Source organism: Streptomyces ardesiacus (assembly GCF_003112575.1).
Lineage (GTDB): Bacteria > Actinomycetota > Actinomycetes > Streptomycetales > Streptomycetaceae > Streptomyces > Streptomyces ardesiacus.
In genome coordinates, this window is record NZ_BEWC01000011.1 from 228,607 (window position 1) to 274,849 (window position 46,243).

Below are 46,243 nucleotides of genomic sequence, written 5' to 3' on the forward strand. Positions count from 1 at the left end.
GTCTCTCGGTTCCGCATGACCGGCCTGCCCCCTCCTGAGCGGTGCCGGCCCCCTGCCGCCACCTTGCGTTTCGAAGGTATGGCCCGCGTAAGGCCGTGGCGTCGTGCTCCGCGGTGACGCGCGGCGGCTCCGGCCTCCTCCCTGCGTACGGCCGCGCTCACCGCTGAGGAGGAGGGCCGACCCTTACCTCTGCCGGGGATGTCCCTGGGTGTTGGTAGGGGACGGCGGACCGCCGCCGTGCCCGCCCCGCGGGGCACGACGGCCGTTCTATGGTGGGCGGATGACGACCAAGTACGCGGCGCTGCTGCGCGGGATCAACGTGGGCGGCAGCCGGAAGGTGCCGATGGCCGACCTGCGCGCGCTGCTCACCTCACTCGGCCACGACGCCGTGCGCACCCATCTGCAGAGCGGCCAGGCCGTCTTCGCCTCCGCCCGCGGCGACGAGGACTCCCTGGCCGCGGAGCTGGCGGCGGCGATCGAGCAGCGCTTCGGCTTCCCGGTGGACGTGATCGTGCGCGACCACGCCTATCTGAAGGGGGTCGTCGAGGCGTGCCCGTTCCCGGCCGCCGAGCTGGAGGCCAAGCAGGTGCACGTCACCTACTTCTCCGCGCCCGTCGACGCGGACCGCTTCGCGGCGATCGACGCACCGGCCTTCCACCCCGAGGAGTTCCGCCTCGGCGAGCGCGTCCTCTACCTCTACGCGCCCGACGGCCTGGGCCGCTCCAAGCTCGCCGAAGCCCTCGCCAAGCCCCGCGTCACCAAGGGCCTCGTCGCCACCAGCCGCAACTGGAACACGGTCACCAAGCTCGTGGAACTGACCGGACCCTGACCGCGGGCCCGGCCTCAGGCCCCGACCGCCACCGCCATCGGCGCCCGGGCCGCGTCGTAGCGTTCCAGCAGGACCCGTGCCACCTCCGGTGCGGGGCCCAGGACGTCCGCCAGCACGTCCGCGCCGGCCGCGCCCCGGGCGATGCGGTCCGGCAGGAAACCGGGTGCCAGGACGTACGGGGCGACGGCGACGCGGGCGCAGCCCCGTTCGCGCAACCGCCGTACCGCGTCCTCGGTGCGCGGAAGGGATGCGGAGGCGAACGCAGGCCGCACGGCGCACCAACCGGTGTGCCGCCACTCCCGCGCGATGTCAGCGATCACTGCGATCGCCTCCGGGTCGGAGGACCCCGCCGAGGCCAGCACGACCCCGGTCGAGGACTTGTCGGCGGGCGTCAGGCCCGCCTCGTACAGGCGCCGCTCCAGTGCCGTCAGCAGCAACGGCGAGGGGCCGAGCACCTCGGCCTGCCGGACGCGCAGGCGCGGCGGCGCCGCCGCCAGGACGGCGGGGATGTCCGCCTTGGCGTGGAAGGCGCGGGTCAGCAGCAGCGGCAGGGCCACCACGTCCCGCACGCCCTCCGCGTCCAGGGACTCGAGGACGCCCTGCACCGAGGGGACGTTGAAGTCCAGGAAACCGGTCTCCACCCGTACCTCGGGACGCAGCGCCCCGACCCGGCGGACCAGGGCGTGCACGGTCGCGGCGTGCCGCGGGTCGCGGCTGCCGTGGGCGACGACCAGGAGTACGGGGCGGACCGGAGCGGACATCCCGCGCCTCAGCTCCGCACCAGCAGACCGCGGCTGCGCAGCACCCAGCGCTCCAGCGGGCTGAAGATCAGCAGGTCGATGGCGATGCCGACGACCAGGATGAGCAGGATGGCCTCGAAGACCATGGCCATGTCGCTGGCGTTGCGGCCGTTCTCCAGCAACTGCCCGAGCCCCACCCCGAGGTCGGGGAAGGAGGCGATGATCTCGGCGGCCATCAGCGAGCGCCAGGAGAACGCCCAGCCCTGCTTGAGACCGGCGACGTAGCCGGGGAGCGCGGCCGGCAGCACGATGTGCCAGGTGCCCTTCAGTCCCGTGGCGCCCAGGGTGCGGCCCGCGCGCAGGAAGATCGGGGATACCTGGTCGACGCCGGAGACCAGCCCGTTGGCGATGGAGGGCACCGCCCCGAGCAGGATCACGGCGTACATCATCGAGTTGTTCAGGCCCAGCCAGATCACGGCCGGCGGCACCCAGGCCACCGACGGCAGCGACTGGAGGCCGGACAGGATCGGGCCGATCGCCGCGCGCACGAACTTCACCCGTGCCACCAGCAGCCCCAGCGGGGTGCCGATCAGCAGCGCGAAGCAGAAGCCGAGCAGGCCGCGCGAGACGCTGGTCCAGATGTAACCGAGCAGATCGCCCTGCAGCCAGGCCTGCCGGACCACGTCCCACACGTCGGAGGGGGCGGGCAGCTTGGTCGGGTCGTCGACGATTCTGAAGGAGACCAGCGCCTGCCACACCGCGAGGACCAGCAGGACCGCCACGGTGGGCGGCAGGATCTTCTCCACGAAGGTCTGCCGCAACGGCTTGCGTCCCTGCTGCACCGACTCCAGTGCGTCCAGGCCCGCCTCCAGGCCGGCGAGGTCGCCGCCGTCCCTCGCGCCCGCGTCCCCGGCGGGACGCTTCGTGTCAGTGCTGGCCATGTCGGCGGATCTCCCCACGCAGTTCTTCGGTGATCTCGACGGACAGCTCCGCCACGGCGGTGTCCTCGATGCGGCGCGGCTGCGGGATGCCCACCGTCCACTGGCGCGCCACCCGGCCGGGACGCGAGGACAGCAGGACGACCCGCTCGGCCAGCCGCACCGCCTCGCGGACGTTGTGCGTCACGAACAGCACGGACAGCTTCGTCTCGCGCCAGATCCGGGTCAGCTCGTCGTGCAGCACGTCCCGGGTGATGGCGTCCAGCGCCGCGAACGGCTCGTCCATCAGCAGCAGTTGGCTCTCCTGCGCGAGCGCCCGGGCCATCGCGACCCGCTGGCGCATCCCGCCCGACAGCTCGTGCACCCGTTTGCCGTACGCGCCCTTGAGACGGACGAGTTCGAGCAGCTCCTCCGCCTTGTCGCGGCGTTCGGCCTTCGGCACGCCCCGCAGCTTCAGGGCGAGTTCGATGTTCTTGCCCGCGGACAGCCACGGGAACAGGGCGTGCTCCTGGAACATCAGGGCCGGCCGCCCGTCCGTGCTGATGGCGCCCGCGCTCGGCTCGTCCAGGCCCGCCACCAGGTTCAGCAGCGTGGACTTGCCGCAGCCGGAGGCGCCCAGGAGGGTGACGAACTCGCCGGGCGCGACATCGAGGGTGATGTCGTCCAGGACGAGCTGCTGCCCGGCGGGGCCCGCGAAGGACTTCGAGACGTGCTCGATCCGGGCGGCGTACGCGGCCGGCTCGGTGCCGTCGGCGGCCTTGGCGAGGGTCGTGGTCGTGGCCATGGTCGTCACCTCCTGGGTGGTCGGATCCGGGCTTTACTCGACGCCGAGCCCGGCGTCGTCGACCGCGGGCTTCCCCTTGGCCTTGAGGACCTTGTTGAGCAGCGTGAGGTCGTAGATGCCGTTCAGGTCGGGCTTCTCCAGCAGACCGGCCTTGACGGCGTGCTCCGCCTGGGCGTCGAGGGTGGAGGCCAGCGGGTCGTCGGTGAGCTTGATCGACTTCCAGGCCGGGTCCAGCACGTCGGCCGGCAGCGCCTTGCCGGAGTCCTTCTCCAACTGCTCGTTCGCCGCGGTCTTCGCCTCGTCCGGGTGGGCCGTGATCCACGCGTTGGTGTCGACCGACGCCCCGAGGACCGCCTCGACGGCCTTCGGGTGCTCCTTGAGGAACTTCTGCGACACGATGATGTTCGTGATCACGAACTTCTGGTCCGGCCACAGCGTGGACTCGTCGAGCAGCACCTTGCCGCCCTCGGCGACCAGCTTGGAGGCGGTGGGCTCGGGCACCCAGGCGCCGTCCAGGGAACCGGACTTGTAGGCGTCCGGGGTGACCTTGTTGTCGCTGCGGACGACCGTCACGTCGCCCTTGCCGCTCTGGGCGTCGACCTTCCAGCCCTGCTCGGCGATCCAGTTGAGGAACGCGACGTCCTGCGTGTTGCCGAGCTGCGGGGTGGCGATCCGCTTGCCCCTGACGTCCTCCAGGGACTTGATCCTGTCCGGGTTCACCACGAGCTTCACGCCGCCCGAGGCCGAACCGCCGATGATGCGCAGGTTCTTGCCGCCGGACTTGGTGTAGCCGTTGATCGAGGGGGACGGGCCGATCCACCCGATGTCGATGGAGCCGGAGTTCAGCGCCTCGATCTCGGAGGGACCGGCGTTGAAGACCGCGTACTTGGCCTCGGTGCCGCCCAGCGCCTTCTGGAAGAAGCCCTTCTGGTTGGCGACCAGCGGCGTGGCGTGCGTGATGTTGCCGAAGTACCCGATCCGCACGGAGTCGAGGCCGTCGATCTTCTCGGCCCCGTCGGCGACCTTGGCGGTGTCGTCGTCCTTCGCCTCGGAGCCGTACCCGCAGGCGGCCAGGGTGAGCAGGGGAAGGGCGGCTATGACCGCGAGGGTGCGGCGCAGGGCGGTGGTGGCAGGCACGGGAGGTGTTCCTCTCGTTGGTCCGGCACTCACGCCTGTCGGATGGTCCGAGGTGTCAGGGCGTGGCCGGGAGGTCGGCAGGTCTTCGGCTGTGGGGGGTGAGGGCGCGCGAGCGGTGCGCGTACGTCAGCGCACACATCGCGCCACTCCGCCCTGCCCGCTGCCGAGGACGCCGCTGCCGACGCGGCCGCCCTCCTTGGCGAACGTGGAGTAGAAGTCCGGGGAGCCCATGCTCAGAAGTCCCACCCGTCGTCGTCCGCCGCGTCGTTGACCGGCTCCGGCGCGGCGAAGGACTCGCCGGCCATGCCGGCGGTGAGCGTGGTGCCGTCGCTGGGGTCGATCAGGATGAACGAGCCCGTGCGCCGCGAGTCGGCGTAGGAGTCGGCGGGCAGCGGCTCGGCGGTGCGGATCTTGACCCGGCCGATGTCGTTGGCGACGAGCTGCCCGGGGTGCGGGTGCAGGGACAGGTCGTCCAGCGTGAGCCGGGCCGGGATGTCCTTGACGACCGCCTTGACGGTGCGGGTGCCGTGCTTGAGCAGCACCCGGTGGCCCACGGTGAGCGGCGCGTCGGCGACGTGGCAGACGGTGGCCTCGACGTCCTGGGTGGTGGCCGGCGCGTCCTGGCTGGGCACGATCAGGTCGCCGCGGGAGATGTCGATGTCGTCCTCGAGCAGCAGCGTCACCGACTGCGGCGTCCACGCCTCGGTGACCGGCCGGCCGAGCAGGTCGATGCCGGACACCTTGGAGGTGCGCCCGGAGGGCAGGACGGTGACCTCGTCGCCGACGCGGAAGGTGCCGGCGGCGATCTGGCCCGCGTAGCCGCGGTAGTCGGGGTGTTCGGCGGTCTGCGGCCGGATCACGTACTGCACGGGCAGCCGGGCGTGGCAGTGTGCCAGGTCGTGGCTGACCGGCACGGTCTCCAGGTGTTCGAGCACCGTCGGGCCGCCGTACCAGTCCATGACCGCCGACGCCTCCACCACGTTGTCGCCCTCGAGCGCCGAGATGGGGATCGCGGTGACCTCCGGGACGCCCAGTTCGGTGGCGTACGCCGTGAACTCCTCGGCGATGGCGGCGAACACGGACTCCTGGTAGCCGACCAGGTCCATCTTGTTGACGGCGAGGACGACGTGCGGGACCCGCAGCAGGGCGGCGATCGCGGCGTGCCGGCGGGTCTGCTCGACCACGCCGTTGCGGGCGTCGACGAGGATCACCGTCAGCTCGGCCGTGGAGGCGCCGGTGACCATGTTCCGCGTGTACTGCACGTGACCCGGCGTGTCCGCCAGGATGAACCGGCGGCGCGGGGTGGCGAAGTAGCGGTAGGCCACGTCGATGGTGATGCCCTGCTCGCGCTCGGCCCGTAGGCCGTCGGTGAGCAGCGCGAGGTCCGGTGCCTCCTGGCCGCGGCTCGCGGACGCCCGCTCCACGGCCTCCAGCTGGTCGGTGAGGACCGACTTGGAGTCGTGCAGGAGCCGGCCGACCAGCGTCGACTTGCCGTCGTCGACCGAGCCGGCGGTGGCGAAGCGCAGCAGGGTCGTCTCCGAGAGCTGCCAGACCGACAGCGCCTCGGCGGACTCGGCCGCCCGGGCGGGCTCGATGGGTTCGGTGGTGCTGGTCATGGTTAGAAGTACCCCTCGCGCTTGCGGTCTTCCATCGCGGCCTCGGACATCTTGTCGTCGGCACGCGTGGCGCCGCGCTCGGTGAGGCGGGAGACGGCGATCTCGGCGATCACCTTCTCTATGTCGTCGGCGTCGGAGTCGACGGCGCCGGTGCAGGACATGTCGCCGACGGTGCGGTAGCGGACCCTGCGCTTCTCCACCGTCTCGCCCTCCTTGGGGCCGCCCCACTCGCCGGCCGTCAGCCACATGCCGTTGCGGCCGAAGACCTCGCGCTCGTGGGCGTAGTAGATCGCCGGCAGCTCGATCTCCTCGCGGGCGATGTACTGCCACACGTCCAGCTCGGTCCAGTTGGACAGCGGGAAGACGCGGACGTGCTCGCCGGGGGCGTGCCGGCCGTTGTACAGGTTCCACAGCTCGGGGCGCTGGCGGCGCGGGTCCCACTGGGAGAACTCGTCGCGCAGCGAGAACACCCGCTCCTTGGCCCGCGCCTTCTCCTCGTCCCGGCGCCCGCCGCCGAAGACGGCGTCGAACTTCTCGGCCTGGATCTTCTCGGTCAGCGGCAGCGTCTGCAGCGGGTTGCGGGTCCCGTCCGGGCGCTCCTTGAGCACGCCCCGGTCGATGTAGTCCTGCACGGAGGCCACGTGCAGGCGCAGCCCGTGCCGGTCGACCGTACGGTCGCGGTAGTCCAGGACCTCCGGGAAGTTGTGCCCGGTGTCCACGTGCAGCAGCGAGAAGGGGACGGCCGCGGGAGCGAAGGCCTTCAGCGCCAGGTGCAGCATCAGGATCGAGTCCTTGCCGCCGGAGAAGAGGATCACCGGCCGCTCGAACTCGCCCGCCACCTCGCGGAAGATGTGCACCGCCTCGGACTCCAGCGCGTCCAGGTGCGAGAGGGCGTACGGGCCGTCCGTACCCTCCTCGGCCGCCGCGGGCGTCACGGACGTCGTCATGCCAGTCCCCTTTCGGTGAGCAGGGCGTGGACCGCCGCGGCGGACTCCTGAACGGTCTGGTTCTGCGACTCGATGCGCAGGTCGGGCTTGACGGGCTCCTCGTAGGGGTCGTCCACCCCGGTCAGTCCCGTCAGCTCGCCCGCGGCCTGCTTGGCGTACAGGCCCTTCACGTCGCGCACCGAGCACACCTCGACGGGGGTGGCCACGTGCACCTCGACGTAGGCCGTGCCGTTCGCCTCGTGCCGCTCGCGCACCGCGTCGCGGCTGTCCGCGTACGGGGCGATCACCGGGACCAGCGCCGTGACGCCGTTGCGGGCGAGCAGTTCGGCGACGAAACCGATGCGCTGCACGTTGGTGTGCCGGTCCGCGCGGCCGAAGCCCAGGCCCGCCGAGAGGAACTCGCGGATCTCGTCGCCGTCGAGCAGCTCGACGCGCCGGCCCTCCTCACGCAGGCGGTCGGCCAGCTCCCGGGCGATGGTGGTCTTGCCGGCGCTGGGCAGCCCCGTGAGCCAGACGGTGGCTCCGGTCGTCACGTGGTTCTCCCTGGATCTCGATGGTCCGGTGGTGGTCGGCCCGGTGGCCGTCGGTCCGGTGGTGGTCGTCATGTCAGCCGTGCAGTCCGCACTCGGTCTTGGAGCGGCCCGCCCAGCGTCCGGCTCGGGCGTCCTCGCCCTCCAGCACACGGCGGGTGCAGGGCGCGCAGCCCACGGAGGCATAGCCGTCCATCAGCAGCGGGTTGGTGAGGACGCCGTGCTCGGTGACGTACGTTTGCACATCTTCCTGTGACCACTTGGCGATGGGGGAGATCTTCACCTTGCCCCGCTTCTCGTCCCAGCCGACGACCGGCGTGTTCGCCCGCGTCTCGGACTCGTCGCGGCGCAGCCCGGTCGCCCAGGCCTGGTAGCCCTTCAGCCCCTCCTCCAGCGGCTTCACCTTGCGCAGCGCGCAGCACAGGTCGGGATCGCGGTCGTGCAGCCTCGGGCCGTGCTCGGCGTCCTGCTCGGCGACCGTCCGGCGCGGGGTGAGCGTGATGACGTTCACGTCCATCACGGCCGCGACCGCGTCGCGGGTGCCGATGGTCTCCGGGAAGTGGTAGCCGGTGTCGAGGAACACCACGTCGACGCCGGGCAGGGCGCGGGAGGCGAGGTGGGCGACGACCGCGTCCTCCATGGAGGAGGTCACGCAGAACCGGTCGCCGAACGTCTCGGCCGCCCACCGGAGGATCTCCAGCGCGGAGGCGTCCTCCAGCTCACGGCCCGCCCGCTCGGCCAGTGCCCTGAGGTCGTCGGTCGTACGCTCTTCCTGAACCGCGGTCATGTCGGTTCCCCTCCCGTGGAGTTGGGCTGAAGACCCCGGGCGAGCAGCCCGAGGAACTTCACCTGGAATGCGCGGTTGCACGCCCCGCATTCCCAGGCGCCGTGGCCCTGCTCACCGGGACGCAGGTCCTCGTCCCCGCAGTAGGGGCAGTAGAAGGGCGCGGCGCGCTCGCTCACGACAGGGCCTCCTCGGAGGCCCGGGCCGCCCAGGCGGCGAAGCGCTCGCCCTCCTCGCGCTCGGCCTGGAAGCGCGTGAGGAGGCGCTCGATGTAGTCCGGCAGGCCGTCCGCGGTCACCTTCAGACCGCGCACCTTGCGGCCGAAGCCCGGCTCCAGACCGAGGGCGCCGCCCAGGTGCACCTGGTAGCCCTCGACCTGCTCGCCGTGCTCGTCGAGCACGAGCTGGCCCTTGAGACCGATGTCGGCGGTCTGGATGCGGGCGCAGGCGTTGGGGCAGCCGTTGAGGTTGATGGTGAGGGGCTCGTCGAAGTCGGGGAGGCGGCGCTCCAGTTCGTCGATGAGGGAGGCGCCGCGCGCCTTGGTCTCGACGATGGCGAGCTTGCAGAACTCGATGCCGGTGCAGGCCATGGTGCCGCGCCGGAAGGTGGAGGGGCGGGCGGTGAGGTCGAGTGCCTCCAGGGACTCCACCAGGGAGTCGACCTGTGCCTCCTCGACGTCGAGGACGATCATCTTCTGTTCCACCGTGGTCCGCACCCGGCCCGAGCCGTGCGCCTCCGCCAGGTCGGCGACCTTGGTCAGGATCGTGCCGTCGACGCGGCCGACGCGCGGGGCGAAGCCGACGTAGTAGCGGCCGTCCTTCTGCCGGTGCACGCCGATGTGGTCGCGCCAGCGGCTGGTGGGCTCGGCGGGAGCCGGGCCGTCGGTCAGCTTCCGCTTCAGGTACTCGTCCTCCAGCACCTGGCGGAACTTCTCCGCGCCCCAGTCGGCGACCAGGAACTTCAGCCGGGCGCGGTTGCGCAGCCGCCGGTAGCCGTAGTCGCGGAAGATGGAGATGACGCCCTCGTAGACGTCCGGGACGTCCTCGATCGGCACCCAGGCGTTCAGGCGCACGCCCAGCTTGGGGTTGGTGGACAGGCCGCCGCCGACCCACAGGTCGAAGCCCGGCCCGTGCTCGGGGTGCTCGACGCCGACGAACGCCACGTCGTTGATCTCGTGCACGACGTCCTGCACCGGCGAACCGGAGATCGCGGTCTTGAACTTGCGGGGGAGGTTCGAGTACGCCGGGTTGTTCAGGACCCGGCGCTTCATCTCCTCCAGGGCCGGCGTGCCGTCGATGATCTCGTCCTCGGCGATGCCCGCCACGGGGGAGCCGATCATCACGCGGGGCGTGTCGCCGCAGGCGGTCACCGTGGACAGGCCGACGCCCTCCAGACGGTTCCAGATCTCCGGCACGTCCTCGATCCGGATCCAGTGGTACTGGACGTTCTGCCGGTCGGTGATGTCCGCCGTGCCGCGCGCGAACTCCTGCGAGATCTCGCCGACGACGCGGAGCTGAGCGGTGGTCAGCGCGCCGCCGTCGATGCGGACGCGGAGCATGAAGTAGCGGTCGTCCAGCTCCTCCGGCTCCAGCACGGCCGTCTTGCCGCCGTCGATGCCCTGGCGGCGCTGGGTGTACAGGCCCCACCAGCGCATGCGGCCGCGCAGGTCGCCGGGGTCGATCGAGTCGAAACCCCGCTTGGAGTAGATCGTCTCAATGCGTGTCCGCACATTGAGACCGTCGTCGTCCTTCTTGGTCTGCTCGTTCCCGTTCAACGGGGTGAAGTGCCCGGCCGCCCACTGGCCCTCGCCGCGGTGACGGCTCACCTTGCGGCGCGGGGTCGCGGCAGCGGGGTTGGGTGGCGTGGCGGCCATGGTTGACACACGTCCTTCAAGGCAGGAGCAGGTGGGGTCGGCGCGTGGCGCCGTCGGTCACGGATGGCGGTCGGCTGGCGGGCGGGCGGCTCTGACCTGCGCGCATGGCGCATGGCCTCCGTAGGGCATACGGGAGACACGCGTGCGCGTCATTGCGCGGGAGCGGGGTGGGTGCGGGCGTTGCTCAGGTGCTGGAGGGTGCTCTCAGCGGCCCGGACAGATGGCGCTGGACATGCGGCCGAGGTCGACGTGCCGCCGACTCACCAAGGCAATTCCAGTTCCAGACATGGCGGAAGCGTGGCACGGGGATCTGTGACTGGTCCAGCTTAATCCAAAATATGGACACCCTTGTCCCGTAGAACGAGACAAGGGTGTCGTTGGTCACACGCGCGCCGCGCGGGGCGTCACACGGCCGAAAACGGACGTGTCGGCGCAGGTCAGGCGGGGAAGGCCCCGGGCCACGGACCCGGAGTGGCCACGTCCGCCTCCTCCTCCACCTTGGTGTCGAACAGACGGAAGCCGCGGCGCTGGTAGTTGTCCATGGCGTGCTCGCCGTCCTTGCTGCAGGTGTGCAGCCAGACCCGCTTGGTGGCGGCCAGGCCCGGCCACCGCTCGGCCAGGTCCCAGGCGCGCGCGGTGCCGTACGACAGGAGGTGGCCGCCGATGCGCCGGCCGCGGAAGGCCGGGATCAGGCCGAAGTACTCGATCTCCACGACGCCGTCGTCGCCCGGGGTCAGCTCCACGTATCCGGCGGGCGTGCCGCGGTCGAGGGCGACCCAGGTCTCCACGCCCGGGCGCTCCAGGTGCTCCTGCCAGCGCGCGTAGCTCCAGCCGAGCCGGTCCGTCCACCGGATGTCGCCGCCGACCGAGGCGTACAGGAAGCGGCTGAACTCGGGGGAGGGCACCTCGGAGCGGACGATCCGGACGTCCCCCTCCGGTGCGGCGGCCGGCAGCAGGTCGGTCGGCGCCGTCTGCTCCAGGGACCAGGTGGTCACGGCGATGTTGGTCATGCCGGTCAGGGAATCATCCGCTCCGCGGGTCTGTCGATCCCCGGCCCGGGCGGCCGGGGGGGGCGACGCCTGGGCCGGCGTGCGTCAGTCGAGCGCGTCCTCGATCGACGACAGCGGCAGCGCGAACAGCATGCGGCCGGACTGGGACCAGACCTCGCCGGTCGGCGCCGAGTACGACAGCGAGCCCGCCGGCCCGCTCCAGCACTGCTGCGACCGGTCCGCGCCGCACTCCGCCGCCCGCGCGCCCTTCGCGTCCTGGCGCCACAGGGTCCCCCGCCCGTCCTGGCCGCCGGCCGCGCGCCCCAGGTACCAGTCGGTCCCCGCCGCACCGGGCGGGCGGTACGACAGCACGCCGCCGACCTCGGCCGCACCGGTCTCGTACGCCTCCACCGCGTCCACGTGCCCGGCGGAGTCCGTGACGGGCAGGCCGCCGCGGTCGGGGTCGGTGGAGGAGCGCAGCGCGTAGCGCCACAGCCGGGCGGGCCGGTCGCCGTCCGCGTTCACGTGCTCGCCCGCCACCAGGCTGTCGGGGGTCGTGCCGCGGTCCAGGGAGAGGGCGCCGGGGCGGGCCGCGCCGTCGGTGTCGGGGAGCCGGTAGGAGGCGATGGCGGGCAGCACGTACCGGTGGCCGCCCGCCGCCCAGCCGCCGGGCACCCGGCCGACGGCGTCCGCCGCGGCGGTGGCGCGCTGGACCCGCTGCACGTCGTACACGTACAGCGCGTCGCGGTCCCCGGCGGCGGCGGTGACCAGCAGCTTGTCCTGGTACCAGACCATGCCGGTGACGGGGGAGGCGAGCCCCCGGTAGTCGTGGCCGCCGTCGACCGGGACGGCGAGGAGCGCCGAGGTGTAGGCGAGCCGGCCGGGGTCGTCGGCGTCGACGAAGGAGACCCGGGCGAGTCCGCCCTGGGGGGTGCCGTCGTCGCGGGACCAGGCGGAGAGGATGACGCGGTGGCCGTCCCAGCGGCCGTCCGCCTCGGCGTCGGCCGAGGTGGTGACCGCGCCTGGGCGCCAGCCGTCGGTGTCGGCCTCGTCCCAGCAGTAGGCGCGGGTGGCCGCGGGGGAGACCGGCAGGGCCTCGCGCTCCCCGGCCGTGCAGGCGTCGGCGTCGCGCAGGCTGTGGTCGGCGGAGTCCAGGACGGTGTCGACCCCCACCGGGTCGCCCATCGCGGCAGAGAGCCGGTCCAGCCACGCCGTCGGCACCCGGTGCTCGGTCAGCCGCAGCGCGGCGGTGTCGGCTGCGGAGGTGAGGGGCCTGAGGGCGCCGGGGTCGTCGGCGACGGTGGCCTGCGAGGCGCTGATCAGCGTGGCCGCGCCGGTCAGCGCGAGAGCCGCACCGGTCAGGGCCGCGCGCAGCGCCCTGCCCCGTCTGCGCCGGCGGTGTCTGCCGCGCTGCTTCATACAACCTCCACGGACACCGGACCAACTGTGCTCGACGGTGGACGCGTTGACCGAGGAGCGGATGAGGCGGTCCGTAGAGGATGCTACGACAGACGGACGGTCCGGTGGACGCAGACGATGCAAGTATGCGAAATCAACCCGCCTTTACGGCCGTCCGGGACGCCCCCCGACTTGCGCGGGGCGGCCTCGCCCGGGTGGGGCGGACCGCGTCACCGCACCGTTCGCTCCGGTCCCGGCGGGACCGGCGTCACCGCCCCGTCCCCCCGCGGTCCCGGCGGGACCCGCGTCACCGTGCCGCTTCCGCTGTCCCGTTGGGCCGCGTCATCGCGTCATCGCGTCACCGCGCCGCCCCCGCCGACGCCCGTGCCTCGGTCACCGTCGGTGCCGCGGAGTGGGGGAGGAGGTCGCGCGGGTCGGGCGGGAGGAGGACCTCGACCTCCGCGTCCTCGCAGAAACGATACGGCCGGTGTTCGAGATGAGCCCCCAGATACCTGCGCACCCGCGACATCTCCGCCCGTACCGTCACCGTGCGGGCCGGGTCGCCGAACAGGTCCTCGGCCAGTCCGGCGGCGCTGCGGCCACCCCGGTGCACCGCCAGCAGGTACAGCAACTCCGCGTGCCGCGGGCTCAGTTCCCGCGTCCAGTCCTCCGCGCCCCCCAGCACCCGCACCGACCAGCGGCGCGGCTGGGCGAGGTCCAGCACGATCCGGACGGCACCCTGCGGCACCGGTCCCGCCGCGGACCGCACCAGCCAGCCCTCCGCCAGCGGCTCCACCGTGCACGCCCCGAACCCCGGCAGCCACCGCACCCCCGCCTCCGGCGACCTGGGCAGCACCACCCGCTCCACGTACGGCATCCCCGTCACCGCCGCCGTCCAGCCGTCGCGGTCCGTCACCAGCGCCCGCCCCTGCAGCCGGGCCAGCACCGGCGCCGCCACGGCCCGCAGCCGTTCGAGGGACTGCGTGTGCCGTTCCCGCAGCCTGGCCTGAGCCAGCTTGGCCACCGAGTCCACCCACGCCAGCGTCGCCGGATGCACGGTCTCCAGCGGCCCGCTCACGTCGACCACACCGAGCAGCCGTCCGTTGCGCGGGTCGGTGATCGGCGCCCCGGCACAGGTCCAGGTGGCCTGGGACCGCACGAAGTGCTCGGAGGCGAAGACCTGTACGGGCCGCCGGGTCACCGCCGGTGTCCCCAGGCCATTGGTGCCGACCACCTCCTCCCGCCAGTCCGCGCCGAGTTCGAACCCGAGCCCGTCCGCCCGGCGCAGCACCCGTGCGCTGCCCTCCCGCCACAGCACCCGGCCGTCCTCGTCCGCGACCACCATGATGTGGTGCGCCACGTCGGCGACCGACACCAACGCCTCGCGCAGCACCGGCAGCACGTGCCGCAACTCCGAGGTCTCGCGCCGCCGCCGCACCTCCTCCGGCGCCAGCAGCCCGGAGCGGAAGTCGTGCTCCGGATCGACCCCGCTGCGCAGCAGCCGGTCCCAGGACTGCTCGATCACCGGCCGCGGCGCCACCGGGGCCCGCCCGCCGGAGAGCCGCGCGGAGCGGACCTCGCTGAGCATCCGGGCCGCGCGCGCCGTGTCCACGGCGGCGACCCGCGTCACGTCCATGGGCGAGAGCGCCAAGGGACCCCGTCCTTCCGGAAGCCGAATGTTCGTCTCATCCTGACCGGTTGCCCGCGCCCGGCGGGCACAGACCGCACACAGCCGACCGCAAGTTGCAACCCCCTGCAACCCTGGTGGACGCCTTCGCGGGTGGCCAGACTTGAACCACGCCGTCCCGAGCGGCGTACGCGGCCCGAACAGGCCCGTGTGGCGGGGGTGGTGCCGTGTCGGCGCAGCACCACCCCCGCGCCACGCGGCCGGAATCAGGCCGTCGGCCGGGCCCGCTCCACCACCGCCGCCAGATCCAGGGTCGGCGGCAGCGTGCCGAACGCCGCGCCCCCGTCGCCGCCCAGCCGCGAGGCGCAGAACGCGTCGGCGACCTCCGGCGGCGCGTACCGCACCAGCAGCGCCCCCTGCAGCACCAGGGCCAGCCGCTCCGCCAGCCGCCGCGCCCGCCCCTCGCCGTCCGCGAGGTCGGCCAGCTCCGTCAGCAGCCCGCGGATCGCCGCGTCCAGCCGGTGATCGGCCCCCCGCGCCGCGCCCACCTCGGTCAGATACGCGTCCAGCGCCGCCGGCTCGCGCCCCAGCGCCCGCAGCACGTCCAGCGCCTGTACGTTCCCGGCGCCCTCCCAGAGCGAGTTCAGCGGCGACTCGCGCACCAGCCGGGGCATCCCGGACTCCTCGACGTACCCGTTGCCGCCCAGGCACTCGGCCGCCTCCACCGCCACCGGCGCGCACCGCTTGGTCACCCAGTACTTGGCCGCCGGCACCGCGAGGCGCAGCAGCGCCCGCTCGCGCTCGTCACCGGCCTCGGCGGCGTCGCGGGCCGCCGCGAGCCGCAGCCCGAGCGTCGTGGCCGCCTCCGACTCGACCGCCAGGTCCGCCAGGACGTTGCGCATCAGCGGCTGGTCGGCCAGCTTGGCGCCGAACGCCTCCCGGTGCGCGCAGTGGTGCACCGCCTGGGCCACCGCCTGCCGCATCAGCCCCGCCGAGCCCAGCACGCAGTCCAGCCGGGCCGCCGCCACCGCCTCGAGCACGGTGGCCACCCCGCGCCCCTCCTCGCCCACCCGGCGCGCCCAGGTCCCGGTGAACTCCGCCTCGGCGGTGGCGTTGGACCGGTTGCCCAGCTTGTCCTTGAGCCGCTGGAGCAGGACGGCGTTGCGGGTGCCGTCCGCCAGCACGCGCGGCACCAGGAAGCAGGTCGGGCCGCCGGGCGCCCGCGCCAGCACCAGGAAGCCGTCCGACATCGGCGCCGAGCAGAACCACTTGTGCCCGGTCAGTTCGTACGTCCCGTCCTCGGCCAGCGGCCGCGCCGACGTGGTGGTGGCCCGTACGTCGCTGCCGCCCTGCTTCTCCGTCACGCCCGTCCCGAACAGCACCCCGGCCTTCAGGTGCGCCGGCCGCAGCTCCCGGTCGTAGACCCGGGAGGTCAGCCGGGGCTCCCACGCGGCGGCCAGCTCCGGGTCGGTGCGCAGGGCCGGCACCGCCGCGTGGGTCATCGACGGCGGGCCGCAGATGCCCGCATCCACCTGGGTCCACAGGACCAACCCCGCCGCGCGCCGCACGTGCCCGCCGGGCCGGGACCAGGCGTCGGTCAGGCCCGCCGAGACGCCCTTGCCCAGGAGCCGGTGCCAGGCCGGGTGGAAGTCGACCTCGTCGACCCGGTGCCCGTAGCGGTCGTGGGTGCGCAGCACCGGAGGATGCGCGTCGGCCTGCGCGCCCCACTCCTGGGTCTGCAGCGCCCCGCAGCCGCGTCCCGTCCCCGACAGCTCGGCCAGGGCCTCCTCGCGCAGCTCCGCCGGCAGATGCCGCTCGACCGCCTCCGCCAGGGCCCGGTCGGCGGTGAAGACGTCGTAGCCGGTCAGCGGCGGCGCCTGATTCGTCACGGTGTGGGTACTGCCTGCCATGGACGTGAACCTACCGCGCCGCGGAACCCCGGCGGGCCCGGTCCGGGAACAGCGGCATCCGCGGATGAGTGCCCGCCCCCGCGCCGGATACCTTTAGGGCGTGCAGCCAGCAAGTGACTCCCCCGAACGGCCCTCGGGCCGGCTCCACCGTGCCCGGGTTCTGTACCGCAACGTCTCCAAACGCAAGACCGCCTGGCTGCTGCTCAAGGACACGGTCAACTCGTGCATGGAGTACCGCATCCTCGGCCTCGCCGCCGAGGCCGCGTTCTTCACCCTGCTCTCGGTGCCGCCGCTGCTGCTGAGCCTGCTCGGACTGCTCGGCTACGTCGACTCCTGGATCGGCGCCGACACCACCGAGAGCCTGCGCAACAACATCCTGGACGCCTCCCGCGCGGTGCTCTCCGAGAAGGGCGTCAAGCAGATCACCGAGCCGATCCTGGACGACGTGATGAAGGGCGGCCGGCCCGACGTCATCTCCATCGGCTTCCTGTTCGCCCTGTGGTCGGGCTCCCGCGCGGTGAACGTCTTCATCGACACCATCACCGTCATGTACGGCCTCGACGGCGTCCGGGGCATCGTCAGGACCCGCCTGATGGCGTTCCTCCTCTTCATCGTGGCCCTGCTGATCGGATCGGTCGCGCTGCCGCTGATGGTGGCCGGACCGGACGCCGTGGTGCGGATCGTGCCGTGGTCGACGACGGTCGTCCAGGTCCTGTACTGGCCGGTCGTGATCATCCTGTCCGTGGCCTTCCTGACCACGCTGTACCACGTGTCCGTGCCGGTGCGCTCCCCGTGGATCGAGGACGTCCCCGGCGCGCTGGTCGCCCTCGCCATGTGGGTGCTGGGCAGCTTCCTGCTGCGCATCTACCTCACCAGCACCGTCGAGGGCCCCACCATCTACGGCTCCCTGGCCGCGCCCGTCGCCGTACTGCTGTGGATCGGCGTGTCGGCGTTCGCGGTGCTCGTCGGCGCGGCGGTCAACGCGGCCATCGACCGGGTGTGGCCGGCCGCCGCGACGGCGGCGGCCCGCGAGGCCAACGAGCGGCTGCGCCAGGCCCAGGTCGCCGAGTACGTGGCCCGTACCTCGGCGAACGGCGAGGGCGATCCAGACATGCCCTCCGAGTTCCCCGAACGCTGGTCCCGCTTCCTGCCGCCCGAGGACGTCACGGCCCGCCTGCGCACCCACCCGAAGAACCCGCCGCCCGCCCACCACACCCAGACCCCCGAGCACCACGACGAGGGCCACGGCCACGGCAGGCCGGAGGCCTCGTAGGGCCCACGGCGGTCCCGGGGCCGCGCGCGGCCGTCCGCCCGGGACGGCTCACGCCGCCGGCCGCTCCCGCCAGGTGCCCGCCCGCACGCCCTCGCGCACGAACTCCCGGAAGTCCCGGGGCCCGCGGCCCAGTACCCGGTCGAGGCCGTCCGACAGCCGGGCGTTGCGTCCGTCGAGCAGCGAGGCGAACAGCTCCACCAGGAACGCGGCCTCCCTCTCCGGTATGCCGAACCCGGCCAGGACCGCGCCGTACTCCTTCGGCGACACGGCCCGGTACGTCAGCGCACGGCCCGTCTCCGCCGCGATCTCGGCGACCGCCGCACCGAACGTGAGCAGCCGCGGCCCCGAGACCTCCAGCACCCGGCCGGCGTACCGGTCGCCGGAGGTCAGCACCGCCAGCACCACGTCCGCCACGTCCCGCAGGTCCACGAACGGCTCCGCGACCTCGCCCGCCGGGAACACCAGCTCTCCGTACGTGCGCAGCCCCTCGACCAGCGGGCCCTCGCTGAAGTTCTGCGCGAACCACGCGGCCCGCACCACCGTCCACCGCGCGCCCGACCCGGCCAGCGCCTCCTCGGCGGGCCGGGCCTGGTCCTGGCCCCGCGCCGACAGCAGCACCAGCCGCCGCACCCCGAGCCCCACCGCCTCCCGGGCCAGTGCCCCGACCGCCTCGGCGGCGTCGGGGGCGCCGATGTCGCTCGGGTACACCAGGTACGCGGCGTCGGCGCCGCGCAGGGTGCCCGCCCAGGTCGTGCGGTCACCCCAGTCGAAACCCGTGGCCCGGGACGCGGCCCGTACGGTCAGCCCCGCGGCCCGCGCCGCCTCGGCCACCCGCCGCCCGGAGCGCCCGGACGCCCCCGTGACCACGACGGTCATGGCCTCCGCCGCGCTCCCGGCCGCCGTGCTCCCGGCCTTTGACGTCCGCGCCGCGGATCGTGCCGTGTCCGTTCGTGCCGTGTCCGCCGGTGCCGCGTCCGCCTGCGTCCTGTCCGCCGGTGCCGTGTTCGTCTGCGTCATGACCACGAGTCAACCGCCGGGCGGGCCGGCCGCCCATCGCCGAGAGGCTCGCCCGCATGCGTGTGCGTCTAGGCTCTCGTCATGGACGCACTCGCCGGGATGCTGGAGGGGCCGCGGGCCCGAGGGGCCTTCATGATCCGTGCCTGTTTCGACCCGCCGTGGGCGGTGCGCGTGGAGGACCGGGCGCCGCTGACGGTGATGCTGGTGGTCCGCGGCGACGCCTGGATCGTCCCGGACACCGGGGAGCGGCTGCGGCTGCGGGCCGGGGACCTGGCCATCGCGCGCGGCCCCGACCCGTACCTGTGCGCCGACGACCCCGCCACCGCTCCGCAGGCGGTGATCCTGCCGGGCGGGGAGTGCAGCTACCCCGACGGACGTCCCCTCAACGGCTCGATGGACCTCGGCGTCCGCACCTGGGGCGACCGCGCCGACGGCGAGGTGGTCGTCCTCATCGGCACCTACCTGGTCCGCGGCGAGATAGGCGGCCGTCTCCTCGACGCCCTGCCCCCGCTGCTGTCCCTCACCGCCGAGGCGTGGGACAACCCCCTCACGCCCCTGCTGATGAACGAGGTCACGCGGGACGAGCCGGGGCAGGAGGTCGTCCTGGACCGGCTCCTGGACCTGCTGGTCATCGCCGCGCTGCGGGCCTGGTTCGCCCGGCCCTCGGCCGAGGCACCCGCCTGGTACCGGGCGATGGGCGACCCCGTCGTCGGCCGGGCGCTGCGGCTGCTCCAGGACGACCCGGCGCACCCGTGGACCGTCGCGGCCCTCGCCGCCGCGGCCGGGGTCTCCCGCGCCGCGTTCGCCCGCCGCTTCACCGACCTGGTCGGCGAGCCGCCCATGGGCTACCTCACCGGCTGGCGCCTCGCCCTGGCCGCCGACCGGCTGCGCGACAGCGAGGACACCCTCGGCACCATCGCCCGCCGGGTCGGCTACGGCAGCGCCTTCGCCCTGTCCACCGCCTTCAAGCGGGTCTACGGCGTCAGCCCGCAGGAGTACCGGACCGCGTCCGCGGCCCCGGCCCCGGTCCCGTCTCCGGGGTCTTCTCCGGCCCCGGTCCCGTCTTCGGGGTCTTCTCCGGCCCCGGTCCCGTCTTCGGGGTCCTCTCCGTCCCCGGCCCCGTCTCCGGCGTAACCTGGCGCGCGTGTACGCGGAACGGGCGTCCCGGCTGGCCGGCGCGGTGGTGTGGACCAGCACCCCGACCGAGCCCGGCCCCGGGCGCGTGCTGCCCGACGGCTGCATGGACCTGCTCTGGCACGACGGCCGGCTCCTGGTCGCGGGCCCCGACACCCGCGCCCACGTCACCGAGGGCACCCGGACCCCCTGGGCGGGCGTCCGTTTCTACCCCGGCACCGCGCCCGCCCTCCTCGGCGTGCCCGCCGCCGAACTGCGCGACCGCCGCGTCGACCTCGCCGACCTCTGGCCGGCGGCCCGCGCCCGCCGGCTGACCGCCCGGGTGAACGCGGCCCCCGACCCGGCGACCGGCCTGGAGGAGGCCGCGTTGTCCCGGGCCGCCGACGCCGGTCCCCCCGACCCGCTGCCGGCCCGGATCGTCGCCGCACTGGAGGCGGGCCGCGCGGTCGCCGCGACCGCCGACGAACTCGGCATCGGAGCACGCCGGCTGCACCGCCGTTCCCTCGCGGCCTTCGGCTACGGGCCCAAGACGCTGGCCCGCGTGCTGCGCCTGCAGCGTGCCCTCGCCCTGGCCCGCAGCGGTACGCCCCTCGCCGAGACCGCCGCGCGCACCGGCTACGCCGACCAGGCCCATCTGGCGCGCGACGTCAGGGAGTTGGCGGGCGCGACGCCGGGCGAGCTACTGGGCGGCCAGCGGCGCGAACAGGTCGACGCCGTGACCGTCGGGGTCCTGGACGACGGCGTACCGCTGACCCCAGAAGGCGTCCCAGGGCGCCCGTTCGCCGTGGCACCCGGCGCCGGTCAGCTCCGCGTACAAGGCGTCCACCTCGGCCGGGGTGTCGCACAGCAGGGCGAGTGAGTGCCGCCCGCCGCCGGCCGGCGGTTCCCAGCCGGGCGTGAAGGAGCGGACGGACTCCTCGGTGTCGAGCAGCAGCCGGATCCCGCCGGGCAGCTCCGCCTCGGCGTGCGGCTCCTTCCCGGCCTCCTCGGGGAACGCGAAACCGAGCCGGCGGTAGAAGGCCACGGAGGCGGCCATGTCGGAGACGATGAGGCTGATGGCGTCGAATCGTGCGGTCATGGCGCCACCGTAGGCGGGGCGCCCGCGCCCGGTCTTGAAGGAATCGGACACCCGGCCGCCGCGCCCGCGCCCGGGACCCCGCGCCTCAGAGGCTCCTCAAGTCCGTTGCAGGAGAACCGGCGTGGGACCGATCATGGCCGTATGTTCGGACGACTCGCCCCGCCTGATCTCAACGTCCTCGTCCTGCGCGACACGGACCTCGCCGCCCGTGGCATCCGCCAGGCACTCGCCGAGGCGACGCCCGGGGAACGGCCCGGACTGGAGCGCGCCGCCGCCCTGGTCGAGCAGGCCGCCGCGGCCTCCGACGCGGAGCTGCGCGCCCGCTGGGTCCACGAACGCCTCGCGGCGGCCGGTCACGAGGGCCCCGTCGACTCCGTCCACGCGATCAAGGCCCTGCGCGGGACGACCCCCGGCCTGAGCCTGCGCCAGGCCGTCAGGCTGACGAAGGACGCCGCGGCGCACCGCCCCTAGAGTGTCGGCTCCTTCCTCGCGGAGGGCCGGGCGCGTGAAGGCGCCGCGGCGCACCTTCGTTGCCGCTCCAGGCGTCCGGCTCCGTCCGGTTGCGGGGGCAGGCGCCGTACAGGTCGGCTACGCGGTGAACGCGGCCACCGCGTCGAGCCCCGCCTGCCGCAGGGTCCGGTGGACGGCAGGACGGGCGCCCCGGACGGTCAGGGCGACCGGCTCCGGCGTCCTGGTCACCGTCCGCAGCAGCGCGTACGCGCAGGCCAGATCGATGTGGTCCAGGCCGCTCATGTCCAGGGTCCACACCCCGGGCTCCCGCAGCCGCGGGTCGAGCAGCAGCTCCTCCAGCACGCCCAGCGCGGGCGCGTCCAGGGTTCCGGAGAAGGCCAGCACCGCGTGCCGCCCGTCGGCCTCGGCGATCCTCACGGGTGCGTCCGTCACGACAGCCTCCTCGGTCGCTCCTCGCGTGCGTGGCGTGCCTTGTGTCCATTGTCCCCCCGGCACGGCGCGAGGGGGCCCCGGAATAGATCCGCGCCGACCGGCGCTGTGCTGGGCGCGGTACGAAGAGTGCGGCGAAGGGCTGGTGGACACATGCGGTCAGGCCAGACGGACCCCGTGGTCGCCACGGTGCACGGGGCGGTACGCGGCAGGTACGAGCACGGCGTCGCCGTCTTCCGGGGCATCCCCTACGCGGCCCCGCCCTTCGGCCCGGGCCGGTTCCGTCCGCCCCTGCCCCCCGAGCCCTGGGACGGCGTCCGCGACGCGGGCGCCTACGGCCCCACGGCCCCCAAACCGCCGTACTCCGAGGCCTTCGCCCGGTACCTGTCCGACCCCTCGGTCCCCGGCGACGACTGCCTCAACCTCAACGTCTGGACCCCCGAACCGGGCCCCGGCGCCCACCTGCCGGTCCTGGTCTGGCTGCACGGCGGCGCCCTGACCAGGGGTTCCTCGGCCGTACCCGTCTACGACGGCCGCACCTTCGCCCGGGACGGCGTCGTGTGCGTCTCGGTCAACTACCGACTGGGTGTGGAGGGCTACGGACTGTTCCCGGACGCGCCCGCCAACGCCGGTCTGCGCGACCAGATCGCCGCCCTGCGGTGGGTGCGGGACTCCATCGCCGCCTTCGGGGGCGACCCCGGCCGGGTCACCGTCGCCGGCCAGTCCGCGGGCGCCATCAGCGTCGGTGCCCTCCTCGCCGCGCCCCGGGCCCGGGGACTGTTCCGGCGGGCCGTGCTCCAGAGCGGCGCACCCGAGGCCACCGACCGCGACAAGGTGCGGCGCATGGTCCGCCGCATGGCCTCCCGGCTCAAGATCCCCGCTACCGCCGAGGCCTTCGCCGCCGCAGACCGCGACCAGGTGCTGCGGGCCCAGGCCGAGGTGGGCAGGTTCAGCAGCCCCGTGCTCGGCGGCCCCGGCTTCGGTCTCGTCGTCGACGGCGACGTGCTGCCCCGCGATCCGCTGGAGGCGCTCCTCGACGGCGGCGCGTCCCCGGACGTCGACCTCATGATGGGCTGGACCCGCGACGAGTACCGGCTCTGGCTCGTCCCCGGCGGCCTCCTCGAACGCGTCGACCGGCTCGGCGCCGTCGCCCTCGCCGGCGCCCGCGCCCGCTGCCACTGCGGCAACGAGGTGGTACGCGGCTACCGCGCGTTGCGCCCCGGCGCGGGGGCCGCCGAGACCGTGGGCCAGTTGGTCACCGACCACCTGCTGCGCATCCCGCTGCACCGCCTGGCCGACGCGCGGCCCGCACCCTCGTACGTCTACGAGTTCGCCTGGCCGTCCAACCTGCCCGATCTCGGCGCCTGCCACGCCCTGGAGCTGGGCTTCGTCTTCGACTCCGGCGACGGCCCCGACGCGCGCAGACTCGCGGGCGAGGGCGCCCCGCAGGAACTGGCCGACGCCATGCACGGCGCGTGGGTGCGGTTCGCGCGGTCCGGGGACCCCGGGTGGGAGGCCTGGGACGCCACGCATCCCGTACGGGTCTTCGGCGACGGCGCCCCGCACACGGTCCACGGCCCGCTGGACGCCGAGTACGACCTGTGGAAGGCCGACGCCGGCACGCCCCGGGCGGCGCGGCCCGGGCGCACGGTCCGACGGTGACGCGGTCCTGCGGGCTTCGCGAGCGGCGCATCGCCCGGAGGACGCCGGCGTCCGCGTGACGGAGCGGGAGCCCGGCGCGGCCGTACGGCGCGCGTGCGCCGTCCCCGCGGACTGACGGGGCAATCCCGTCTGCCCCCGGGGGCCTTCACCGAATCTCCTCGCCCCGTCACGCTCCGGGCGTCAGGCCCAGCAGCCGTTCACGGTCGCGGCGAGGCCGTCCATGGCGTCCTTGATGTCGCTCGGGTCGGCCGTCGAGTTGTTCTCGATGAAGGAGAAGATCCGCCACTTGCCGTCGTCGGTCTGCGTGACACCGCTCAGGGCGATGGCGCCGGTGAGCGTGCCCGTCTTCGCCTGCACCTTGCCGACGGCGCACTCGGAGTGGGGGTCGTCGAAGCGTCCCCACTCCGGGCCCAGGCTGGCCCCGGCCTCGCCCGCGACCGGCAGGCCCTCCAGGATCGAGCCCAGGGCGGGGGACTCCGTGATCGCGTCGAGGAGCTGGGCGAGGGTCGCGGCCGGGATGCGGTCGGCGCGGGAGAGGCCGCTGCCGTCGTGCATCTCGAAGTTGTCGAGGGAGATGCCGTACGAGCTGAGCACCTGGCGGACCAGCGCGGTGCCGTCCTCGAACGTGCCCGGCTTGCCCAGCTCCACCGCGGTCATCCGCAGCAGGGTCTCGGCGATGTTGTTGTCGCTGGTCTTGAGCATCGTCTTGACGATCTCCGACAGCGGCGCCGACTTGTGCTGCGCCACCGGCACGTCGGACTGCTTCGCCGTCGTGCGGGAGACCTCGCCGCCGACCGTGATGCCCTGCGCGGCGAGCTTCTGGGCGAACACCTTGCCCGCGTCGATCGACGTGTCCTGGACGGCGGCGCCGTCCACGACCAGCGAACGGACCGGCGCGACCTCGGTGGGGTAGTAGCCCTCGTTCCAGCCCTCGGCGAGGCTCGGGGCGGCGAACAGGCTGTCGTCCACGCGGACCTCGACGTCGGTCCGGCCCGCCGCCTTCAGCCCGTCGGCGGCGGTCTTGGCCAGCTCGGCGACGTCCTCACCGGTGAGGGTGCGGTCGCCGCCGCCGACGAGGGTGAGGGTGCCCTCGCCGTACACGACCTTGGTGGTGAACTCGTGCTGGGCGCCGAGCAGCGTCAGGGCCGTGGTGGCCGTCGCGAGTTTGGCGTTGGAGGCCGGCATGAGGGCCGTGGAGCCGTTGTGGTCCCACAGCGCGGTGTCCGAGTCCGCGTCGAGCACGACGCCGCTGACGTCGGTGCCGAGCCGCTCGTCGGCGAGGCGCTCGTTGAGGTTCTTGACGAGCTGTGCGTCGTCGGCGGAGAGGTCGTCGACCGAAATGCCCTGTGCCTGGGCCGAGTTGTTGTCGGCGGCGAAGGCCGAGGTCCCGGCCAGCGTGGCGGAGGCCACGGGCACGGCCATCGCGAGCACGAGGGCCCGTCGCGCGCCGACGCGGCTCACTCTCGCCCTGCGGTGCCGGCGCCGACCGCCCGGCGCGAACGTGTGGGTGGGGGTTCCGTCTGGCGTACCAGTCATGAAGTGAAGTCCAAAGATCGGTTACTTCGTTCTGTGGGGGTGAAGCGCTGGGCACGCTACCAGCCGTCATATGAACGGCCGGGACGGAAATCGACGGGGTGTGAATGTTGTGCGACCGAATTGGGGAACGGCTTTCCGGGCGCCTCCGGGAAGGGGTTTCTCCCGGTGCCTCACGGGCCTATTCCGTTGCCCTTTCGGGCGCCGGGGCGGAGGATTCCGGGGCATCGTCCCGCCACCGGGCACGCAACACCCCGCCGCCGAACACCGCGAGGGCCACCACCGACCCGGCGGCGACGACCCGCCCGAGGCCCGAACCCGTCCCGCTCACCGGAACCGCGGCGGCGCCCACCACGACGCCCGCTCCCGCACAGGCCGCGACCGCCTCGGCCCAGACGCGGGCCCTCCCGCGTCCCCAACGCCACGGCCACGTCTCGCTCGTCACCAGGTAGGCGACCAGCAGCACGACCACACCGGCGCCCTCCCACCGGGGCGGGTCCGCGAAGGCCGCGATCACGACGACGGCACAGGCGAGCAGCGTGGTCCGTTGGCGCAGCAGCCGGCGGGTCCACCAGAAGACGTGCAGCGAGGGCCGCTGGTCCACGGCGGGCGCCGCCCACGCGGCGACGACGACCGCGCAGCCGAGCAGGACCGCCTGCCCGGCCGTGGTCACCGTCGCCCACGGCCGCCACGCCGTCACCACGGCCGCCACCGCGACGACCCGGACCGGCAGGGTGCCGATCCAGTAGTCCAGGTACTCCCGGACGCCCACCCGCGTGTCCCGTGCCGTCATCCCGCGCGCCCCCTCCCGCCGACCCGCCCCGACAGCAGCGGCGCCAGCGCCGTGTCCAACGACTCGCCCGCGGGGCGCCGGAGCACCGGCACCCCGCTGTCCCGCAGGGCGAACCGCATCGCGTCGCGCTCCGCACGCCACAGGCGCAGGCCCAACGCGCCCGCCTCGTCGCCGGGTTCCACCTGCGGGTCGCCGCTCGGGATCTCCACGACGACCGGACGGCGGCCCCGCGCCTGGAGGTCACGCAGCACCGACAGGATCCGCGCGTCGCTGAGCGGCGTGAACACGTACACGAGCGCGCCCTCCGGCAGCGCGGGCGGCGGGACCCGCTCCAGCCCGTCCCCGCCGAAGCTGCGGTCCTTGCGGACGTCGAGGACGCTCTCGACGATGCGGTAGAACGCCGCGTCCCCGGTGCCCGGCGCGAGCCAGCGGGTGGTGCCGCCGGTCGAGACGACCCCCACCCGGTCGTGGGTGCGCAGGTAGGCACGGGTGAGCCCGGCGGCGGCGCGTACCGTCTCGTCCAGCGAGGACAGGCCGGTCACCGGGTCGAGGACGTCCCCGAACGCGTCGAGCAGCATCACCGTGTCGGCGGCCCGCTCGGCGGCGAACCGGTGCAGTTGCACGGACCCGCGCCGGGTCGTCGACGGCCAGTGGATGCGCCGCTGCCGCTCCCCGGGAACCCACGGCCCCACCCCGATGACCTCGACGCCCTCCCCGGACTGCGGCGTGGCGTGCTCGCCGAGCCGCTGCGGCAGCCGCACCGGGATCGGCGTGAACCTCGCCTGCGCGGGGTGCGGGAACACGGACACCTCGGCGGCCTCGACGCGCACGGTGCGGCGCACGGTGCCGCCGGGGTCGTACACGTCGAGGTCCACGGGGCCGAGCGACCAGCGGCCCCAGGTCAGCGCCGTGTGACGCAGGGTCACCGAGGAGCGGCCGACGACCACGTCGTCGAGGCGCAGGCCGGGGCCGAGCGTGACCCCGGGGTCGAGGCGTACCGCGTCCCCGTCGTGGGCCACCTCGATGCGGACGGTGACCGTGTCGCCCTCGAAGCAGCGCCTCGGCTCGACGGTCACCGACGTCTCGACGCGGCGGGCGTGGGCGCGGGGCAGCGCCAGGGCGAGCAGCACCAGCGGCGCCGCCGCGAGCGCGAGCAGCCACGCCCGGCCAAAGAGCAGCGCGGCGGCCAGCGCCACCGCGGCCACGGTCAGCAGGCGCAGCGTGCGCTCGCCCGGCCGCGGCCCGCCGGGCGGCGGCGACGGCGGCTGTGCCGGGGAGGTACGGCCCTCCAGCGCGCGCACCACCGCCGCGTTCGGCCGGGGCCGAGGGGCGGCGGCAGCGGGGACCGGCGCGGGTGGGGTCACGACGGCACCGCGGCCGTACGCCGCGTGGTCGGCGTACCGACGCTGTCGACGATCTCGCGCAGCACGTCGTCCGTGGACGTCTCGCGCACCCACATCTCCGGCCGCAGCGACACCCGGTGGGCCAGCGCGGGCACCGCCAGGTCCTTGACGTCCTCCGGGACGACGTAGTCGCGGCCGTCCAGCACGGCGCGGGCGCGCGCGAGCTGGACCAGGGCGAGTCCGCCGCGCGGCGAGGCGCCGATGCTGATGCGGGGGTGGTCGCGGGTCGCGCCGACGAGCGCGACGGCGTACTCCAGCAGGTCGTCGTCGATCTCCACCCGCTCCACGACGGCCCGCCAGGCCACCACGTCGTCCGGTCCCGCGAGCGGTTCGAGCACGGCCTCGGGCGCCGCCCGGTCGATCCGGGCCCGCAGCATCGCCAGCTCCTCCCGGGCGGCCAGGTACCCCATCCGCACCCGCAACTGGAACCGGTCGAGCTGGGCCTCGGGGAGGGAGTACGTGCCCTCGTACTCCACCGGGTTGGCGGTCGCGATCACCAGGAACGGGTCGGCGAGCGGCCGGGTCGCGCCGTCCACCGTCACCTGCGACTCGGCCATCGCCTCCAGCAGCGCCGCCTGCGTCTTGGGCGGCGTCCGGTTGATCTCGTCGGCGAGCAGGAGGTGCGTGAAGACCGGGCCGGGGTGGAACACCATCTCGCCGGTGCGCTGGTCGTACAGCGGCGTGCCGGTGACGTCGGAGGGCAGCAGGTCGGGCGTGAACTGGATGCGGCGGAAGTCCAGGCCGAGCGTGGTGGCGAAGGAGCGCGCGAGCAGCGTCTTGCCGAGACCCGGCAGGTCCTCGACCAGGACGTGCCCGCCGGCCAGCACGGCCAGCATCACGTGTTCGAGCGCCTGCGGCTTGCCGACGACGGCACGGCCGATCTCGCGCAGTACGGCACCGGCCTGCTCGCCGACCTGTTCGGCGGTGCGGAGCCCGGGCGTGGAGGCAGTCGTCACTTCGCTTCGTCCTTACCTGTACGGGGGTCACGGGGGCGGGGTGTGCCCAGTGCTTCGAGCCGGTCGACGAGACGGCGCAGGACGTCGACGGGCACCTCGCCCTTGGATCCGGCGCCCGGCGGCACGGGTCCCAGCCACGGCCACAGGTCGGGGCCGATCAACTCGGCCGCCCGCTCGGGCTGGTGCTCCAGGGACACGTGGTGGTGCTCGGCGAGCACGGCGGCGTAGAGGTGACGCAGCTCGGGCCGGAGCACCGCGCGGTAGTAGGCGGTGCCGTCGGGTCCGGTGGAGGTGACCACGTTCCGGCGCCACTCGCCCATGCCCGGCACCCGGGTCTGCAACAGCCGCACCTCGTCCCGGTGGCCGGAGTCGAGGGTGCCCGCCCCGACGGCGTACCGGGCGACCAGCAGGGCCGCGGCGACGAGCAGCGCCACCAGGGCGCCCGCCGCCTCCGGGCCGTCCAGGAGCAGGACGAGCAGGACGCCCGAGCCGGCGACCGCGCCCGCGAGCGCTCCGAGCCGGCGCAGGGTGAACACGTCCGGTCCCCTGCGCGGGGCTCCTTCCGCGGACCGGTTCATCGCCGGGCCTCCGGGGCCGGAGCCGTGCCGGTGTCGGCGCCCGTGTCCGCTCCCGTGTCCGCTCCCGCTCCCGCGTCGCGGAGCAGGGAGGCGATCTCCTCCAGGGCGGCGGCCGCGGCCTCGCGGTGGGTGCCGTCCATCGGGTGCGAGGAGTAACGGGCCTCGCGGAAGAGGGCGGTGAGGCGCGGAGCGGCCGGGCCCGGGGCGAAGCCCGCGTCGGCCGCCCGGGTGAGCAGGTCCGCGGGGCTGTCGGAAGCGTGCCGCGGTACGCCGGACGCCACCAGGGCGTCCTCCATCGCGGCGTAACAGGCGATGACGGCCGCCCGGGCGTCGTCGTCGGCGCCGGCCAGGGCGCGGCGGCCCGAGTCCACGGCGGACAGCAGCAGCCGCGCGTCGTCGTCCCCCGCCACGGCGCCCGCCGTGCCGGGGCGCTGCGGCACCCTCAGCCCGAACCGGCGCAGCCGCCGTACGACGGCCACCACGACGAGGACGACGACGACCGCGGCCAGTACGGCGAGCACGGCGTACACCGGCAGGGCGGAGTGCTCCGAGGGCTCTCGCGGGGGCCGTGGGGGCGGGGGAGTGACGGCGAGGGACGGCAAGGGCGCCGGTTCCGTCTCGAGGGCCGGCGGCGCACCGGTCGTGCCGCCGCCGGTGGAGAACCGGTGCAGGACGACGGCCAGGACGCCGACGACGCCCGCCGCGGCGAACAGCAGTCGCGCGGCGGCGTCGCGCAGCCGCTCCTCGCGCGGGGGGAGGGAAAGACGGCCGGCGCCGAACCGGTGGCGGAGATCCCGGACGACCGTCCAGACACCGAGCGTCCAGGCCCCGGCCGCGAGGATCGTCACGAAGCCCATCCGGCCGAGCGGTCCCCTGCCCGAGTGCAGCAGCCCCTCCTCGGGCCGCAGCACGAGCGCGGCGACCGCGAGCGCCGCGACGACTCCGACGGCGACCACCGCCCCCGGCGCCGCGCGGTGTCCGGTCCGCTCCCCGTCCGCCATGCCGTCCACGCCCCCCCGCCGAACCCGTCGCCCCCGAACGCCTGTTCAGTGCCATCCTGGCACATGTCGCACCCGCCGCCCCAGGGCGAGTCCGCCGCGCGGTGGGTGGCTGCCGCGGGCAGGGCAAGGGCAGGCGGGCCGGGCCGGTGCGGCGCGGGACGGCGGCGTGCCCCCGTCGGCGTGCTCGCCGTGACGGTGTCACGGGCGTTCCGTGGTGGCCGTCCGTCAGGGTGACGAGGGCGGTGACGCGATCGTCCTGATCACGTCCGGCCCCACCCGGCAGCAGCCCCCGGTCAACCGGGCCCCGGCCGCCCGCCAGCGACGCACCAGCCGCGGGGTGAACCGCGAACGCCCCCGCCACGCCCGGGCCCGCGGGTCCCAGGTCTCCCCGCTGTTGGGATAGGCGACGACCGGCTTCCCGGTGACGCGGACGGCGGTCTCGACCGCGCCGGTCACGTCCTCGGGAGCACAGCAGTTGACGCCCACCGCGACCACCTCGTCCGCGTCGGCGGCCAGGGCGAAGGCCTCCTCCAGCGGCTGACCGGCGCGCGTGCGGTCCCCCGCGACGGTGTACGACAGCCACGCGGGCACGCCCAGCCCGCGCACCGCCCTCAGCAGCGCCGCCGCCTCGTCGGTGTCCGGGACCGTCTCCAGCGCGAGGACGTCGGGACGGGCCGCGGCCAGGACCTCCAGTCGGGGGCGGTGGAAGCGCTCCAGTTCGCCCGCGCCGAGGCCGTACCGTCCCCGGTACTCGGAGCCGTCCGCGAGCATCGCCCCGTACGGGCCCGCCGACGCCGCCACCCACAGCCGGCGGCCCGGCGCTCCCGCCCGCGCACGGCGGGCCGCCTCCCGCGCCGCCTCCACGCTGAGCGCGAGCAGTTCGGCGGCCCGCTCCCCGTCGATGCCGCGCCGGGCGAAGCCCTCGAAGGTGGCCTGGTAACTGGAGGTGATGGCCACGTCCGCGCCCGCCTCGAAGTAGGCGAGGTGGGCCCGCGTGATCGCCTCGGGGTCCTCGGCGAGCAGCCGGGCCGACCACAGCTCGTCGCCCAGATCGTGCCCGGCCGCCTCCAACTGGTTGGACAACCCGCCGTCGAGCACGAGCGGGCCCGCGGCGAGGGCGTCGGCGAAGTCGCTGGTCATGCCTTTGAGGCTACGTCGTCGCCCCGTGCCGGGGCGCCTTGTCCCCCGTGCGAGCTACAGGCAGGTGTCCACCGTGAGGTGACGATCTCCGGCCGCCCGGTCCGTAGCGTCCTTGTCGTCGCCCGGGGCACCGAAGTCCCGGGCCCGAACGAGGAGTTACCGTGAGATTCGTCTGGCAGTTCCTGGCCGTGCTGGCGGCCTACGCCCTCAGCGGAGCGGCCATCCAGGCGGTGCAGGACAACGACTGGCTCACCCTGGTCGTCGGCCTCACGGCGTCCGCCCTGATGGTCTTCGTGTACGCCTGGGTGGTACGGCGGACCGAGCGCCGGCAGGCCCTGGACGTGGCCCGGGAGGGCGCCGTCGCCAAGGCCGGCTGGGGTGTGCTGATCGGCGCCGGGATGTTCGCGGCCGTCATCACGAACCTCTTCACCTCCGGGCACTACGACGTCCACGGGGTGGGCTCGGTGCAGGGCGCGATCGGACTGGTCGGCTTCATGGCCGGGGCCGCCGTCACGGAGGAGATCGTGTACCGCGGGGTGCTGTTCCGGATCATCGAGGAGCACATCGGCACCTACCTCGCGCTGGGTCTGACCGGCCTCGTCTTCGGGCTCTCGCACCTGCTCAACGAGGACGCCACCCTGTGGGGCGCCGTGGCCATCGCCATCGAGGCCGGGTTCATGCTCGCCGCCGCGTACGCCGCCACCCGCAACCTGTGGCTGACGATCGGCGTGCACTTCGGCTGGAACTTCGCCGCGGGCGGCGTCTTCAGCACCGTCGTCTCGGGCAACGGCAGCAGCCAGGGCCTGCTGGACGCCACGATGTCGGGACCGAAGCTCCTCACCGGCGGCGACTTCGGCCCCGAGGGCAGCGTGTACTCGGTGGGCTTCGGGGCGCTGCTCACGCTGGTGTTCCTGTGGCTGGCGCACCGGCGCGGGAACATCGTGCCGTTCGGCTCCCGGCGGCGTGCCGCGGACGTCAACTCCGCCGCTACACTTCCCCGGTGATCGATCGCCGAAGGTCCCTGGAGCGGTGGCGCCGCCTCGACGTCACGGTCCGGGACCTCCCGCTCGGGGTGCTGTTCCTCGTCGGGTCCCTGCTGCCGGCGCTCCGCGGTCACGGCACGGACCTCGGCGGACTGCCGACCCGCCCCGCCGACGCGCTGACCGTCGTGGCGGCCGCCCTCCAGGGCCTCTCCCTGGCCGTGCGCCGGCGGTGGACACTCGTCTGCCTGGCCCTGGTCTCGCTGGGCTTCGCCCTCGACCAACTGCGCGGCTACCACCTGTTCGCCGGCACCGCGCTCCCCGTCGCACTGATCAGCGCCGGCGCCTACCTGGAGAAGTACCGGCGCTCGGCACAGGTCGTGGCGACCCTGGCGTACGTGGGTCTGGCCGTGGGGCTGAACGAGCGCGGAGGCGACGAATCGCCGGTCGAGTACGTGACGTTCTACCTGCTGCTCGCCCTGACGTGGGGCATCGGCGCGTGGATGCGCTCCGCCCGCGCCGCGGAGGCCGAGCGCCGCAGCCGGGTCGCCGAGGACGCCCGCAACGCCGAACGGGCGCGCATCGCCCGTGAGTTGCACGACGTCGTGACCCACCACGTGACCGCGATGGTCGTCCAGTCCGAGGCGGCCCGCTATCTGACCGCCGCCCCGGACCGGCTCGACGAGACGCTGGCCGCCGTCAGCGACACCGGCCGCCGCGCCATCACCGACCTGCGGCACCTGCTCGACCTGCTCAACCCGGACCACGGCACCGCCGAGCCCCGGACGCCCCCCGTCGGCCGGGTCCTCACCCTGGTCGAGCAGACGCGCCGGGCCGGACAGCCCGTGGACTTCACCGAGGAGGGCACCCCGGCGACGGCCACCGGAAGCTCCGACCTCGTGGCCTACCGCGTGGTGCAGGAGGCCCTGACCAACGCCCTCAAGTACGACCACGGCGCCAAGACCTCGGTCCTGGTGCACCACGGAGAAAGAGAGATCACGGTGGAAGTGGGCACGGACGGCTCCGGCACGGGGGCCGCGTCCCCCGGGGGCAGCGGGCGGGGCCTGGCCGGACTGCGGGAACGCGTCGACGTCCTGGGCGGCGAGTTCAGCACGGAGCGCCCGACGGGCGGCGGGTTCGTCGTCCGGGCCCGGATACCCGGGGGGAGCGGGGCATGAGCACACCGGTCCGGGTCGTGATCTGCGACGACCAGGCACTGATCCGCACCGGTCTGGCGACCATCGTCGACGCCCAGCCCGACCTGGAGGTGGTCGGCGAGTGCGGAGACGGGCGCACCGGGGTCGACCTGGCCCGCGAACTGCGCCCGGACGTCGTGGTGATGGACATCCGCATGCCGGTGCTCGACGGCCTCGAAGCCACCCGCCTGCTGGCCGGCGCCGGGGTGGAACACCCCGTCAAGGTGCTCGTGGTCACGACGTTCAACCTCGACGAGTACGTCTACGAGGCGCTGCGCGCGGGCGCGAGCGGCTTCCTGCTCAAGGACGCGCCCCCCGACCGGCTCCTGCACGGCATCCGCACCGTGGCCATGGGCGCGGCGCTCCTCGACCCCGACGTGACCCGCCGCCTCGTGGGCCGCTACGCCGCCCGCATCCGTCCCGCCGAGGGCACCGCCCGGGACATCCCGCTCACCCCGCGCGAGATGGAGGTCCTGCGGCTGATCGCGGACGGCCTGTCCAACGGCGAGATCGCCGCGGCCCTCGTGATCAGCCCCGAGACCGTCAAGACCTTCGTCTCCCGCATCCTCACCAAGCTCGACCTGCGCGACCGCGTCCAGGCGGTCGTCTTCGCCTACCGGCACGGACTGGTGACCTGAGGCGCGGGGGCGTCGACGGGGTGCCGCCCGGAACACTTCGGCCGGCGCCGAAACGACCGGCGCCTAGCGTGCGGGACATGAACGACACGCCCACCGCCACGAGCACTCCCACGCCCGCCGCCGCCGTCACCGGCGCGGTGGACCACGTCCTCGCCCTGGCCGCCACCTGGACCGCCTGGGACGGGCGGCCCGCGCACGTCGACGGCCGCGTCTACACCCCGCACAAGGCGATCCGGCGGGTCGCCGACCACCTGGTCGACCATCTCGCCGAACTGGAGGCCCGGCTGGCGGGGGAGGCGACCGAGCCCGACCACTGGCACGCCTCGACGGTCACCACCGACGCCGACCGGGCCCGCTTCACCGACGAGGACCTGGACGAGGCCCGCAGCCGCCTCACCCGGCTCGCCCGGATCTGGGCCCACCGCCTCGACGCGCTCACCGACGAGCAGCTCGACCACTCGCCCGGCGAGGGCTGGAGCTTCCGCGAACTCGCCGCCCACGTCTCGGAGTCCGTGTACTACGCCGACGCGGTGGGTGACCTGTCGTGACCGCGTTCGCCGCACTCCACCGGCCCGGCGAGCCCCTGCTCCTGCCGTGCGCCTGGGACCACGCCTCCGCGCTCGCCCTCGCCGGACTCGGGTTCCGCGCCGTCGGCACGACCAGCCTCGGCGTCGCGGCGGCGGCCGGCCTGCCCGACGGCGCGGCGGCGACCCGGGACGAGACACTGAGGCTGGCCCTCACCCTCGGCTCGGGCCCCTTCCTGCTCTCCGTCGACATGGAGAGCGGGTTCAGCGACGACCCCGCCGAGGTGGGGGAGCTGGCGCGGCACCTGGCCGCGGTCGGCGCCGTCGGGATCAACCTGGAGGACGCCCTGGGGCCGGCGGACCGGCACGCCGCGAAGATCGCCGCGGTACGGCGGGCCGCCCCCGGCCTGTTCGTCAACGCCCGTACGGACACGTACTGGTCGGGCGACGGCGACTGGTCCGACACCCTGCGGCGCCTGGACGCCTACCGCGAGGCCGGCGCCGACGGCGTCTTCGTCCCCGGCCTCACCGATCCCGCCCGCATCGCGTCCCTCACCGCCCGTCTCGACGTCCCCCTCAACGTCCTGCACTCGCCCGCGGGGCCCGCCCTGCCCCACCTGGCCGACCTCGGGGTGAGCCGCGTCAGCCTCGGCTCGCTCCTGTACCGCAGGGCCCTGGGCGCCGCCCTGGAGACGGCCGCCGGCATCCGGGCGGGCCGGGACCCGGGCGGCCCGGCGCCCACGTACGACGAGGTGAGCGCGCTGACCGGCTAACCGCCGCTCCCGTCCCGCGGCCAGTTCTCCAGCGCCACGTGCAGGGCGTCGACCGCCTTGTCCCAGGACGCCTGGACGGCGCGCGGGGCACCGAAGCTCCCGGAGGCCTCCAGCGCGCAGTACCCGTGGAAGGTGGAGCGCAGCAGGCGTACGGCGTCGGTGAGGTCGGGTTCGCCCAGGCCGTAGGCGCGCAGCATGCCGTAGGTGATCTCGCCGGTGCGGCGCAGGGCGGGGGAGCCGGCCACCCGGGTCTGGTCGACGCGGATCTGGGTCGCGGCGTAGCGGCCGGGGTGGCGCAGGGCGTACGCCCGGTAGGCGCCCGCGAAGGCGGCCAGCGCCTCCTTCCCGGCCCGGCCGGCCACCGCCTCGGCGATCTCCTCGATCAGCTCGCCGCCGGCCAGCAGCGCCATCCGCTCCCGCAGGTCCCGCAGTCCGCGCACATGCGTGTACAGACTCGCGTCCTTCACCCCGAGGCGCCGGGCCAGCGCGGAGACGGTCACGGCCTCGAACCCGGTCTCGTCGGCGAGGTCGGCGGCCGCGGCGACGACGCGGTCCGTGGTAAGGCCCGCTCGGGGCATGGGCCACCTTCCTGCAGCCTAGGATTCCTAGGTTTCATGCTAGGGCAGGCCGGGCGGAGGGCACGGCTCACCCGATAGTCGTTCAACGTTCACCTTCCGCGTCGATTCTCCTCGGAGCCGCGCACGGCGGCGGTATCCGGGAGGAACACACATGGGGCACGGACACCCGCACGGTCACCACCACCACGCACACCCGCACGACCACGAGCACGCCACCGCACCGGCCCTGCCCGCCGCCTTCGACACGAACGTCCCCGACGAGGCCCTGAGCCCCGAACAGCAGTCGCGGCGCGGGCTGCTGCGCCGGGCCGGCCTGCTGGGCGCCGGACTGGCCGCCGGTACCGTCCTCGCCCAGACCGCCACCGCCGCGCCCGCGCGGGCCGCGGGCAACGGCCGCCGCTCCAAGGGCTTCCTCTGGCTGGCCGGCGACCACCACATCCACACCCAGTACAGCAGCGACGGCAAGTACCGCGTCGTCGACCAGGTCCGCCAGGGCGCCCGGCACGGCATGGACTGGCTGGTCATCACCGACCACGGCAGCGCCACCCACGCCAGGATCGGGGTGGAGAAGGTCAACCCCGACATCCGCGAGGCCCGCGACGCCCACGAGGACACCCTCGTCTTCCAGGGGCTGGAGTGGAACATCCCGGCCGCCGAGCACGGCACCGTGTTCGTGCACCCCGGCAAGCACGAGGTCTCCGTCCTCAAGCAGTTCGAGACCGACTACGACGGCGGCGTCAAGGGCGCCACCGACTCCACCCCCGCCAACGAGGCCCTCGCCGTCGCGGGGCTGTCCTTCCTCGCCGACCAGGTCGAGCGGCGCAAGGTCAAGGACGCCCTCATGCTCGCCAACCACCCGGCGCGCAAGGGCATCGACTCCCCGCACGAGATCCGCGCCTGGCGCGACGCCACCTCCCCCGGCCGCCGGATCGCCGTCGGCTTCGAGGGCGCCCCCGGCCACCAGGCGGGCGGCCTGCCCAAGCCCCTCGGGCCCGGCGGCGCCCGCGGCATCTACGACGGCAGCCCGAGCGCCAACTCCTTCGCCGGCTACCCGCTGGAGAGCTACCGCACCTGGGGCGGCTTCGACTGGATGACCGCCACCGTCGGCGGCCTGTGGGACAGCCTCATCGCCGAGGGCCGTCCCTGGTGGATCACCGCCAACTCCGACTCCCACCAGGTCTACGCCGACACCGGCGCCCGCGGCGGCGGCGACTTCAACGCCAACGGCCGCTACGACGACCCCGTGTACGGCGGCCGGATCGACATCACCCAGAACGACTTCTGGCCCGGCCAGTACAGCCGCACCCACGTCGGCTCCGACGGCTTCTCCTACGCCGCCGTCATGGACGGCATCCGCGCCGGGCGCATCTGGGTCGACCACGGACAGCTCGTCAGCGGCCTCGACGTCCGCGTCTCGGGCGGCGGCCGCTGGGCCACGCTCGGCGGCGCCCTGCACGTCCGCAAGGGCACCCGGGTGACCCTCTCCGTCGACGTCGCCCTGGCCGGCGGCCCCAACTGGGCGGGGTTCGTGCCGAAGCTGGCCCGTGTGGACGTCATCCAGGGCGACGTGACCGGCCCCGTCGCCGACAAGGACACCTTCACCGAGCCGACCGCCCGCGTCGTCAAGTCGTACGAGGTGAACGAGGTGAACAAGGACAGCGGCACCGTCCGCCTCACCTACGACCTCGGCCGCGTCGACCGCCCCGTCTACCTCCGCACCCGCGGCACCGACGGCAACCGCTCCGCCGTCGGCGCCCGCGGCGCCAAGGTGGACCCGGCCGGCCCCGCCATCGACGTCGTGGGCGACGCCGACCCGTGGCGCGACCTGTGGTTCTACTCCAACCCCGTCTGGGTCCTGCCCTCGTGACCCCGCCCGCCGCGCCGTACGTCCTCGGCATCGACACCGACGCGAGGACCCTGCGCGAGGCCGACCGCCTGCTCCAGGTGCTCGCCGTCGAACTCGCCCTCCCGGAGGGCGTCTTCGGCTGCACGCACCTGGTGCGGGACGACCGCCCGCGGGTCGCCCTGTCCCTCGCCGCCGAGGCGGAGCCGGTCCTGCGCACCGCCCGGGACCGGCTCACCGCCCGCGGGTACCGGATCCGCGACGGCGCCTGGGACGAGGCCGGCCGCGCCGTCCTCTACCCGGGCGCGGACCGCGCCACCGGCACGCTGACGCTCGCCGAACTGCTCGCCCGGTGCGCGATCGACCGGGTGACGGTCCTGGGCACACCGGAGGAGCCGAGCCCGGACACCCGGCTCGACACCCGCGACCACGTCCGCCCGCACTGGCAGGACGGCCGTCTCGTCCTGGCCGCCATGCCCGCGGCGGGCGGCACCCTCGTCCCGTTCGAGGACCCCGCCCCGACGCCCTGCTGCGCCGACCACTGACCCCGCGCGGGGTGCTCAGCCCGCCAGCACCCCGCGCACGAAGGCGTTGGCGAACTTCCCCGCCGGGTCCAGCGACCCGGCCAGCGCCCGGAAGTCGGCCAGCCGGGGGTAGAGCGCGCGCAGTTCGCCCGCCGGGGTCGTGAACACCTTCCCCCAGTGCGGGCGCGCCGCGAACGGGGCGAGCGCCCCCTCCAGGCGCCGCACCACCGGCAGCACCGCCGCCGTGTCCTCGACCCAGGTGAAGTGCGCGGCCACGGTGTCCCGGCCGTAGGACGGGCTCAGCCACTGCCCGTCGGCGGCGACCGTGCGGATCTCGCAGGTCTGCAGCACCGGCGCGAGCACGTCGCGTATCGCGTCCATCGCGTGCAGGGCGGCCAGGGCGTGCTCGCGGGGCATCAGGTACTCCGACTGCAGCTCGGCACCGCTGCTGGGCGTGAACTCCGCGCGGAAGTGCGGCAGCCGCTCGTGCCAGGGCCCCGGCACCCCGAACTGCTCCGTGCAGTTGACCGCGGGCATGCCCGGCACCGGGTGCATCTTCTCGGCGGCGGGCGCCGCGTACGGGAAGTCGGGCAGCGGCTGGTCGGTGCGCCGCTTGAGCCACACCTGACGGAATCCCGGCGCCCGCCAGTCCGTGAACAGGCTCACGCTGTACGCCGCCGCCATCACCGTCTCGAACGTCGCCGTGTCCAGACCGGCCAGCGGCAGTTCGGCGAAGACGTGCTGCTCGACCTCGTAGGCGGGCTCCACGTCGAGCGTGAGCGAGGTCACCACGCCCAGCGCGCCCAGCGAGGTCACCGCGCCGCCGAACCGCTCGTCGTCCCGCCCGAGCACCACGGTCGAACCGTCCGCGGTCACCAGCTCCACCTCGCGCACCGCCGACGCCAGCGGACCGTTGCCCACCCCGGAGCCGTGCGTGCCGGTCGCCACCGACCCGGCGACCGAGATGTGCGGCAGCGAGGCCATGTTCGCCAGCGCCAGGCCCCGCGCGTGCACCGCCCGGGCCAGCTCGGCGTACCGGACCCCGCCGCCGACCCGCACCGTACGGGCCGCCGTGTCCACGTCCACCTCGGCCGGCAGGTCCGCCAGCGACAGCAGGACGCCCTCCGCACCCGGCTCGGCGATCTCGTTGAAGGAGTGCCCGCTGCCCAGTACCCGCACCCGGGCGCTGTCCGCCACCAGGGCCCGCAGCGCCTGTGGGGAGTGCGGCCGGAGCAGTTCCTTGGCCGCGTACGTGATGTTGCCGGCCCAGTTGGTCACCGTGATGTCGCTCATATCGCGGAAACCTACCCGGCGCGCCTGGAGGGGGACCCGGGCGGGAAGCCGCTCCCGCGGGGGCATACCGTGAGAAGTCGAACGCCGGAGCTGGGAGGAGACACGGGATGGACAGCCGTACCGCGCTGGTCGAGGATCTGATGGAGCGGTTCCCGAACGTACCGCGCGAGGCCGTCTTCAAGGAGGACCTGCTCCGCGGCGGCGTCGCCTTCGACCCCTCCGCGCTCAGCGACAACGAGGACGGCGAGGTCAAGCCGAAGTCGTACTTCATCTTCTCCTTCGACCACGGCACCCTGCCCGAGCTGGGCGAGGCCGCCCTGCGCCGCCCGCCCGAGGAGATCATCCTCACCGGCGGCCCCTACGACCTGCGCCGCACCGTCGTCTCCGTCCGGGTGAACCCGTCCTCCCCGTACCGCGTCGCCGCCGACGAGCACAACCAGCTCGGCCTCTACCTCGACGGCAAGCGCATCTCCGACGTCGGCGTGCCGCCGATGCCCGAGTACTACCGGCACAAGCTCGCCAACGGGAAGTCCGTCATGGAGGTGGCCCCCACCATCCAGTGGGGCTACCTGATCTACCTGACCGCCTTCCGCGTCTGCCAGTACTTCGGCGCCAAGGAGGAGTGCCAGTACTGCGACATCAACCACAACTGGCGCCAGCACAAGGCGGCAGGGCGGCCGTACACCGGGGTGAAGGACGTCGACGAGGTCCTCGAGGCGCTGGAGATCATCGACAAGTACGACACCGCGAAGATCTCCACCGCGTACACGCTCACCGGCGGCGCGATCACCTCGAAGGTCCAGGGGCTGGACGAGGCCGACTTCTACGGGCGCTACGCCAAGGCCATCGAGGAGCACTTCCCCGGCCGCTGGATCGGCAAGGTCGTCGCCCAGGCCCTGCCCAAGCCGGACGTCCAGCGCTTCAAGGACTACGGCGTGCAGATCTACCACCCCAACTTCGAGGTGTGGGACGAGTACCTGTTCAAGATGTACTGCCCCGGCAAGGAGCGCTACGTCGGCCGTGACGAGTGGCACCGGCGCATCCTCGACTCCACCGACGTCTTCGGCGCGCGCAACGTCATCCCCAACTTCGTGGCGGGCGTCGAGATGGCCGAGCCCTTCGGCTTCAAGACCGTGGACGAGGCCATCGCCTCCACCACCGAGGGCCTGCGCTTCTTCATGTCGCACGGCATCACGCCCCGCTTCACCACCTGGTGCCCCGAGCCGACGACCCCCCTCGGCAAGGCCAACCCGCAGGGCGCCCCGCTGGAGTACCACATCCGCCTGCTCCAGGCCTACCGCCAGACCATGGACGACTTCGGCCTCTCCTCGCCCCCCGGCTACGGTCCCCCCGGCGCCGGCAACGCGGTCTTCTCGGTCAGCTCCTTCATGGACAGCCTGCCGGCGGACGCGCCCGTGGAGGTCTGAGCCCGGGGTCCCGGGGTGTCGCGGTTATTCGGTGGCGCGCCCCCGGGCGCGTGTCTAAGGTGAGCGATGTCCGAGCGCGGCGGCCCCAACGGCCGCCGCGGCAGGGGATCCCGAGAGGAGGTGTCGACCCATGGCTGTCACTGTGACGGGCGCTGCCCGCATCCAGGAGTTCATCGAGTCCACCTCCGTGGCCGCCGGCTGATCTCAGCCGCTCCCTGAGTCCTCGCGCCGGGGCCGCACCCTGAAGGGTCACCCCTTGACTTCCACGTCATCCACCTCGTTCCCGCACGCCCACTCCGCCCTCGCCGCCCACGGCTGGGACGAGGACTGGGCCGACGCGTTCGCGCAATACGCCGCCCAGGGGCTGCTGCCCGGCCGGGTCGTCCGGGTCGACCGCGGGCAGTGCGACGTCGTCACCGCGGACGGCGTCGTGCGCGCCGACACCGCGTTCGTCACGCCGCACGACCCCCTGCGCGTCGTGTGCACCGGCGACTGGGTCGCCGTCGACCCCGAGGGCGGCACCCCGCGCTACGTGCGGACGTATCTGCCGCGCCGCACCGCCTTCGTGCGCTCCACCTCCTCCAAGCGGTCCGAGGGGCAGATCCTCGCGGCCAACGTCGACCACGCGATCGTCGCCGTGTCGCTCGCGGCCGAGCTGGACCTCGCCCGCATCGAACGGTTCCTCGCCCTCGCCTGGGAATCCGGGGCGCAGCCCCTGGTCGTCCTCACCAAGGCCGACCTCGTGCCCGACCCGGTGACCCTGGCGTACCTCGTCCAGGACGTGGAGACGGCCGCGCCCGGTGTGCCGGTGCTGTCCGTCAGCGCCGAGCAGGGGGAAGGGCTCGACGTGCTCGCCGCCGTCGTCTCCGGCGGCACTGCCGTGCTGCTGGGACAGTCCGGCGCCGGCAAGTCCACCCTCGCCAACGCACTGCTCGGCGAGGACGTCATGGGGGTCCAGGACGTCCGCGACGTCGACGGCAAGGGCCGGCACACCACCACCACCCGCAACCTCCTCGCCCTGCCCGGCGGGGGAGTGCTGATCGACACCCCCGGGCTGCGGGGCGTCGGGCTCTTCGACGCGGGCAGCGGGGTCGGGCAGGTGTTCGCCGAGATCGAGGAGCTGGCCGAAGGGTGCCGCTTCCACGACTGCGCCCACGAGAGCGAGCCGGGCTGCGCCGTCCTCGCCGCCATCGACGGCGGCGAGCTGCCCGGGCGGCGGCTGGAGAGCTACCGCAAGCTCATGCGGGAGAACCAGCGCATCGTCGCCAAGACCGACGCCCGGCTGCGGGCCGAGATCCGCAAGGAGTTCAAGCGCAGGGGCGCCCTCGGCAAGGCGGCGATGGAGGCCAAGCGGGGCGGTCTGCGCTAGGCCGGCGGCCGCCCCCACGTGATGTCCGATTTCCGCCAGTCCGGTGGTCCGGACTGGCGGAGACTGGAGGACGTGAGACAGACAGCGCAGTACGAGCACACCCACGAGGACCTCAGGTACGAGGCCGTGCGGAGCCGGGACGCCCGGTTCGACGGCGCGTTCTTCTTCGCCGTCGAGACGACCGGCATCTACTGCCGGCCGAGCTGTCCCGCGGTCACCCCGAAGCGGCACAACGTGCGGTTCTTCGCGACGGCCGCCGCCGCGCAGGGCTCGGGTTTCCGGGCCTGCCGGCGGTGCCGTCCCGACGCCGTGCCGGGCTCCGCCGACTGGAACGTGCGCGCCGACGTCGTCGGCCGGGCCATGCGGCTGATCGGCGACGGCGTCGTCGACCGCGAGGGCGTCGCCGGACTCGCCGGCCGCCTCGGCTACAGCGTCCGCCAGGTGCAGCGCCAGCTCACCGCCGAAGTCGGCGCCGGACCCGTGGCCCTCGCCCGCGCCCAGCGGGCGCACACCGCGCGCGTCCTGCTGCAGACCACCGGCCTGCCGGTCACCGAGATCGCCTTCGCCGCCGGATTCGCCAGCGTGCGGCAGTTCAACGACACGATCCGGACCGTGTACGCGGCCACCCCGAGCGAGCTGCGCGCCGCCGCCCCGGCCCGCGACCGGGCCGCCCGGCGCACCGCCACCCCCTCCGCCGGCGTCCCGCTGCGCCTGGCCCACCGCGGCCCCTACCAGCCCGGCCCCGTCTTCGACCTGCTCGAACGCGAGGCCGTCGCCGGGATCGAGGAGGTGAGCGGCGCACCCGGCCACCGCGTCTACCGGCGCACCCTGCGCCTGCCGTACGGCACCGGGATCGTCGCCGTCCAGGAACGGCCCGGCAGGCCGCGCACCGGCGGCGGTGGCTGGCTCGACGCCCGCCTCCACCTCACCGACCTGCGCGACCTCACCACCTCCGTCCAGCGGCTGCGGCGGCTGTTCGACCTCGACGCCGACCCCTGCGCCGTCGACGAGCGGCTCGGCGCCGACCCCCGGCTCGCCCCGCTCGTCGCCGCCCGCCCCGGGCTGCGCTCACCGGGCACCGCCGACCCCGACGAACTCGCGGTGCGGGCCCTGGTGGGCCGTGCGGAGGCCGAGCGGCTGGTGCAGCGGTACGGCAAGACGCTCGACGCGCCCTGCGGCACCCTCACCCACCTCTTCCCCGAACCGGCCGTCCTCGCCGAGGCCGCGCCGCAGGGCACCGCGGGCGCGCTCGCCGCCGCCCTCGCCGACGGCACCGTACGCCTGGACCCGGGCGCCGACCGGGACGACGCCGAGCGGGCCCTGCTCGCCGTGCCCGGCCTGGACGCCGGTACGGCCGCCGTCGTACGCACCCGCGCCCTCGGCGACCCCGACGTCGCGCCGCCCGGCACCGCCGTCCCCGACACCTGGCGCCCCTGGCGCTCGTACGCACTGAACCACCTGCGCGCAGCAGGAGAGTGGGAGAACGACCGATGACCACCGTCACCTACTGGCACCGGATCGACAGTCCCGTCGGGCTGCTGCTGCTGACCGCCGCCGGCCCCGACGGCGCGCTCACCTCCCTGTCCGTGCCCGGGCAGAAGGGCGGCCGGAGCGTCCAGGACGGCTGGCGGCACGACGCCGGGCCCTTCCGGGCGGCCGAGGAGCAGCTCGACGCCTACTTCGCCGGGGAGCTGACGGAGTTCCGGCTGCCGCTGCGCGCCGAGGGCACCGCCTTCCGGGAGCGCGTGTGGGCCGCCCTCGACGACGTGCCCTACGGGGCGACGACGACGTACGGCGAGATCGCCGCGCGCATCGGGGCCTCGCGGCCGGCGGTGCGCGCCGTCGGGGGCGCGATCGGCGCCAATCCGCTGCTGATCCTGCGCCCCTGCCACCGGGTGATCGGCGCCGACGGCTCGCTGACCGGGTACGCGGGCGGACTGGACCGCAAGACGCGGCTGCTGGCCCTGGAGGGCGCGCCCGTCAGCCGGCCAGGACCGCTCCCAGCCACGCCCCGGTGATCAGCAGGCAGGCGAACAGCTCCGTCAGCAGCCCGGCGCCGCCGTGGCGCATCGCGCTCCGCAGCGACGCCATCGCCTCGCCGTGCCGCCCGAGCCGCAGGCGCTCGGCGAGGTAGACGCCGCCCAGGAAGCCGGGGATCGCGCCGAGCACGGGGAGGAACACGAAGCCGAGGACGGCGCCCGCGCCCCCGTAGGCCGTCATCCGGCGCATCGCCTCGTCCCGGCGTCTCCTGCGGGTCGGCAGCGCCCAGCGCACCGCGCGGGACAGCAGGAGGACGACCGTGGCGCCGACGAGGACGGCCCACGCGAGCGGCTGCGGGTCCTTCAGCGCCCACCACAGGACCCCGGCCCACACCAGCCACGACCCGGGCACGCCGGGGAGCAGGACGCCGCACAGCCCGAGCACGATGACCAGGCCGGTCAGCAGGAGGTCCCACGCTCCCATCCGTCCAGGGTGCCGGAGCCGGGCCCGGTCCGCAGAAGTCCGTGGTGGCGGGGGCCGCCCCTCAGTGGTCTCCGAGCCGGCCCGGCTCCTCGGGCGCCCTGGATTCCCTGGCCCCCCGGGCCACCCAGTCCCGTTCGTAGGCGTGCCAGCCGAGCTGGAGCCGGGTGGTCACGCCGGTCAGCTCCATCAGGCGCTTCACCCGCCGCTGTACGGTCCGCAGGCCCAGGTCGAGCTGCTTGGCGACGCTCGCGTCGGTCAGACCGGCGAGCAGCAGGGAGAGGATCTCCAGGTCGGTGCCGTCGGGGCCGTCGGGGCCGTGCTCGGTGACGCCGGAGGTGCCCAGCCGCAGCGGGAGCGCGTCCCGCCAGACCGCCTCGAAGAGGCCCGAGAGCAGTTCGAGCAGGCCGCTGGCGTGCACGACCAGCGCGGCGGGCTCCGAGGAGTGCGCGGTGAGCGGCACCAGGGCGAGGGAGCGGTCGGCCACGATCAGCTTGGTCGGCACCCGGTCCACGACCCGGACCTGCTCGTCGCGGCCGAGCGCGGCGGTCAGCTCGGTGATGCCGGTCGGCAGGTCGAGCACCGACCGTTCGACCACCACGCGGTAGCGGACGCCTCTCCCGGCGGCCTGTTCCTCCGCGTCGTTCTCCATGCCGGTCACGGCCACCGGCCGGTCGGTGACCAGCGCGCAGACCTCGTCGCTCGCGCCGAGCTGCAACTGGAGGAAGCGCCGGGCGACGGCCGCGGCGCCGGTCACGACCTCCACCAGGTCGTGCACGGCGGGCTCGGCCGCCGCCGCGCGGTACTCCTCCGCCAGCAGCGCCGCCGCCAGCTCGGCCCGGTCCAGTTCGTGCCGCTGCTGGGTGAGCAGGGCGCCCAGCGCGACGCCCGGCGGGGCCGCGACCCAGCGTCCTGGGCGGGCCGAGGACTGGGCGGCGAGCCCCTGCTGCTCCAGCCCGCGCAGCGCGCGCTCGGTGTCGTGCTCGCCGAGCGCCAGCCTCCGCGCCAGATCCGGTACGTCGGCCGCGCCCACCGACACCAGCGCCCGGTAGGCCGCCTCCTGCGTGTCCTCCAGCCCCAGCACTCCCAGCATCAGGCGTCGCCCCTCCCCGGAACCATGATCATCTCAAGCCGCGGGGACCGTCGTGGCGGAAAACGGCCACGGCGTAAACCCGCCCGCGGACATCATCGCCGTACCGCTGGTCACTCTGCCAAGGTGGCGTCGCCGAGCGGTCCTCCCGTGGGGGGTGGGGCCGCTCGGCCACCCCACCTCGGAGAACTGTTCGACGCCTCCCCCGACACGCCGCCCGGGGGTGCGGTGGTGCGCCCGAGTTTTCCGATGCCCCCTGTCCATCCGCCCCCCGCGGTGGACAATCGGGAGCATGAGTCAGCAGGGGGGAAGGCCCACCGGTCCCACCGGTCCTGAGGACGACTGGTGGGGGCAGCTCTACGACGACTCCACCGACGACACCGGCCCGACGGCCGCGCCCGATTCCCTGGACGACCGCTTCGCCTCGGCGTCCGGCACGGTGGCGCGCGGTCCGGGCGCCGGCCCCGTCAACCCGGCGGACCCGCCGGCTCCCGCCCCGCCCGAACCCCGGGCCCCGTGGTGGGCGACCCCGACGAGCCTGTCGGACATCCCGGGGCCACGCACCGGGGGGCTGCGGGACTCCGCGGGTCCGGTGGAGGGCGGGGGCGGGCCTCCGGGTGCCGGCCGGGCGCCGCGTCCCCCGGGCCCGCCGAGGGACGGTGGCGAGGGTCTGGACGGCCGTGTCGCGTCGAGCGCGGCCCGCCCACCGACGGCCCGTGACGACGGCCCGGGGAGCAGCACCCCGTTGAGCCCCGCCCGCCCGCCACGGGCCGGGGACGGCGACAGCGCCCGGCGCGAGGAAGCGCTCCCGGACGCCACGGGCGCCGCCCGTCCCGGGGACCCCCGGGAATCCGCCCCCGCGGCACCGGCCGACGCCGTCGACGTCCAGCCGGGGGACGGGCGGCCCGCCGGGGGAGCGGCGGCCGGGGCCGAAGTACCGCCCGCGCCGTCCTCACCGCCACCTCTGTCACCTGCGCC

General features: G+C 74.3%; 46 protein-coding genes and 2 pseudogenes (1 of these 48 cut by a window edge). 18 read left to right on the forward strand and 30 right to left on the reverse strand.

The features are described 5' to 3' along the window. Positions 1–17, reverse strand: the 5' end (the start) of a protein-coding gene (locus Sdi02f_RS32945; protein WP_108934552.1) for an MMPL family transporter. 2,248 nt of this gene lie to the left of the window's left edge; the window shows 17 of its 2,265 coding nt (coding positions 1–17); the start codon lies at positions 15–17; its stop codon lies off the left edge, out of view. A 263-nt stretch (positions 18–280) separates the two neighbouring features. Between Sdi02f_RS32945 and Sdi02f_RS32950 the strand changes: the two genes are divergently transcribed. Further along, the gene (locus tag Sdi02f_RS32950; protein ID WP_031085382.1) at positions 281–829 is read left to right on the forward strand and encodes a DUF1697 domain-containing protein; all 549 of its coding nucleotides are present in this window, start codon (positions 281–283) and stop codon (positions 827–829) included. Between the two features lie 14 nt (positions 830–843). On the opposite strand, the gene Sdi02f_RS32955 is transcribed toward Sdi02f_RS32950, so the two are convergent. The 15 genes from Sdi02f_RS32955 to Sdi02f_RS33025 form a co-directional block, all read right to left on the reverse strand. Further along, on the reverse strand, positions 844–1,590 hold the full coding sequence (locus tag Sdi02f_RS32955; RefSeq protein ID WP_031085380.1) for a sirohydrochlorin chelatase: 747 nt from the start codon (positions 1,588–1,590) through the stop codon (positions 844–846). 8 nt (positions 1,591–1,598) lie between these two features. Continuing rightward, on the reverse strand, positions 1,599–2,510 hold the full coding sequence (locus tag Sdi02f_RS32960) for an ABC transporter permease (RefSeq protein WP_053639030.1): 912 nt from the start codon (positions 2,508–2,510) through the stop codon (positions 1,599–1,601). After that, complete coding sequence (locus Sdi02f_RS32965) at positions 2,497–3,291, reverse strand: ABC transporter ATP-binding protein (protein ID WP_030404149.1); 795 nt, start codon at positions 3,289–3,291, stop codon at positions 2,497–2,499. Before Sdi02f_RS32965 ends, Sdi02f_RS32960 begins: the two co-directional genes overlap by 14 nt. A gap of 33 nt (positions 3,292–3,324) precedes the next feature. After that, a complete protein-coding gene (locus tag Sdi02f_RS32970) occupies positions 3,325–4,428 on the reverse strand; it encodes an aliphatic sulfonate ABC transporter substrate-binding protein (protein WP_031085377.1) in 1,104 nt (367 codons plus the stop codon). A 233-nt stretch (positions 4,429–4,661) separates the two neighbouring features. Beyond that, positions 4,662–6,044: a sulfate adenylyltransferase subunit 1 gene (locus Sdi02f_RS32980; RefSeq protein WP_051783653.1), complete on the reverse strand. Its 1,383-nt coding sequence runs from the start codon at positions 6,042–6,044 to the stop codon at positions 4,662–4,664. Positions 6,045–6,046: 2 nt separating this feature from the next. After that, positions 6,047–6,991, reverse strand: a complete 945-nt coding sequence (gene cysD, locus Sdi02f_RS32985; RefSeq protein WP_030404153.1) for a sulfate adenylyltransferase subunit CysD — start codon at positions 6,989–6,991, stop codon at positions 6,047–6,049. After that, on the reverse strand, positions 6,988–7,596 hold the full coding sequence (cysC, locus tag Sdi02f_RS32990; RefSeq protein WP_078869621.1) for an adenylyl-sulfate kinase: 609 nt from the start codon (positions 7,594–7,596) through the stop codon (positions 6,988–6,990). Before cysC ends, cysD begins: the two co-directional genes overlap by 4 nt. 1 nt (position 7,597) lies before the next feature. Further along, on the reverse strand, positions 7,598–8,308 hold the full coding sequence (locus Sdi02f_RS32995; RefSeq protein WP_031085376.1) for a phosphoadenylyl-sulfate reductase: 711 nt from the start codon (positions 8,306–8,308) through the stop codon (positions 7,598–7,600). Further along, entirely contained in the window at positions 8,305–8,484 is a 180-nt protein-coding gene (locus Sdi02f_RS33000) for a hypothetical protein (RefSeq protein ID WP_030404156.1), read from the reverse strand. Before Sdi02f_RS33000 ends, Sdi02f_RS32995 begins: the two co-directional genes overlap by 4 nt. Continuing rightward, positions 8,481–10,178, reverse strand: a complete 1,698-nt coding sequence (gene sirA, locus Sdi02f_RS33005; RefSeq protein WP_108934553.1) for a sulfite reductase SirA — start codon at positions 10,176–10,178, stop codon at positions 8,481–8,483. The genes Sdi02f_RS33000 and sirA overlap by 4 nt, the downstream gene beginning before the upstream one ends. Positions 10,179–10,382: 204 nt before the next feature. Beyond that, positions 10,383–10,466: a putative leader peptide gene (locus Sdi02f_RS36920; RefSeq protein ID WP_350890428.1), complete on the reverse strand. Its 84-nt coding sequence runs from the start codon at positions 10,464–10,466 to the stop codon at positions 10,383–10,385. A gap of 149 nt (positions 10,467–10,615) precedes the next feature. Next, complete coding sequence (locus tag Sdi02f_RS33010; protein WP_030404158.1) at positions 10,616–11,188, reverse strand: GNAT family N-acetyltransferase; 573 nt, start codon at positions 11,186–11,188, stop codon at positions 10,616–10,618. 84 nt (positions 11,189–11,272) lie between these two features. Beyond that, positions 11,273–12,586: a hypothetical protein gene (locus tag Sdi02f_RS33015; RefSeq protein WP_053665495.1), complete on the reverse strand. Its 1,314-nt coding sequence runs from the start codon at positions 12,584–12,586 to the stop codon at positions 11,273–11,275. A gap of 337 nt (positions 12,587–12,923) precedes the next feature. After that, on the reverse strand, positions 12,924–14,216 hold the full coding sequence (locus Sdi02f_RS33020) for a GAF domain-containing protein (RefSeq protein WP_108934554.1): 1,293 nt from the start codon (positions 14,214–14,216) through the stop codon (positions 12,924–12,926). Between the two features lie 242 nt (positions 14,217–14,458). After that, on the reverse strand, positions 14,459–16,102 hold the full coding sequence (locus tag Sdi02f_RS33025) for an acyl-CoA dehydrogenase family protein (protein WP_108934555.1): 1,644 nt from the start codon (positions 16,100–16,102) through the stop codon (positions 14,459–14,461). 100 nt (positions 16,103–16,202) lie between these two features. On the opposite strand from Sdi02f_RS33025, the gene Sdi02f_RS33030 reads away from it, so the two are divergent. Further along, positions 16,203–17,375, forward strand: coding sequence for a YihY/virulence factor BrkB family protein (locus Sdi02f_RS33030; RefSeq protein WP_174843432.1), 1,173 nt, complete (start codon positions 16,203–16,205; stop codon positions 17,373–17,375). Between the two features lie 48 nt (positions 17,376–17,423). Here the strand turns inward: Sdi02f_RS33030 and Sdi02f_RS33035 are convergent, their stop codons facing one another. Beyond that, entirely contained in the window at positions 17,424–18,251 is an 828-nt protein-coding gene (locus Sdi02f_RS33035) for a Rossmann-fold NAD(P)-binding domain-containing protein (protein ID WP_108934556.1), read from the reverse strand. 222 nt (positions 18,252–18,473) lie between these two features. Between Sdi02f_RS33035 and Sdi02f_RS33040 the strand changes: the two genes are divergently transcribed. Both Sdi02f_RS33040 and Sdi02f_RS33045 read left to right on the forward strand, forming a co-directional pair. Next, positions 18,474–19,526: an AraC family transcriptional regulator gene (locus tag Sdi02f_RS33040; RefSeq protein WP_245962264.1), complete on the forward strand. Its 1,053-nt coding sequence runs from the start codon at positions 18,474–18,476 to the stop codon at positions 19,524–19,526. Between the two features lie 10 nt (positions 19,527–19,536). Beyond that, positions 19,537–20,217 (forward strand): annotated as a pseudogene (locus tag Sdi02f_RS33045) (helix-turn-helix domain-containing protein); the annotation flags it as partial. On the opposite strand, the gene Sdi02f_RS33050 reads toward Sdi02f_RS33045, so the two are convergent. After that, on the reverse strand, positions 20,206–20,604 hold the full coding sequence (locus tag Sdi02f_RS33050) for a VOC family protein (protein WP_031085368.1): 399 nt from the start codon (positions 20,602–20,604) through the stop codon (positions 20,206–20,208). The pseudogene Sdi02f_RS33045 and the gene Sdi02f_RS33050 overlap by 12 nt on opposite strands. Before the next feature lie 141 nt (positions 20,605–20,745). Between Sdi02f_RS33050 and Sdi02f_RS33055 the strand changes: the two genes are divergently transcribed. Next, entirely contained in the window at positions 20,746–21,075 is a 330-nt protein-coding gene (locus tag Sdi02f_RS33055; protein WP_030404166.1) for a hypothetical protein, read from the forward strand. A gap of 117 nt (positions 21,076–21,192) precedes the next feature. Here Sdi02f_RS33055 and Sdi02f_RS33060 read toward each other — a convergent pair whose 3' ends face one another. Continuing rightward, the gene (locus Sdi02f_RS33060; RefSeq protein WP_108934557.1) at positions 21,193–21,507 is read right to left on the reverse strand and encodes an STAS domain-containing protein; all 315 of its coding nucleotides are present in this window, start codon (positions 21,505–21,507) and stop codon (positions 21,193–21,195) included. Positions 21,508–21,657: 150 nt separating this feature from the next. Here Sdi02f_RS33060 and Sdi02f_RS33065 point away from each other — a divergent pair, with 150 nt between their 5' ends. Further along, positions 21,658–23,166, forward strand: a complete 1,509-nt coding sequence (locus Sdi02f_RS33065) for a carboxylesterase/lipase family protein (RefSeq protein WP_053665489.1) — start codon at positions 21,658–21,660, stop codon at positions 23,164–23,166. 180 nt (positions 23,167–23,346) lie between these two features. Here Sdi02f_RS33065 and dacB read toward each other — a convergent pair whose 3' ends face one another. The 7 genes from dacB to mmuM form a co-directional block, all read right to left on the reverse strand. Beyond that, on the reverse strand, positions 23,347–24,702 hold the full coding sequence (gene dacB, locus Sdi02f_RS33070) for a D-alanyl-D-alanine carboxypeptidase/D-alanyl-D-alanine endopeptidase (protein ID WP_108934558.1): 1,356 nt from the start codon (positions 24,700–24,702) through the stop codon (positions 23,347–23,349). A gap of 178 nt (positions 24,703–24,880) precedes the next feature. Further along, positions 24,881–25,492: a hypothetical protein gene (locus tag Sdi02f_RS33075; RefSeq protein WP_108934559.1), complete on the reverse strand. Its 612-nt coding sequence runs from the start codon at positions 25,490–25,492 to the stop codon at positions 24,881–24,883. Further along, positions 25,489–26,856, reverse strand: a complete 1,368-nt coding sequence (locus Sdi02f_RS33080; RefSeq protein ID WP_108934560.1) for a DUF58 domain-containing protein — start codon at positions 26,854–26,856, stop codon at positions 25,489–25,491. Before Sdi02f_RS33080 ends, Sdi02f_RS33075 begins: the two co-directional genes overlap by 4 nt. Then, positions 26,853–27,851 carry an AAA family ATPase gene (locus tag Sdi02f_RS33085; protein ID WP_030404172.1) on the reverse strand — a complete coding sequence of 333 codons (999 nt, stop codon included), beginning with the start codon at positions 27,849–27,851 and terminating at the stop codon, positions 26,853–26,855. Before Sdi02f_RS33085 ends, Sdi02f_RS33080 begins: the two co-directional genes overlap by 4 nt. Beyond that, the gene (locus Sdi02f_RS33090) at positions 27,848–28,429 is read right to left on the reverse strand and encodes a hypothetical protein (protein WP_051849676.1); all 582 of its coding nucleotides are present in this window, start codon (positions 28,427–28,429) and stop codon (positions 27,848–27,850) included. The genes Sdi02f_RS33085 and Sdi02f_RS33090 overlap by 4 nt, the downstream gene beginning before the upstream one ends. Beyond that, on the reverse strand, positions 28,426–29,430 hold the full coding sequence (locus tag Sdi02f_RS33095) for a DUF4129 domain-containing protein (RefSeq protein ID WP_108934561.1): 1,005 nt from the start codon (positions 29,428–29,430) through the stop codon (positions 28,426–28,428). The genes Sdi02f_RS33090 and Sdi02f_RS33095 overlap by 4 nt, the downstream gene beginning before the upstream one ends. A gap of 225 nt (positions 29,431–29,655) precedes the next feature. Then, positions 29,656–30,570 (reverse strand): homocysteine S-methyltransferase, encoded by a 915-nt coding sequence (mmuM, locus tag Sdi02f_RS33100; protein ID WP_108934562.1) that lies wholly within the window; start codon positions 30,568–30,570, stop codon positions 29,656–29,658. A gap of 161 nt (positions 30,571–30,731) precedes the next feature. Here mmuM and Sdi02f_RS33105 point away from each other — a divergent pair, with 161 nt between their 5' ends. The 5 genes from Sdi02f_RS33105 to Sdi02f_RS33125 all read left to right on the forward strand — a co-directional run bounded on the left by Sdi02f_RS33105 (position 30,732) and on the right by Sdi02f_RS33125 (position 34,681). Next, the gene (locus Sdi02f_RS33105) at positions 30,732–31,574 is read left to right on the forward strand and encodes a CPBP family intramembrane glutamic endopeptidase (RefSeq protein WP_030404176.1); all 843 of its coding nucleotides are present in this window, start codon (positions 30,732–30,734) and stop codon (positions 31,572–31,574) included. Beyond that, complete coding sequence (locus Sdi02f_RS33110; protein WP_053639025.1) at positions 31,571–32,728, forward strand: sensor histidine kinase; 1,158 nt, start codon at positions 31,571–31,573, stop codon at positions 32,726–32,728. The genes Sdi02f_RS33105 and Sdi02f_RS33110 overlap by 4 nt, the downstream gene beginning before the upstream one ends. Beyond that, positions 32,725–33,384: a response regulator gene (locus Sdi02f_RS33115; RefSeq protein ID WP_108934563.1), complete on the forward strand. Its 660-nt coding sequence runs from the start codon at positions 32,725–32,727 to the stop codon at positions 33,382–33,384. The genes Sdi02f_RS33110 and Sdi02f_RS33115 overlap by 4 nt, the downstream gene beginning before the upstream one ends. A 77-nt stretch (positions 33,385–33,461) precedes the next feature. Next, the gene (locus Sdi02f_RS33120; RefSeq protein WP_031185162.1) at positions 33,462–33,932 is read left to right on the forward strand and encodes a hypothetical protein; all 471 of its coding nucleotides are present in this window, start codon (positions 33,462–33,464) and stop codon (positions 33,930–33,932) included. Continuing rightward, a complete protein-coding gene (locus Sdi02f_RS33125) occupies positions 33,929–34,681 on the forward strand; it encodes an isocitrate lyase/PEP mutase family protein (protein ID WP_108934564.1) in 753 nt (250 codons plus the stop codon). The genes Sdi02f_RS33120 and Sdi02f_RS33125 overlap by 4 nt, the downstream gene beginning before the upstream one ends. On the opposite strand, the gene Sdi02f_RS33130 is transcribed toward Sdi02f_RS33125, so the two are convergent. Next, positions 34,678–35,259: a TetR/AcrR family transcriptional regulator gene (locus Sdi02f_RS33130; protein WP_031085343.1), complete on the reverse strand. Its 582-nt coding sequence runs from the start codon at positions 35,257–35,259 to the stop codon at positions 34,678–34,680. The genes Sdi02f_RS33125 and Sdi02f_RS33130 overlap by 4 nt on opposite strands. A gap of 151 nt (positions 35,260–35,410) precedes the next feature. Between Sdi02f_RS33130 and Sdi02f_RS33135 the strand changes: the two genes are divergently transcribed. Together Sdi02f_RS33135 and Sdi02f_RS33140 are read left to right on the forward strand one after the other, a co-directional pair. Continuing rightward, positions 35,411–37,126: a PHP domain-containing protein gene (locus Sdi02f_RS33135; protein WP_055468867.1), complete on the forward strand. Its 1,716-nt coding sequence runs from the start codon at positions 35,411–35,413 to the stop codon at positions 37,124–37,126. After that, a complete protein-coding gene (locus Sdi02f_RS33140; protein ID WP_108934565.1) occupies positions 37,123–37,647 on the forward strand; it encodes a hypothetical protein in 525 nt (174 codons plus the stop codon). The genes Sdi02f_RS33135 and Sdi02f_RS33140 overlap by 4 nt, the downstream gene beginning before the upstream one ends. 15 nt (positions 37,648–37,662) lie before the next feature. Here the strand turns inward: Sdi02f_RS33140 and Sdi02f_RS33145 are convergent, their stop codons facing one another. After that, on the reverse strand, positions 37,663–38,919 hold the full coding sequence (locus Sdi02f_RS33145) for an FAD-binding protein (RefSeq protein ID WP_108934566.1): 1,257 nt from the start codon (positions 38,917–38,919) through the stop codon (positions 37,663–37,665). A gap of 107 nt (positions 38,920–39,026) precedes the next feature. Between Sdi02f_RS33145 and Sdi02f_RS33150 the strand changes: the two genes are divergently transcribed. The 4 genes from Sdi02f_RS33150 (at position 39,027) to Sdi02f_RS33165 (ending at position 43,733) form a co-directional block, all read left to right on the forward strand. Further along, positions 39,027–40,346: a radical SAM protein gene (locus Sdi02f_RS33150; protein ID WP_030404185.1), complete on the forward strand. Its 1,320-nt coding sequence runs from the start codon at positions 39,027–39,029 to the stop codon at positions 40,344–40,346. Between the two features lie 256 nt (positions 40,347–40,602). After that, entirely contained in the window at positions 40,603–41,715 is a 1,113-nt protein-coding gene (gene rsgA, locus Sdi02f_RS33155) for a ribosome small subunit-dependent GTPase A (protein WP_108934567.1), read from the forward strand. 21 nt (positions 41,716–41,736) lie between these two features. Next, the gene (locus tag Sdi02f_RS33160) at positions 41,737–43,209 is read left to right on the forward strand and encodes a DNA-3-methyladenine glycosylase 2 family protein (protein ID WP_051783655.1); all 1,473 of its coding nucleotides are present in this window, start codon (positions 41,737–41,739) and stop codon (positions 43,207–43,209) included. After that, a complete protein-coding gene (locus Sdi02f_RS33165) occupies positions 43,206–43,733 on the forward strand; it encodes a methylated-DNA--[protein]-cysteine S-methyltransferase (protein ID WP_108934568.1) in 528 nt (175 codons plus the stop codon). The genes Sdi02f_RS33160 and Sdi02f_RS33165 overlap by 4 nt, the downstream gene beginning before the upstream one ends. On the opposite strand, the gene Sdi02f_RS33170 is transcribed toward Sdi02f_RS33165, so the two are convergent. Next, positions 43,696–44,178: a DUF456 domain-containing protein gene (locus Sdi02f_RS33170; RefSeq protein WP_030404189.1), complete on the reverse strand. Its 483-nt coding sequence runs from the start codon at positions 44,176–44,178 to the stop codon at positions 43,696–43,698. The two genes, Sdi02f_RS33165 and Sdi02f_RS33170, sit on opposite strands and share 38 nt — an antisense overlap. 61 nt (positions 44,179–44,239) lie before the next feature. After that, a complete protein-coding gene (locus tag Sdi02f_RS33175; protein WP_108934569.1) occupies positions 44,240–45,268 on the reverse strand; it encodes a helix-turn-helix transcriptional regulator in 1,029 nt (342 codons plus the stop codon). Positions 45,269–45,557: 289 nt separating this feature from the next. Between Sdi02f_RS33175 and Sdi02f_RS36610 the strand changes: the two are divergent. Continuing rightward, positions 45,558–46,243 (forward strand): annotated as a pseudogene (locus Sdi02f_RS36610) (protein phosphatase 2C domain-containing protein); the annotation flags it as partial.

What these genes read in the sequence shown, in the direction of transcription:
- Sdi02f_RS32950 (WP_031085382.1), top strand. Translation starts at nt 281, where the DNA reads ATGACGACCAAGTACGCGGCGCTGCTGCGCGGGATCAACGTGGGCGGC.
- Sdi02f_RS32955 (WP_031085380.1), bottom strand. Translation starts at nt 1,590, where the DNA reads ATGTCCGCTCCGGTCCGCCCCGTACTCCTGGTCGTCGCCCACGGCAGC.
- Sdi02f_RS32960 (WP_053639030.1), bottom strand. Translation starts at nt 2,510, where the DNA reads ATGGCCAGCACTGACACGAAGCGTCCCGCCGGGGACGCGGGCGCGAGG.
- Sdi02f_RS32965 (WP_030404149.1), bottom strand. Translation starts at nt 3,291, where the DNA reads ATGGCCACGACCACGACCCTCGCCAAGGCCGCCGACGGCACCGAGCCG.
- Sdi02f_RS32980 (WP_051783653.1), bottom strand. Translation starts at nt 6,044, where the DNA reads ATGACCAGCACCACCGAACCCATCGAGCCCGCCCGGGCGGCCGAGTCC.
- cysD (WP_030404153.1), bottom strand. Translation starts at nt 6,991, where the DNA reads ATGACGACGTCCGTGACGCCCGCGGCGGCCGAGGAGGGTACGGACGGC.
- cysC (WP_078869621.1), bottom strand. Translation starts at nt 7,596, where the DNA reads ATGACGACCACCACCGGACCGACGGCCACCGGGCCGACCACCACCGGA.
- Sdi02f_RS32995 (WP_031085376.1), bottom strand. Translation starts at nt 8,308, where the DNA reads ATGACCGCGGTTCAGGAAGAGCGTACGACCGACGACCTCAGGGCACTG.
- sirA (WP_108934553.1), bottom strand. Translation starts at nt 10,178, where the DNA reads ATGGCCGCCACGCCACCCAACCCCGCTGCCGCGACCCCGCGCCGCAAG.
- Sdi02f_RS36920 (WP_350890428.1), bottom strand. Translation starts at nt 10,466, where the DNA reads ATGTCTGGAACTGGAATTGCCTTGGTGAGTCGGCGGCACGTCGACCTC.
- Sdi02f_RS33010 (WP_030404158.1), bottom strand. Translation starts at nt 11,188, where the DNA reads ATGACCAACATCGCCGTGACCACCTGGTCCCTGGAGCAGACGGCGCCG.
- Sdi02f_RS33015 (WP_053665495.1), bottom strand. Translation starts at nt 12,586, where the DNA reads ATGAAGCAGCGCGGCAGACACCGCCGGCGCAGACGGGGCAGGGCGCTG.
- Sdi02f_RS33025 (WP_108934555.1), bottom strand. Translation starts at nt 16,102, where the DNA reads ATGGCAGGCAGTACCCACACCGTGACGAATCAGGCGCCGCCGCTGACC.
- Sdi02f_RS33035 (WP_108934556.1), bottom strand. Translation starts at nt 18,251, where the DNA reads ATGACCGTCGTGGTCACGGGGGCGTCCGGGCGCTCCGGGCGGCGGGTG.
- Sdi02f_RS33040 (WP_245962264.1), top strand. Translation starts at nt 18,474, where the DNA reads ATGGACGCACTCGCCGGGATGCTGGAGGGGCCGCGGGCCCGAGGGGCC.
- Sdi02f_RS33050 (WP_031085368.1), bottom strand. Translation starts at nt 20,604, where the DNA reads ATGACCGCACGATTCGACGCCATCAGCCTCATCGTCTCCGACATGGCC.
- Sdi02f_RS33055 (WP_030404166.1), top strand. Translation starts at nt 20,746, where the DNA reads ATGTTCGGACGACTCGCCCCGCCTGATCTCAACGTCCTCGTCCTGCGC.
- Sdi02f_RS33065 (WP_053665489.1), top strand. Translation starts at nt 21,658, where the DNA reads ATGCGGTCAGGCCAGACGGACCCCGTGGTCGCCACGGTGCACGGGGCG.
- dacB (WP_108934558.1), bottom strand. Translation starts at nt 24,702, where the DNA reads ATGACTGGTACGCCAGACGGAACCCCCACCCACACGTTCGCGCCGGGC.
- Sdi02f_RS33075 (WP_108934559.1), bottom strand. Translation starts at nt 25,492, where the DNA reads ATGACGGCACGGGACACGCGGGTGGGCGTCCGGGAGTACCTGGACTAC.
- Sdi02f_RS33090 (WP_051849676.1), bottom strand. Translation starts at nt 28,429, where the DNA reads ATGAACCGGTCCGCGGAAGGAGCCCCGCGCAGGGGACCGGACGTGTTC.
- Sdi02f_RS33095 (WP_108934561.1), bottom strand. Translation starts at nt 29,430, where the DNA reads ATGGCGGACGGGGAGCGGACCGGACACCGCGCGGCGCCGGGGGCGGTG.
- mmuM (WP_108934562.1), bottom strand. Translation starts at nt 30,570, where the DNA reads ATGACCAGCGACTTCGCCGACGCCCTCGCCGCGGGCCCGCTCGTGCTC.
- Sdi02f_RS33115 (WP_108934563.1), top strand. Translation starts at nt 32,725, where the DNA reads ATGAGCACACCGGTCCGGGTCGTGATCTGCGACGACCAGGCACTGATC.
- Sdi02f_RS33120 (WP_031185162.1), top strand. Translation starts at nt 33,462, where the DNA reads ATGAACGACACGCCCACCGCCACGAGCACTCCCACGCCCGCCGCCGCC.
- Sdi02f_RS33130 (WP_031085343.1), bottom strand. Translation starts at nt 35,259, where the DNA reads ATGCCCCGAGCGGGCCTTACCACGGACCGCGTCGTCGCCGCGGCCGCC.
- Sdi02f_RS33135 (WP_055468867.1), top strand. Translation starts at nt 35,411, where the DNA reads ATGGGGCACGGACACCCGCACGGTCACCACCACCACGCACACCCGCAC.
- Sdi02f_RS33145 (WP_108934566.1), bottom strand. Translation starts at nt 38,919, where the DNA reads ATGAGCGACATCACGGTGACCAACTGGGCCGGCAACATCACGTACGCG.
- Sdi02f_RS33150 (WP_030404185.1), top strand. Translation starts at nt 39,027, where the DNA reads ATGGACAGCCGTACCGCGCTGGTCGAGGATCTGATGGAGCGGTTCCCG.
- Sdi02f_RS33160 (WP_051783655.1), top strand. Translation starts at nt 41,737, where the DNA reads ATGTCCGATTTCCGCCAGTCCGGTGGTCCGGACTGGCGGAGACTGGAG.
- Sdi02f_RS33165 (WP_108934568.1), top strand. Translation starts at nt 43,206, where the DNA reads ATGACCACCGTCACCTACTGGCACCGGATCGACAGTCCCGTCGGGCTG.
- Sdi02f_RS33170 (WP_030404189.1), bottom strand. Translation starts at nt 44,178, where the DNA reads ATGGGAGCGTGGGACCTCCTGCTGACCGGCCTGGTCATCGTGCTCGGG.
- Sdi02f_RS33175 (WP_108934569.1), bottom strand. Translation starts at nt 45,268, where the DNA reads ATGCTGGGAGTGCTGGGGCTGGAGGACACGCAGGAGGCGGCCTACCGG.